Annotated in this window: 53 protein-coding genes and 1 other annotated feature (1 of these 54 running past the window's edge); of the genes, 38 read left to right on the top strand and 15 right to left on the bottom strand. The window is 36.6% G+C overall.

Annotation, left to right across the window (positions count from 1 at the left end):
• The 3 genes from LCM23_RS21955 to LCM23_RS21945 form a co-directional block, all read left to right on the top strand.
• Window positions 1–1,092, top strand: the 3' portion of a protein-coding gene (locus LCM23_RS21955; protein WP_224938800.1) for a catalase. Its footprint begins 951 nt before the window's first position; 1,092 of the gene's 2,043 nt are visible here — the last part of the coding sequence; the start codon falls outside the window, past its left edge; the stop codon is at window positions 1,090–1,092.
• A 446-nt stretch (window positions 1,093–1,538) separates the two neighbouring features.
• Window positions 1,539–1,772 (top strand): hypothetical protein, encoded by a 234-nt coding sequence (locus tag LCM23_RS21950; RefSeq protein ID WP_224938799.1) that lies wholly within the window; start codon window positions 1,539–1,541, stop codon window positions 1,770–1,772.
• A 24-nt stretch (window positions 1,773–1,796) separates the two neighbouring features.
• Window positions 1,797–3,053: an MFS transporter gene (locus LCM23_RS21945; RefSeq protein WP_224938798.1), complete on the top strand. Its 1,257-nt coding sequence runs from the start codon at window positions 1,797–1,799 to the stop codon at window positions 3,051–3,053.
• A 78-nt stretch (window positions 3,054–3,131) separates the two neighbouring features.
• On the opposite strand, the gene LCM23_RS21940 is transcribed toward LCM23_RS21945, so the two are convergent.
• Complete coding sequence (locus LCM23_RS21940) at window positions 3,132–4,004, bottom strand: TetR/AcrR family transcriptional regulator (RefSeq protein ID WP_095372205.1); 873 nt, start codon at window positions 4,002–4,004, stop codon at window positions 3,132–3,134.
• A gap of 154 nt (window positions 4,005–4,158) precedes the next feature.
• Between LCM23_RS21940 and LCM23_RS21935 the strand changes: the two genes are divergently transcribed.
• Window positions 4,159–5,679: an MDR family MFS transporter gene (locus tag LCM23_RS21935; protein ID WP_224938797.1), complete on the top strand. Its 1,521-nt coding sequence runs from the start codon at window positions 4,159–4,161 to the stop codon at window positions 5,677–5,679.
• Between the two features lie 387 nt (window positions 5,680–6,066).
• On the opposite strand, the gene cysK is transcribed toward LCM23_RS21935, so the two are convergent.
• Window positions 6,067–6,996 (bottom strand): cysteine synthase A, encoded by a 930-nt coding sequence (gene cysK, locus LCM23_RS21930; protein ID WP_224938796.1) that lies wholly within the window; start codon window positions 6,994–6,996, stop codon window positions 6,067–6,069.
• A gap of 181 nt (window positions 6,997–7,177) precedes the next feature.
• Here cysK and thpR point away from each other — a divergent pair, with 181 nt between their 5' ends.
• The 4 genes from thpR (at window position 7,178) to LCM23_RS21910 (ending at window position 12,443) form a co-directional block, all read left to right on the top strand.
• Window positions 7,178–7,738, top strand: coding sequence for an RNA 2',3'-cyclic phosphodiesterase (gene thpR, locus LCM23_RS21925; protein ID WP_224938795.1), 561 nt, complete (start codon window positions 7,178–7,180; stop codon window positions 7,736–7,738).
• A gap of 12 nt (window positions 7,739–7,750) precedes the next feature.
• Window positions 7,751–8,698, top strand: coding sequence for a nuclease-related domain-containing protein (locus LCM23_RS21920; protein WP_224938794.1), 948 nt, complete (start codon window positions 7,751–7,753; stop codon window positions 8,696–8,698).
• 681 nt (window positions 8,699–9,379) lie between these two features.
• Window positions 9,380–11,506, top strand: a complete 2,127-nt coding sequence (pulA, locus tag LCM23_RS21915) for a type I pullulanase (RefSeq protein WP_224938793.1) — start codon at window positions 9,380–9,382, stop codon at window positions 11,504–11,506.
• 145 nt (window positions 11,507–11,651) lie between these two features.
• A complete protein-coding gene (locus LCM23_RS21910) occupies window positions 11,652–12,443 on the top strand; it encodes a phosphotransferase family protein (protein ID WP_095372211.1) in 792 nt (263 codons plus the stop codon).
• On the opposite strand, the gene LCM23_RS21905 is transcribed toward LCM23_RS21910, so the two are convergent.
• Entirely contained in the window at window positions 12,431–12,709 is a 279-nt protein-coding gene (locus LCM23_RS21905; RefSeq protein WP_224938792.1) for a YtzH-like family protein, read from the bottom strand. The two genes, LCM23_RS21910 and LCM23_RS21905, sit on opposite strands and share 13 nt — an antisense overlap.
• 217 nt (window positions 12,710–12,926) lie before the next feature.
• On the opposite strand from LCM23_RS21905, the gene trmB reads away from it, so the two are divergent.
• Window positions 12,927–13,565 carry a tRNA (guanosine(46)-N7)-methyltransferase TrmB gene (gene trmB, locus LCM23_RS21900; protein WP_224938791.1) on the top strand — a complete coding sequence of 213 codons (639 nt, stop codon included), beginning with the start codon at window positions 12,927–12,929 and terminating at the stop codon, window positions 13,563–13,565.
• A gap of 416 nt (window positions 13,566–13,981) precedes the next feature.
• Complete coding sequence (locus LCM23_RS21895) at window positions 13,982–14,824, top strand: YtnP family quorum-quenching lactonase (RefSeq protein ID WP_224938790.1); 843 nt, start codon at window positions 13,982–13,984, stop codon at window positions 14,822–14,824.
• A gap of 66 nt (window positions 14,825–14,890) precedes the next feature.
• Here the strand turns inward: LCM23_RS21895 and LCM23_RS21890 are convergent, their stop codons facing one another.
• The gene (locus tag LCM23_RS21890; RefSeq protein ID WP_224938789.1) at window positions 14,891–15,202 is read right to left on the bottom strand and encodes a PepSY domain-containing protein; all 312 of its coding nucleotides are present in this window, start codon (window positions 15,200–15,202) and stop codon (window positions 14,891–14,893) included.
• 201 nt (window positions 15,203–15,403) lie between these two features.
• Here LCM23_RS21890 and LCM23_RS21885 point away from each other — a divergent pair, with 201 nt between their 5' ends.
• Both LCM23_RS21885 and LCM23_RS21880 read left to right on the top strand, forming a co-directional pair.
• Window positions 15,404–16,477, top strand: coding sequence for a M42 family metallopeptidase (locus LCM23_RS21885; protein ID WP_224938788.1), 1,074 nt, complete (start codon window positions 15,404–15,406; stop codon window positions 16,475–16,477).
• A gap of 112 nt (window positions 16,478–16,589) precedes the next feature.
• A complete protein-coding gene (locus LCM23_RS21880; RefSeq protein WP_224938787.1) occupies window positions 16,590–17,102 on the top strand; it encodes a DUF84 family protein in 513 nt (170 codons plus the stop codon).
• A gap of 138 nt (window positions 17,103–17,240) precedes the next feature.
• Here the strand turns inward: LCM23_RS21880 and LCM23_RS21875 are convergent, their stop codons facing one another.
• Window positions 17,241–17,687: a YtoQ family protein gene (locus LCM23_RS21875; RefSeq protein WP_224938786.1), complete on the bottom strand. Its 447-nt coding sequence runs from the start codon at window positions 17,685–17,687 to the stop codon at window positions 17,241–17,243.
• Between the two features lie 477 nt (window positions 17,688–18,164).
• On the opposite strand from LCM23_RS21875, the gene LCM23_RS21870 reads away from it, so the two are divergent.
• The 7 genes from LCM23_RS21870 to LCM23_RS21840 all read left to right on the top strand — a co-directional run bounded on the left by LCM23_RS21870 (window position 18,165) and on the right by LCM23_RS21840 (window position 26,527).
• Entirely contained in the window at window positions 18,165–19,196 is a 1,032-nt protein-coding gene (locus LCM23_RS21870) for a PTS transporter subunit IIC (protein WP_224938785.1), read from the top strand.
• On the top strand, window positions 19,196–19,507 hold the full coding sequence (locus tag LCM23_RS21865; RefSeq protein ID WP_224938784.1) for a thioredoxin family protein: 312 nt from the start codon (window positions 19,196–19,198) through the stop codon (window positions 19,505–19,507). The genes LCM23_RS21870 and LCM23_RS21865 overlap by 1 nt, the downstream gene beginning before the upstream one ends.
• Before the next feature lie 352 nt (window positions 19,508–19,859).
• Complete coding sequence (locus LCM23_RS21860; protein ID WP_224938783.1) at window positions 19,860–20,669, top strand: DUF1444 domain-containing protein; 810 nt, start codon at window positions 19,860–19,862, stop codon at window positions 20,667–20,669.
• Window positions 20,670–20,832: 163 nt separating this feature from the next.
• The gene (locus LCM23_RS21855; protein WP_224938782.1) at window positions 20,833–23,469 is read left to right on the top strand and encodes a DNA translocase FtsK; all 2,637 of its coding nucleotides are present in this window, start codon (window positions 20,833–20,835) and stop codon (window positions 23,467–23,469) included.
• Window positions 23,470–23,498: 29 nt separating this feature from the next.
• On the top strand, window positions 23,499–24,176 hold the full coding sequence (locus LCM23_RS21850) for a hypothetical protein (protein WP_224938781.1): 678 nt from the start codon (window positions 23,499–23,501) through the stop codon (window positions 24,174–24,176).
• 274 nt (window positions 24,177–24,450) lie between these two features.
• Complete coding sequence (gene murC / locus LCM23_RS21845; RefSeq protein WP_224938780.1) at window positions 24,451–25,746, top strand: UDP-N-acetylmuramate--L-alanine ligase; 1,296 nt, start codon at window positions 24,451–24,453, stop codon at window positions 25,744–25,746.
• Window positions 25,747–26,113: 367 nt separating this feature from the next.
• Window positions 26,114–26,527, top strand: coding sequence for an acyl-CoA thioesterase (locus tag LCM23_RS21840; protein WP_224938779.1), 414 nt, complete (start codon window positions 26,114–26,116; stop codon window positions 26,525–26,527).
• 146 nt (window positions 26,528–26,673) lie between these two features.
• On the opposite strand, the gene LCM23_RS21835 is transcribed toward LCM23_RS21840, so the two are convergent.
• Complete coding sequence (locus LCM23_RS21835; RefSeq protein WP_224938778.1) at window positions 26,674–27,789, bottom strand: aminopeptidase; 1,116 nt, start codon at window positions 27,787–27,789, stop codon at window positions 26,674–26,676.
• Window positions 27,790–28,106: 317 nt separating this feature from the next.
• Here LCM23_RS21835 and LCM23_RS21830 point away from each other — a divergent pair, with 317 nt between their 5' ends.
• From LCM23_RS21830 to ytxJ, 3 genes are all read left to right on the top strand, one after another.
• Entirely contained in the window at window positions 28,107–28,592 is a 486-nt protein-coding gene (locus LCM23_RS21830) for a DUF948 domain-containing protein (RefSeq protein ID WP_224938777.1), read from the top strand.
• Between the two features lie 23 nt (window positions 28,593–28,615).
• Entirely contained in the window at window positions 28,616–29,098 is a 483-nt protein-coding gene (locus LCM23_RS21825) for a YtxH domain-containing protein (protein WP_224938776.1), read from the top strand.
• 129 nt (window positions 29,099–29,227) lie between these two features.
• The gene (gene ytxJ / locus LCM23_RS21820; RefSeq protein WP_224938775.1) at window positions 29,228–29,551 is read left to right on the top strand and encodes a bacillithiol system redox-active protein YtxJ; all 324 of its coding nucleotides are present in this window, start codon (window positions 29,228–29,230) and stop codon (window positions 29,549–29,551) included.
• Window positions 29,552–29,582: 31 nt separating this feature from the next.
• Here ytxJ and LCM23_RS21815 read toward each other — a convergent pair whose 3' ends face one another.
• Window positions 29,583–31,817: a cell division protein FtsA gene (locus tag LCM23_RS21815; RefSeq protein ID WP_224938774.1), complete on the bottom strand. Its 2,235-nt coding sequence runs from the start codon at window positions 31,815–31,817 to the stop codon at window positions 29,583–29,585.
• A 239-nt stretch (window positions 31,818–32,056) separates the two neighbouring features.
• Here LCM23_RS21815 and LCM23_RS21810 point away from each other — a divergent pair, with 239 nt between their 5' ends.
• The 6 genes from LCM23_RS21810 to LCM23_RS21785 all read left to right on the top strand — a co-directional run bounded on the left by LCM23_RS21810 (window position 32,057) and on the right by LCM23_RS21785 (window position 37,600).
• A complete protein-coding gene (locus tag LCM23_RS21810; RefSeq protein WP_263624394.1) occupies window positions 32,057–33,130 on the top strand; it encodes a bifunctional 3-deoxy-7-phosphoheptulonate synthase/chorismate mutase in 1,074 nt (357 codons plus the stop codon).
• Between the two features lie 353 nt (window positions 33,131–33,483).
• Window positions 33,484–34,482, top strand: a complete 999-nt coding sequence (gene ccpA / locus LCM23_RS21805) for a catabolite control protein A (protein ID WP_224938773.1) — start codon at window positions 33,484–33,486, stop codon at window positions 34,480–34,482.
• 214 nt (window positions 34,483–34,696) lie between these two features.
• Window positions 34,697–35,518 carry a flagellar motor protein MotP gene (gene motP, locus LCM23_RS21800; protein ID WP_224938772.1) on the top strand — a complete coding sequence of 274 codons (822 nt, stop codon included), beginning with the start codon at window positions 34,697–34,699 and terminating at the stop codon, window positions 35,516–35,518.
• Entirely contained in the window at window positions 35,505–36,251 is a 747-nt protein-coding gene (gene motS / locus LCM23_RS21795; protein WP_224938771.1) for a flagellar motor protein MotS, read from the top strand. Before motP ends, motS begins: the two co-directional genes overlap by 14 nt.
• 149 nt (window positions 36,252–36,400) lie before the next feature.
• Complete coding sequence (locus tag LCM23_RS21790; protein WP_224938770.1) at window positions 36,401–37,045, top strand: hypothetical protein; 645 nt, start codon at window positions 36,401–36,403, stop codon at window positions 37,043–37,045.
• A gap of 15 nt (window positions 37,046–37,060) precedes the next feature.
• Entirely contained in the window at window positions 37,061–37,600 is a 540-nt protein-coding gene (locus tag LCM23_RS21785; RefSeq protein WP_224938769.1) for a GrpB family protein, read from the top strand.
• A gap of 28 nt (window positions 37,601–37,628) precedes the next feature.
• On the opposite strand, the gene LCM23_RS21780 is transcribed toward LCM23_RS21785, so the two are convergent.
• Complete coding sequence (locus LCM23_RS21780) at window positions 37,629–38,516, bottom strand: LysR family transcriptional regulator (protein WP_224938768.1); 888 nt, start codon at window positions 38,514–38,516, stop codon at window positions 37,629–37,631.
• A gap of 148 nt (window positions 38,517–38,664) precedes the next feature.
• Between LCM23_RS21780 and LCM23_RS21775 the strand changes: the two genes are divergently transcribed.
• Entirely contained in the window at window positions 38,665–39,885 is a 1,221-nt protein-coding gene (locus LCM23_RS21775) for an MFS transporter (RefSeq protein ID WP_224938857.1), read from the top strand.
• A 295-nt stretch (window positions 39,886–40,180) separates the two neighbouring features.
• Here the strand turns inward: LCM23_RS21775 and LCM23_RS21770 are convergent, their stop codons facing one another.
• Window positions 40,181–41,092: a LysR family transcriptional regulator gene (locus tag LCM23_RS21770; protein ID WP_224938767.1), complete on the bottom strand. Its 912-nt coding sequence runs from the start codon at window positions 41,090–41,092 to the stop codon at window positions 40,181–40,183.
• A gap of 118 nt (window positions 41,093–41,210) precedes the next feature.
• Between LCM23_RS21770 and LCM23_RS21765 the strand changes: the two genes are divergently transcribed.
• From LCM23_RS21765 to LCM23_RS21740, 6 genes are all read left to right on the top strand, one after another.
• Window positions 41,211–41,765, top strand: a complete 555-nt coding sequence (locus LCM23_RS21765) for a flavodoxin family protein (RefSeq protein WP_224938766.1) — start codon at window positions 41,211–41,213, stop codon at window positions 41,763–41,765.
• 2 nt (window positions 41,766–41,767) lie between these two features.
• Complete coding sequence (locus LCM23_RS21760; protein WP_224938765.1) at window positions 41,768–42,133, top strand: cupin domain-containing protein; 366 nt, start codon at window positions 41,768–41,770, stop codon at window positions 42,131–42,133.
• A 16-nt stretch (window positions 42,134–42,149) separates the two neighbouring features.
• Window positions 42,150–42,608, top strand: a complete 459-nt coding sequence (locus tag LCM23_RS21755; protein ID WP_224938764.1) for a DinB family protein — start codon at window positions 42,150–42,152, stop codon at window positions 42,606–42,608.
• A gap of 430 nt (window positions 42,609–43,038) precedes the next feature.
• Complete coding sequence (locus LCM23_RS21750; RefSeq protein WP_224938763.1) at window positions 43,039–43,485, top strand: DUF6376 family protein; 447 nt, start codon at window positions 43,039–43,041, stop codon at window positions 43,483–43,485.
• A 52-nt stretch (window positions 43,486–43,537) separates the two neighbouring features.
• Window positions 43,538–44,122, top strand: a complete 585-nt coding sequence (locus tag LCM23_RS21745; RefSeq protein WP_224938762.1) for a hypothetical protein — start codon at window positions 43,538–43,540, stop codon at window positions 44,120–44,122.
• The gene (locus tag LCM23_RS21740) at window positions 44,005–44,442 is read left to right on the top strand and encodes a hypothetical protein (RefSeq protein WP_224938761.1); all 438 of its coding nucleotides are present in this window, start codon (window positions 44,005–44,007) and stop codon (window positions 44,440–44,442) included. Before LCM23_RS21745 ends, LCM23_RS21740 begins: the two co-directional genes overlap by 118 nt.
• A 323-nt stretch (window positions 44,443–44,765) precedes the next feature.
• Here the strand turns inward: LCM23_RS21740 and LCM23_RS21735 are convergent, their stop codons facing one another.
• Genes LCM23_RS21735 through LCM23_RS21725 form a run of 3 tightly spaced genes read right to left on the bottom strand, consistent with a single transcriptional unit; the run spans window position 44,766 to window position 47,228 of the window.
• Window positions 44,766–45,923, bottom strand: coding sequence for an acetoin utilization protein AcuC (locus tag LCM23_RS21735; protein ID WP_224938760.1), 1,158 nt, complete (start codon window positions 45,921–45,923; stop codon window positions 44,766–44,768).
• A gap of 5 nt (window positions 45,924–45,928) precedes the next feature.
• On the bottom strand, window positions 45,929–46,570 hold the full coding sequence (locus tag LCM23_RS21730; RefSeq protein ID WP_224938759.1) for an acetoin utilization AcuB family protein: 642 nt from the start codon (window positions 46,568–46,570) through the stop codon (window positions 45,929–45,931).
• A 25-nt stretch (window positions 46,571–46,595) separates the two neighbouring features.
• Window positions 46,596–47,228, bottom strand: coding sequence for a GNAT family N-acetyltransferase (locus LCM23_RS21725; protein ID WP_095372243.1), 633 nt, complete (start codon window positions 47,226–47,228; stop codon window positions 46,596–46,598).
• A 406-nt stretch (window positions 47,229–47,634) separates the two neighbouring features.
• Here LCM23_RS21725 and acsA point away from each other — a divergent pair, with 406 nt between their 5' ends.
• Window positions 47,635–49,353, top strand: coding sequence for an acetate--CoA ligase (acsA, locus tag LCM23_RS21720; RefSeq protein ID WP_224938758.1), 1,719 nt, complete (start codon window positions 47,635–47,637; stop codon window positions 49,351–49,353).
• A gap of 448 nt (window positions 49,354–49,801) precedes the next feature.
• Here the strand turns inward: acsA and tlp are convergent, their stop codons facing one another.
• Window positions 49,802–50,047 carry a small acid-soluble spore protein Tlp gene (tlp, locus tag LCM23_RS21715; RefSeq protein WP_224938757.1) on the bottom strand — a complete coding sequence of 82 codons (246 nt, stop codon included), beginning with the start codon at window positions 50,045–50,047 and terminating at the stop codon, window positions 49,802–49,804.
• Window positions 50,048–50,896: 849 nt separating this feature from the next.
• Window positions 50,897–53,815: a transglycosylase domain-containing protein gene (locus LCM23_RS21710; RefSeq protein ID WP_224938756.1), complete on the bottom strand. Its 2,919-nt coding sequence runs from the start codon at window positions 53,813–53,815 to the stop codon at window positions 50,897–50,899.
• A gap of 180 nt (window positions 53,816–53,995) precedes the next feature.
• Window positions 53,996–54,219: a binding site (T-box leader), on the top strand.
• 66 nt (window positions 54,220–54,285) lie between these two features.
• On the opposite strand from LCM23_RS21710, the gene tyrS reads away from it, so the two are divergent.
• Window positions 54,286–55,536 (top strand): tyrosine--tRNA ligase, encoded by a 1,251-nt coding sequence (tyrS, locus tag LCM23_RS21705; RefSeq protein ID WP_224938755.1) that lies wholly within the window; start codon window positions 54,286–54,288, stop codon window positions 55,534–55,536.
• A 151-nt stretch (window positions 55,537–55,687) separates the two neighbouring features.
• Here tyrS and LCM23_RS21700 read toward each other — a convergent pair whose 3' ends face one another.
• A complete protein-coding gene (locus tag LCM23_RS21700) occupies window positions 55,688–57,076 on the bottom strand; it encodes a sigma-54 interaction domain-containing protein (RefSeq protein ID WP_224938754.1) in 1,389 nt (462 codons plus the stop codon).
• A 197-nt stretch (window positions 57,077–57,273) separates the two neighbouring features.
• Here LCM23_RS21700 and LCM23_RS21695 point away from each other — a divergent pair.
• On the top strand, window positions 57,274–57,671 hold a 398-nt coding region (locus LCM23_RS21695; protein ID WP_455738029.1), incomplete at its 3' end, for a transposase.

The following is a 57,671-nucleotide window of genomic DNA, read 5'->3' as shown; positions in this document are numbered from 1 at the left end:
ACACTGAATCGCAATGTAGACAATGTGTTTGCTGAAACAGAACAAGTAGCCTTCCAGGTTGGGAATGTAGTACCTGGTATTGATTTTACGAATGATCCATTATTACAAGCAAGATTGTTTTCCTATACAGATACCCAACTCATTCGTTTAGGTGGTCCAAATTTCCATGAGCTACCTATTAATAGACCTGTTTGCCCTTTCCACAATAATCAAAGAGATGGTTATGGTCGCCAAACGATTAATACAGGACAAGCTGCTTATCATAATAATACCTTAGCAAATGGTTCGCCGAATACGGTTGAAGAATCTGAAGGTGGTTATGCTCACTATCAAGAAAAAGTAGAAGGTAGGAAAATTAGAGAACGAAGTGATAGTTTTGAAGATCACTTTAGTCAAGCTACACTGTACTGGAATAGCTTGAGCGATATAGAAAAAGAACATACGATTAGTGCTTTTCAATTCGAATTGAGTAAAGTGGAAAGCCATGCTGTAAAAGAGCGTGTAGTCGAAATGTTTAGTCACGTAAATAGTGATCTTGCTAATCGCATTGCTGAAAAAGTTGGTGTTGATGCAGTTGAAAATAATAATGAGACAACTACAGCGAAATCATCACCTGCACTAAGTCAACAAAACACAATCTTTTCAGCAGCTACACGTAAACTAGCAATCATAGTTACGGATGGGTTTGAAGGTGAAAAAGCAAAGTCAATCATCAATGATTTGCAAGAAGCTGGTGTGAACCCATGTATTGTAAGTGACCGTCTTGGCACAATTAGAGGGAGTGGAGGAGTAGAGTTACAAGCAAAACATACATTTGCTAGTGACAGTTCAGTGGTATTTGATGGGGTGTATCTTATTGGTAGTGATGAAGTTGATGCAACCTTTAAGCATGATGCATTGCTGTTTATAGATGAAGCATACCAACACTTCAAACCAATCGCTGCTACTGGTGATGCCATCTATTGGATTAAAGATTTAGATTATCCTAGTGAAGAAGGCATTTTACTAGAAGAACAATCAGGTAATGATTTTGCGAAACAAATAATTGATGCTTTGTCCGCTCACAGATTTTGGAATCGGTCGCAAGTATAATGACTAAGAAGGAAAGCAGAGACGTCATCTAATGGTGTCTCTGTTTTTTGCGTTCAATAGTAAATTTAACTACATGTATCATCCTTTCTATCATACGTAGTTGTTTTATAGAGAATTTCTTCAATGATTATAATGTATTGTTTTTGCAATAGTTGTACTCTCAATTTCATTAATCAAATCATCATTATCTTCTCTTATCTGTTAGATACAGTATAGACGATTAGTGCCATCCAAACGTCGGTAATAGGTCTATTTTAAAAACTCCTTTATAAAATCAACCCCTCTCTTGTATTACTTATTATGCCTGATGATTAATAAATAGTTGAATACCCTAAGGTGTTATGAAAGCTTTTACTAGCTGAATGATAATCAAATCATTGCTCACATGTGCCAGAAATAGAGTAAACTAGTCAATAACGGTTGTAACCAGAGGGGATGGAGTAAAAGTGAGTGAACATCAAGTGTCTATCATTGATTTTGCGAGGAGGGGACAATCTATTTATATTGTCCTACAAGGGTACGATGCACGATCCGATAAACCATTTGCAGGAGAAGTGAGAATTCTAGGGAATAACATATATGGTGATATGATTCATCCGAATAAGTCACTTTTATCTGAAAGCTGCCGTCAGTTTATTAAGGATACAATACGAAGAAAACTTCAAAATCAAGAAATATAAGATTTAACAAAGTGAGGGGAAGAAATGGGAGAACCGATTCAATCGAGTTATAGTGAGAGTGAAAGAGAGAGATTATATAAAAGAACTTTAACGGTTGTAAGTATTTCTCAGTTGTTTGGTGGAGCAGGTTTGGCTGCAGGCATTACGGTAGGAGCGTTATTAGCAGAGGATATATTAGGAACGCCTTCATATGCAGGCTTGCCAACAGCTTTATTCACGATTGGATCAGCAGTTACTGCTTTTATAGTAGGGAAAACTTCTCAACATTATGGCAGAAGAATTGGACTTACTATAGGTTTTATTGTTGGTGGACTAGGAGCATTAGGGGTTGTTTTGGCAGCTATATTACAGAATATTTTTCTATTATTCTTTTTCTTATTCCTTTATGGAGCAGGTACGGCAACCAATTTACAAGCGAGATATGCCGGCAGTGATTTGGCTAATGAGAATCAAAGAGGAAAAGCAATTAGTTTAACAATGGTTATGACCACATTTGGAGCAGTATTAGGGCCCAATCTAGTTAATATTATGGGGGAGGTGGCAGGCCGATTAACCATTCCTCCTTTAGCTGGCCCGTTTTTATTATCTGCCCTTGCATACATAGCTGCTGGGATTGTATTGTTTATTTTATTACGCCCAGATCCATTTATCTTAGCGAAGCAATGGGTAGCTGAAGAAGAAAAACAAATGAGTAATTCCGTTATTGCTACCAAAAATGTAAATAAATATCATATCGTTGTTGGGGCAACAGTTATGATTTTAACACAGTTAATTATGGTAGCGATTATGACGATGACCCCTGTTCATATGCTTCATCATGGTCATACACTACAAGCAATCGGAGTGGTAATTGGCGTTCATATTGGTGCGATGTATTTACCATCTCTATTTACAGGTGTTCTAGTTGATCGATTAGGTAGATATTTTATTGCTATTGCTGCAGGTGTTACATTATTGTTATCAGGAATTACCGCTGCTAGTGTGCCTGAGGATTCTTTATTTGGATTAATCTTAGCTTTAGCTTTATTAGGGTTAGGCTGGAACTTCGGTTTAATCAGTGGAACGACATTAATTGTTGATGGAACAACCAATGAAAACAGAGCTCACATTCAGGGAAAAGTCGATGTGTTTATTGCCCTATCTGGTGCGACCGGTGGGTTGCTTTCGGGCATGGTTGTTGCTCATTCTAGTTATGCTACTTTAAGTATAGTTGGTGGATTGATTTCATTCATTTTAGTACCAATTGTCTTCTGGCCAAAGTTAGCAAAAGCAAATAGCTAATGGGAAATGAATAACCACGAACCAAATTTATTTGGCTCGTGGTTATTTTAGATAAAAGCAAAACTGTCCAAGCTGTTTTTATTTTGTTTGTAAATAGTACCAAATCAAATTTGTAAACGTATGAGCTTGTAGTTCGATCTCTGTCTTGTCTAGTGAGGTTTGGAAAGGTTTGAGTAAAGGTAACAGAACAGGTTTACGAATTCGATCTGCTTTTAATTCTGTTAATATCGCATCAAATAAATCTTGTTGATCTTCATCAAATTGGTGCTGTTCTTGCAATTGCTGAGCAAACTCAAAAATTTCTTCAATTTTGATAATCCGTTTATTTATATGAGTTCTTAGCTGATTAATAGCTGAATAATTGAGAAGAGAAACGCCACTAGATTTCATCGTTTGTAAAATCATCTCTAAATAAGATAGTGTCACATCAATAAGTTGTTTTAAATCGTAAACATTGTTCGTAATTCTTTTCACAAATAGAAGGTGTTGGAGCATTCCAGTAAATAAGACAACTCCTTCAAACGCATAATCTCTAGTGTCTTCTCCAAATACCTCAATAACTCTAAAAGTTAACCATTCCATATCGTACACTCTATGTTGTAAAACGAGTTTTTTTAAATCCTTTTCATTTGAATGCAATATCGCTTCAAACAATCGATGAAGATTACTGGCTTCTTGCAGTGTGTATAAAAGGGAGATTTGATCAATAAAGACGTCTCTATCTTTTGTATCTTTCCCCACTTGTAGTGCAATTCTTCTTTGACTTGCTTCATAGCGCAAATCCTCTAATATCTCAGCGATACAATCATTTTTTGTGGCGAAATAATTGTAGAATGTCCCTTTGGAAATATTTGCTGAATCAATAATATCTTGTACAGATGTTTGTTGAATCCCCTTTTCTTGAAACAGTTTCAATGCTGCATCTGCCACTTTCTTCTTCTTGTTATTCATCGTGTATTCCCCACCCTTATGGCTTTCATTATAGATTCTTAAGAAGAGAAATACAATGCAATTGAACTTTTAGTATAAATATGTTGACCAATTTATACTTTGGGTTTAAAATGGTTCAGTACTCGAAATAAAAAAATAAAAAGGATGAGAAAGTATGGATTCAAGTTTACAACCTCAAAAACCTCCGTATTTAATGCTTGCGATATTATTTGTCGGTGCGTTTGTGTCTTTCTTAAATAATTCATTATTAAATGTGGCATTGCCTAGTATTATGGTCGATTTAAATGTAGAAAATTATTCTACAGTTCAGTGGCTGGCAACTGGGTATATGCTAGTTAGTGGCGTGCTTGTTCCTGCTTCAGCATTCTTACTAACACGTTTTAAAAATCGTAGCTTATATATTTTCTGTATGTCTGTATTTACAATTGGTACAGCGATGGCTGCATTTGCACCAAACTTTGGTATGTTATTAGCAGGTCGCATGGTTCAGGCTGCAGGTGCATCCGTTATGGGGCCTTTATTAATGAACGTCATGCTTGTTAGTTTTCCTCGTGAAAAACGCGGTACGGCAATGGGTGTGTTTGGGTTAGTTATGATTACTGCACCAGCCATTGGTCCGACTTTGTCTGGGTATATTGTTCAATATCACGATTGGCGTGTTCTTTTTGAGATGATTTTGCCATTAGCAATCATCAGCTTATTACTATCTATTTGGAAATTAGAGAACGTTATGCCTCAAAATAAAAATGTGCAACTTGATTATTTTTCAGTCGTGCTATCTTGTCTAGGTTTCGGCGGCTTGCTGTATGGATTTAGTTCTGCAAGTGCTGATGGTTGGACAGATACATGGGTACTAACGACTTTAATTGTTGGTGGCATTTCACTTATTCTCTTTATTATTCGTCAAATGACAATGGAAAAACCACTATTAGATTTACGTGTATATAAATATCCGATGTTTGCACTGGGATCAGTGATTGCAATTGTTAATGCGGTCGCAATGTTTTCAGGTATGATCTTAACTCCAGCATATGTCCAGAGTGTTCGTGGAATATCGCCGCTCGATTCTGGTCTGTTAATGCTTCCAGGAGCAATTGTGATGGGAATTATGTCACCGATCACTGGTAAGTTATTTGATAAATTTGGACCGCGTATGTTAGCTGCTGTTGGTTTAATAGTGACAGCTATTTCAACTTATATGTTAGCTAATTTACAAATCGATACATCCTATAGTCATATTGTGATTATCTATGCGTTGAGAATGTTTGGTATGTCAATGGTAATGATGCCAATTATGACAAATGGTATGAACCAAATTCCAAATCGCTTAAATCCACATGGAACAGCAATAAATAACACAGCTCAACAAGTTTCGGGTTCAATCGGTACAGCTATATTAGTAACGATTATGAATAGTGTCACACAATCTGAAGCAGAAAGCTTAATGACAGGTGTAGACCCTACAACAATGACAGAAGCAACAACTGCTGCAGTTACTCAACAAGCGTTACTAGCAGGTATACAATATGCCTTCTATGTATCACTTGTCATTAATATTGTTGCACTTATACTCGTATTATTTATAAAACGAGTAGATACAAGTGAGGAAGCAGTACGTAAGTTAGAAGAAGAGGAAGACAATAGGCATTCAAAACAAGTGAGTGCAGAAGTATAAGAGAATGGCCATTCGATAAATCGAGTGGCCTTTTTTTTTGGTGCTCTAAACATAACGCATATGAGCGGGGAACACGCGAAAGAAATATGGGAGGGTTTCCTTAGGGCACATTGGAAGCACAAGGTACATATTAAATGTGTGGTTTGCATATTACTCAGAAAGCGAGAATGGGAATGAAAGCCGAGCAATGCGAACTTGCAAGTCATTTAGCAGGAAAGACACAAATGAAAACTAAAATAGGAAATTAGGGAATCAAATTGGATACATACGAGGTGTGAAAGCTTGGTAAACTTGGTTAACGGGGGATCGGTTTTTAATTTAGGAGTGTAATAATAAAAAAGCCGGACAAATCTACGATAGAATTCGTCCGGCTTTCTAGCTCTATATTCAAATTTTAAATAAATCACTTGATAAATATCTCTCACCTGTGTCACAAACAATGAATACAACGACATCATCTGGTGTGAAATCTTTAGCGACCTGTATCGCTGCGAAACAAGCAGCTCCAGATGATGGCCCGACAAGGATGCCCTCTTTTCGTGCGAGGTCTCTTGTTGTTTGATAGGCGTCTTCGTCTGTGATTTGATGTATTTCATCATAGACATTTGTGTTTAAGATATCTGGTATAAAGCCAGGACTCGTCCCTACTAATTTATGTTTTCCTGGTTCTCCACCGGAAAGCACAGGCGAACCTTTTGGTTCTACAACATGGACTTGGAGTCCCTTATAATAATCTTTCAATACTTCCCCGGTTCCTGTAATGGTTCCCCCTGTCCCTGCAGTAGCAACGAATGCAGACAAATCCTTACCTATTTGTTTCATCCCATCAATAATTTCAATAGCAGTTGAATGCCTATGCGCATCTGGGTTAGCATTATTTTCAAATTGCATAGGGATAAAGCTATTAGGAATTTGTTTAGCTAATTCTTTTGCTTTTCTAATTGAACCAGGCATTTTTTCATCTCCTGGTGTGAGAACAACTTCTGCACCGTACGCTTTTAATAAATTGATTCTTTCTTTCGTCATCGTATCGGGCATTACGAGTATACTTTTATATCCTCTAGCGGCAGCATTCATAGCCAGACCTATGCCTGTATTTCCGCTTGTAGGTTCAATAATTGTCGCCCCTGGTTTTAATAACCCTGCTTGCTCTGCTTTTAGAATCATATTATATGCTGCTCGATCCTTTACGCTTTTGCTAGGATTAAAAAACTCTAGTTTCCCATAAATAGTAGCCCCATTTTTAGGTCCAATTTTATTTAATTTCAATAGAGGGGTGTCTCCTATTAGTTGCGCTAAGTTTTCAACAACCTTCATTCAAGTCGCATCCTTTCTTCAATGCTTTACTCTTTATTATAGTTATATCATATTTAACTTATCAGTTATAAAGGAATTGCTTAAAGGCAAACATGACATCATACCTATGGAAAAATACTGAAATTCTTATCTGTTCTGATAAAATAGATATAGATAATCAAAAGGAATTGGGAGGATAAAGATGATGGAAAAGAGAAATCCTCATTACTTTTATGCGATTAGTATTCCAAGAAATATACAATTAATCATAAAGCAAAAATGTCTGGCAGTAGAGGCTGATTATCCATTTAAAGATTGGGTCCATGAATGTGATTATCACATTACTCTTGCTTTCTTAGGGGGTGCTTCATTAGAAGTATTGGACGAAATGAACCGAGTGATAGTTAATGATTTAAAAAATATTTCCTCATTTACGCTGTATCTTGAAGGTGTTCAAACTTTTGGGCTTAAAGAACGCCCTCGTATTCTATGGTGTGATATACATAAAGAAAAGCAATTACATGAGATTCAATCAATTGTTAATCAAGTCTGTGAAAAGTATGGTTTCTCACGTGATAGAAGAAATTTCACACCACATATTACATTAGCTAAAAAGTGGCAAGGTGAAAATCAGTTCACACATTTTCCGCCTATTATGGAAACACCATTATCATTTGAAGCTACTGAAGTGGGTCTTTATGAAGTAAATACAGAGAGTAAGCCGAAATATAAAAGAATAGCAACATTTTCATTAAAAAGTTAAGGGGGTAGTAGGGTGGGGCAGTTAATAAAAATTGTCGATTGTATTTCACGATATGAGCAGAATATTTATTTATATCCATCTAGATTTGTAAAATTAAAAAAACAACAATGGGAACTGTTGTTGACCCGTTTTGAAGAAGAAGGAAAAGAGTACCAACTCATAGAGAAAGAACCAGCTCAATATCATAAACCACGCTTGAAGGATAAGTTGCTCAATATTGTAAAAAGAAACAAAGAGACAATGATTGAAGAGGTGGCTGAAGAGGAAACGAATCATAATGAAGAGTCATTTTCATTTACCGCGGACTATCATGTGAGACCTACCTCAACAAAGGAACTTAAGCAAATGTACCTCGATCAATTATTTCGTACACAATTAAAATGGGCAAGCTCAACCTTGTTTTCTGAATCGTCTCTATCAAGAAGTTACTATTATAATGAACAGTTAAAATACTTGTTACAAAGGTTTCCAGATACATTCCTTGTCCTTTTTCAGCCGATACTAAAGCTAGGTCAAGCACCGGTTTCTCTTGATACAATTGTTCTCACACCGACAGAAGTAATCTGTCTCCATTTTTTAGACGGTGCTGAATTAACGGCTTATACCGGAAGTGCTGGCCGATTTTGGTTAGCTAAAAAAGAAAATGAACAGAAAATTTTAAACCCATTGATCTCATTGAACAGAACAGTCACAGTAGTCAAGAAAATTTTGGACAAACATGATGTCACTTTACCTGTTCAAAAGGTCGTTCTTTGCCGAGAAGGATATATTGATTATCCATCAGTTCCCTTTGATGTTACTTTAATTGACCGGAAAGAGTATCCGTCTTGGTTCATAAATCAAAGACAAACAAAAGCACCGTTAAAAAGTCAGCAGTTATTAGCAGCACAAGCCTTGTTGACTTATGCGGAAAGGATATCATTTGAAAGATCTGAATGGAGTGACATAGGGGAAGGATGATGAATAGGCGATTATTGTCTATCCATACGTAAAAAATGAAATTAAATGAGTGTTTCACTCGTTCAGTCAAATGTAAGACAGTCAAGCCAAATACTGTTGTCAGGTAACAGGGTCCGAATAAAAGAGTGTTATTGGTTTGTAAGGCAGTGTTTGTACCATTCATGAACTACATAATGGATGGTATAAGAGCTCGGCTGTTAAACTGGCCTTTTTCCATATAGAGCGGGTAATAATTTGGCAAGAGGTATTTTGAAAGTCTATTCAGCTAAACAAGCACTTAAATCGCTGGTGAATAATATAGATAATGAAGAAGAGTTTGATATAGGGAGAATATGCGGATTAAATAACTCTACTCACTATTTGTAAAAATAACGGGCTGTGTTTAATGCTCAAGTTCCCTATAAAGTGAATCGTTTTATAAACCGACAGCAATAGAACCTGAGACTTTTTGTTGGCGTTACATATGATTTCCGCAAATGTCGTTAGTAACTGTGGCGAGTACAGGGGTGGACATTATCATAATTGATTAATATTCTCACATTGCAAAGGAAAGTAGGGAAGTATAAAGAAGTGATGTCACATCTTGGACTTTCTATCTCTATGCGGCTTCCCGTTACACCTAAGAGATATTTCCAATCTAGCAAAGAGAAAAATAATTAAATGAAGGGATGGGGGAGTAATATGAATGATAGTAAGAAAGCATTTTATGCGTATATAGATCGATTAGATTTAATCACATTATTACTTCCTTATGATTATCACCAGGGCCATTCAAAGTATTTTACTTATATTCATCGTGATGAAAGTTACGAGCTTGTAATAGAAGGAATGGAAGAAATTAATGATTTTCGCAAATACTATTGCTCTTTTCCTCATCTTTTTCCATTTGGGGCGATAGGTTATATAGAAAGTGAACACGGAGATGTGATTGAGGTCGATATTGGGTCGGTGACAAGAACACCTGAATTTGATGAGCTCTTCAAATATGAAGGGCCTCTTGGATATGAATATCAACCGCATGCAACGACTTTTAAAGTATGGGCACCAACAGCAACTGCCCTACGATTAGAGTTACAGCATGGCGATGATTCAGAAATGATTGAACTGAGTAGGAAGCAAAAAGGCGTTTGGCAGGTTACTGTATCAATGGATGTACATGAATGGTGTTATTGCTACCACATATGTGTGAACGGGGTTTGGAGAGAAGCTGTAGACCCATATGTAAAAGCAATTACTCCGAATGGGCAATTAGGTGTCATTATTGATGAGAATCGATTTAAACATCCAAAAACAGCACGTCCATCCTTCTCAATGATGACAGATGCCATTATTTACGAAACGCATATTCGGGATTTGACCATTCACCCAAATAGCGGTGTCCGCCACAAAGGCTTATATAAGGGAATAGCTGAAGAGAACACTACTAACGTAAAAGGAGATTCTACAGGACTCAATTATATGAAAGAATTAGGTATAACACATATCGAATTTTTACCATTGAATCATTTTGCTGGAGTTGACGAGACAAGACCAGACGATTGTTATAATTGGGGATATAATCCTCTTCATTTTAATGTGCCACAAGGAAGCTATGCTTCTAATGCTGCCACTCCTTATACAAGAATAAATGAATTAATCGAGCTCATTGATGTCATTCATCAAAATGGTATAAGGGTCATTTTAGATGTTGTCTATAATCATGTGTATGAAAGAGAAACTTCCTCTTTTGAAAAAATTGTTCCAGGCTATTATTTTAGACATGATCTAAATGGTACTCCATCAAATGGTACAGGTGTCGGAAATGATATCGCATCTGAAAGGCATATGGTAAGAAATTTTATTGTTGATTCGATTACTTATTGGACCAACACTTTTAAGGTTGATGGTTTTCGATTTGACTTAATGGGTATTTTAGATGTGACAACGATGAAACTTATCCGGAAAACGTTAGATAGTATTGATTCGACAATCCTTGTTATCGGTGAAGGTTGGGACTTAAATACACCTCTCGCTAAAGAAGAGAAAGCGAATATTCATAATCAAGATAGGCTTGGTGCCATTGCACAATTCAATGATCAGTTTAGAGATGGAATAAAAGGGAATACATTTAATCTATACGATTGTGGATATGCACTTGGTAATCACTATTATTATCAAACAGCTAAAACGGTATTGAAGGGGAGCATTGGTCAACAAGGGATATTTAATGAACCATTTCAGACGGTTAATTATGTAGAAGTACATGATAATCATACTTTGTGGGATAAAATCCATATATGTTTTCCTGAAGACACAGATGAAAGTAAAAGACTAAGACATCGATTAGCAACAGCGATGGTTCTTCTTGCCCAAGGGATTCCTTTCTTGCACAGTGGTCAAGAGTTCTTTCGGACAAAAAACGGTGAAGGGAATAGTTATCGTTCACCTGATTGTGTGAATCAATTGGATTGGATGGCTAGGAGTAAGTATAAAGAGAATGTTGAATATGTAAAAGGATTAATTGCTTTCAGAAAAAAGTATGCGATTTTACGTTTATACAGTACGAAGCAAATTAATGAAGCGGTAAATTTTCTAGATATTGAAAAACCACTACTGGCGTATTTACTTTCACATCATAAGTTTAATGAGGATGTATTATGTTATTTTAATCCAACTGAAAAGGAATATGAAATTTCCTTACCATATGGGCAATGGCAATTATTTGTCACCCAAAATCAAGCCTCTCCTCATTCGTTAGGTAACTATTCTAATATTACTTTGCCTCCATTTTCCTGCTATTGTTTTGTTCAGGAAAAAGTAACTTGCTAAAAACTCTTGAAAGAGATAAAATTTATAAAGATAGCTATTGTTGAATTTGTATCAATAGCTATTTTTATTTTCAGATGAAACTTAAGTGTGAAATTGTTTAATACAGCTATTCATAAATGGCGTAGTAAATTGCAGGTGAACTATTTTGGAAAATTTATTCGGGGATGACTGGCGGATTATCCCGGCTGGTGGTGCAACTGGAGAAGCCTATTATGCACAACATGATGAACAGCGATTATTTTTAAAAAGGAATTCTTCTCCTTTTCTAGCCGTGCTTTCTGCTGAAGGAATTGTCCCGAAGCTTGTTTGGACGAAAAGGATGGAGAATGGAGATGTATTTACTGCTCAGCAATGGATGAGTGGTAGTGAGCTTAGGCAATCGCAAATGAATAGCGAGCGCGTAGCCAAGCTGCTAAAGAAGATTCACTCATCAAAACCATTGCTTGCCATGTTAACTAGGTTAGGGAAATCGGCCATACATCCAGAGACAGTATTACAATCACTATTAACGGAATTGGATCAAGACTTATTGGAAATTCCATTAGTAGCTGAGTCACTAACATTTTTAAAAGACACAGTGAATGCGATTGAAACGGATGTAACGACTGTGTGTCATTGTGATGTAAATCATAATAATTGGCTATTATCCGAGGATAATCAGTTGTTTTTAATAGATTGGGATGGAGCAATGATCGGTGACCCGGCTATAGATATAGGCACATTATTATATGCCTATATTCCATATGAACAATGGAGTGAGTGGCTTCAGTTATATGGCATGGTGTTGACGGAAGATTTGCGATTGCGCATGAAGTGGTATGCATTGTTCCAAGCCTTGGATAGTATTCAATGGCATAAAAGTAAATTCCGTTTTCAGGAAATGAATAATCTAATCCAAGGGCTGGAAAGAAGGCTTCATTTAGATTATATTAGTTGATTCATTGTGTCGACCCATTGAGAGAGATCCTCTTTGCTAGAAGAAATATGCTCGTTTAGGTCAGATGATACTATACCGTTTTTACTATATTGATCAACATCATTTAATAAAGGAAGTAAATCTTGATGAATAGTTTCTTGGTTTTGTAGGGATTGTACAAGCCTAGCAATTTGTTCACATTCTGATTTGGAGCCACAGGCATCTGTGTGATGGTTCCTTAATAGATCCTGCAGCAATGTTAATTGGTCTTTTTGACTAATTGGCATTTTACTCACCCTTTTTCTTTTTATGGAATCACAACTAGATTGTGATTCCTTTCGTTTTTTATACATACAAAAAAACCGTAATGACAAAAGAGGTTTCACCATGGGAAGTAGTGAGTGTCTCAAAAACTGCATAGTAAGATACCCTTATAAAGGAGCTTGCACACTTTTACATTGCATGTTATCTTTTGAAAGATGAATTGAATATAGAGGTGTAATTATGCGACAAAGAAATAAACCGTGGGCGAGAGAAAAACTTGCCAATTATCCACAATACATTATCCAAGAGCCAAAAGAACAAAAAGGAAAGTGGCAAGCGTGCTTTGGTAATAATCGTCCACTTCATATCGAAATTGGTACTGGAAAAGGTCGTTTTATTACTGGAATGGCAAAACAGAATCCTGAGGTTAATTATATTGGTATTGAATTAGCGGAGAGCGTCATTGTAAGTGCGCTTGATCTTATTATTGAAGAAGAATTACCGAATGTAAAATTGATGAATATCGATGCAGCAGAGTTACGGGAGGTATTTGAGAAAGGGGAAGTTGATCGGATTTATTTAAACTTCTCAGATCCGTGGCCTAAAAAACGACATGCAAAAAGAAGACTAACTTATCAAACATTCCTATCTCTTTATGAAGATATTCTTCCTCCTCAAGGAGAGATTCATTTTAAAACAGATAACCAAGGTCTTTTCGAATATTCTTTAATGAGTTTTTCTCAATACGGTATGATATTGAAATATGTCAGCTTAGACCTTCACCAAAGTGATTATGAAGGAAATATAATGACAGAGTACGAAGAAAAGTTCTCGAATAAAGGTAGTCGTATTTTCCGATGTGAAGTGCAATATCGATAAGGTGAAAATACCACTTCACTAAGAAAGGCTCAGAAAATAGTAATAGGTCTTTATCGTCACGTTGTGTTGGTGATAAAGGCCTTTTCGCTTCTCTAATCATGTTTCATTGCGTTGACTGGATAACAAGAGTATGTGTTCAAAAAAAGTGAAGAGAATACGAGTTCTGTACAAAGTCGAATAAAGGTGAAAAATGATAAATTGTAAATATCGAGCCTGTAACGGAAGTCACGGAAAGAGAGCTTCTATGTGAACGATGAATCGCTATTTCTCTTCCTTACTTCACAGTTTTTTAGTGACTATACCCAGCGGCTCAACTGAACTTGTTTTTTCTTTTTTTAATGGAAGACTGTTTAATATTAGATTTCTTAATATTGCGTAAATATGATAGACTAATGGTGTGAAAGGGAGGGAAAAGAATGGAGACTTTACAAATAGACGATATAAAATTAACTTGGCTTCGTGGTGGTGTCAATCATCTAGATGGGGGAGCGATGTTTGGTGTCGTTCCGAAGCCATTATGGTCCAAAAAGTATCCTAGTAATGAAAATAACCAAATTGAGCTACGAACAGATCCAATCCTCATACAATGGAATGATCAATTGCTATTAGTTGAAAGCGGTTTAGGGATTGGAAAGTTTACAGATAAACAAAAGCGGAATTACGGTGCATGGGAAGAATCGTTTATTGAGGAAGACTTAAGGCAACTAGGTTTTACAACATCGGATATTGATTATGTTCTTATGACCCATATGCATTTTGATCATGCTTGTGGTTTGACTAAATTAGAAGGAGAATCCTATCATTCTGTATTTCCGAACGCGAAGATTATTTGTTCACAAATCGAATGGGATGAAATGAGAAATCCGAATATTCGCTCACGTAATACATATTGGAAGGAAAATTGGCAGAGTATACAAGAACAAGTAATAACATTTGATAAAGAATGGAGTATGGGACCTGTTCAAATGATTCACACAGGCGGCCATAGTGATGGACATAGCATCATTATCATTGAGGGAAAAGAAGAGTTGCTTATACATATGGCCGATATTATGCCAACACATGCGCATCAAAATGTGCTATGGGTATTGGCGTTTGATGATTATCCGATGGATTCTATCTCTGCAAAACAAAAGTGGATGAAAATTGGATTAGAAAAAGAAGCTTGGTTTAGTTTTTATCATGATGCTTTTTATCGAGCGGTTAAATGGGATCAAGAGGGGAAAGAAATCATCGCAGAAATTAAAAGAGCCAAATAAATAATGAATGCCTGTGCCCATCAACGCATCTGCGTCGATGAGGCTCAGCGCTCATTTAGGAATAAATTAAATAGGATAAGCGTCAATAATGACACCTGTTTTTGCATCGGCAACAAATTCATATTGTTTTACATCTTCACCAGTATATCTGGATATGCCGCCTTTATACACTTCATAATTTAACTCTTCCTTTTGATAAGGTTCTTTTTCCATATGAATCCATGAACCACTTATTTCCCCATTCTCCTTAAAGGCATCTTTCGCATTTTGTAATGCCTTCTCAGGTGACGCTGCTATTTTCTCTGTCATTACTTCGCGCGTAATATATCCTCCAACAAGACCGACTCCTACACCTAAAACAAATGATTTCCAACTCATAATTAAACCTCCATTATTAAAAAGTATCTACATAATCTTTTAGATGTTTTGCTAGTGCTAATTGCTTCACTTTTATCTTAGCAAAGATTTGAATATTTAAAAACTAATTAACTTTCCTAATGGTGGCACCCGTCATAAAAGTTATGTAGAATGGTAATATACATAGGATTCAATATAGTCAAATAATAGGAGTGGGAAATAATGAATGAGAAGACCTTAGAACTATTTAAAACATTAACAGAACTTCCCGGAGCAGCTGGTAACGAACACTTAGTTAGAAATTTTATGAGAGAAGAGCTTAGTAAATATTCAGATGAAATTGTTCAAGATCATTTAGGAAGTATTTTTGGTGTGAAAAAAGGTGCTGAAACAGATCCTACGATTATGGTTGCAGGTCATATGGATGAAGTAGGTTTTATGGTAACTGCTATTACAGATAATGGCATGATCAGATTTCAAACATTAGGTGGCTGGTGGAGCCAGGTATTATTAGCACAAAGGGTGCAGATTATGACTGCTAACGGTCCGGTAATTGGGGTAATTGGTTCTATTCCTCCTCATTTATTAGATGATACGGCAAAAAATAAGCCGATGGATATAAAGAATATGTTGATTGATATCGGGGCTGACAATAAAGAAGATGCAAGAGAAATCGGTATCAAACCAGGACAACAAATTGTTCCTATTTGTCCATTTACACCAATGGCGAATCCGAAGAAGATTTTGGCGAAGGCTTGGGATAATCGCTATGGGTGTGGTCTTGCTATCGAATTGCTTGAGGAGATAAAAGATGAGAAACTACCTATTAATTTATGGTCTGGTGCGACTGTACAAGAAGAAGTAGGCTTAAGAGGTGCAAAAACAGCTGCTAATATGATTAACCCGGATCTTTTCTTTGCGCTTGATGCGAGTCCTGCCAATGATATGACTGGTAAAAAGGACGAGTTCGGACAGTTAGGGAAAGGTACATTATTAAGAATACTTGATCGCTCAATGGTTACACATCGCGGTTTGAGAGAATTTATTCTAGATACGGCTGAAAGTCATCAGATTCCATATCAATACTTTGTTTCTCCTGGCGGAACGGATGCAGGTAGTGTTCACTTAACAAATAATGGTGTCCCAAGTGCAGTTGTTGGTATTTGTTCAAGATACATTCATACGCACGGTTCAATTATCCATATAGATGATTATGCTGCTGCGAAAGAACTACTTGTCACATTGATAAAATCACTTGATCGCACAACAGTTGAAACCATTCGTCAAAACAGTTAGAATTTCAAATAAGTAACATGGGACTTCTTTACAAGAGGTCCTTTTTAAGTTTTGCACTGGCAATGAGTATATCAGGATGATTTTTAATATATTTATTTTAGGAGGGGCTATCATGAAGATCTATATTGGATCGAAAAACCCTACAAAAGTACAGGCCGTTAAAAATATTTTTATTGAAAATAGTGATGTTATTGCTGTTGATGTTGCATCTAATGTAGCTAAACAACCAATGACTGATCAAGAAACGATTCAAGGAGCAATTAACAGGGCGAAGGGAGCCTTATATGAAGGCGATGGAGTCATTGGCATTGGCCTAGAAGGTGGTGTACAGCAAACAGATTATGGTCTATTCTTATGCAATTGGGGTGCACTTGCAGTGGAAGGGCATACGCCAATTGTTGCAGGTGGAGCAAGAATTCTTTTACCAGATTCTATAGCGCAGCGTCTGATTGAAGGTGAGGAACTGGGACCAGTCATGGATGATTTTACGAATAAAAATAATATCCGTAGCCAAGAAGGAGCAATAGGAGTATTTACAGGAAATCAAATCAACCGCGAAGAAATGTTTACCCATCTTGTTAAGCTATTGTATGGTCAATGGCAATATCGCAATAGTGGTGAATAAAGCCTTACGCAATAAATTAACCGGCCCATTTTATTTTAGGGCTGGTTTTTTTATGGGATACATATGGTGTGTTTTATGCAAAAGTCTTTATCAAAAATATACCTACCACATGAATGGTGGCAGGTAGGGAGTAGTCTACTATTTTTCCTCAAAAATATAAGAAAGTACTTTAATGGCCTGATTAACCGTTTCCACTGTAACATTTGCTTTACTTGATAATTCTTTCAGAGGGTGGTGGAGTTCTTCTGGCCGAATGAGGATAAGCGGTTTGTTTTGGTTGATAGCTGCACTTGCATCCATAGCAGTATTCCATTGCTTATACTTTTCGCCAAATAAGGCAATCACTAAATCAGATTTTTTCAATAAAAGCTCAGTGCGTAAATTATTGATATTTGAAGCTGCTTCGTCTTTGAAAATAGCATTAGGCTGCTTACCAAGGATCTCCTCTCCAATGAAGTCACTGCGATCGTGATTCTCCATAGGTCCGAAAAAATGAACCGGTAGCTGTAGTGATTTGACTTTATCCTTCAGTTCTTCACGCCAGTTAGAATGAATTTCCCCAGCTAAATATACATTCAGTTCCATTGTCTTCCTCCTCTACACTTTTACTTATTCTAACATCAAATGGATTGATAGTGAAAATATGTGCACTGCTTATTTTGTTTGATACTGTTAGTGCTAAATGGCCATTTTCTGTTCCCATGCTTCATCCTTTCTAAAAATAATCGTTACCCTTTACAATCGCGTATGTAGATAGTCTATTTCATTTCATTATCAGCAGGCTTGTATGACGGCTATTTCTAATGGTATTAACTATTTCATCAACTGAAGTATGAATATGAGAAGAAGAAGAAAGAATGTGGACAAGTATCTACTGAATGTTTTGGAAGAAAAACAAATGGTCATACCATTCATTGGATTTTTGAATGGTATAAAACTTTAAGGTTGTTTACTCCCTCTATTAACATCTTAATGAAATAAAAAAATAGATATTACATATGTCTTTACATGTGATAAGATAATATGGTGTTAAATGAACATAATGATGGAGGATTTATACTTATGAACGCTTTTCTTAATAAGAAGGGAGTAAAACTGTCTCTAAAAGTATATTTTATAGACGCTATGGGGAGTATGGCTTTAGGATTGTTCTCCACTTTAATTATAGGGTTGATTATTAAGACGATTGGTGAACAATTACAACTAGGCATGATTTCTAATGTAATGATTGAAATGGGTACAATGGCGATGGGGTTAATGGGTCCTGCGATTGGGGTTGCTATTGCGTATAGTTTAAAAGCGCCTCCTCTCGTCTTGTTTGCTTCTTTATTAAGTGGGGCTGCTGGTGCGGTATTAGGTGGACCAGCAGGTAGCTTTGTTGCAGCAATCATCTCTACTGAACTAGGCAAACTAATTAGTAAGGAAACAAAGCTTGATATTATTGTGACACCTTTTGTTGTTGTGTTTTCCGGATATAGTGTAGCGACTTTAATTGGTCCTTTTATAGATCTTGGAATAAAAAATCTTGGTGCATTGATTATGTGGGGGACAGAGCAGCAACCGCTAGTGATGGGAATGATTGTAGCTGTACTAATGGGTCTCGCTTTAACAGCCCCTATATCAGCAGCAGCTATTGCGATGATGCTTGATTTAAATGGTATAGCTGCAGGAGCGGCAACAATTGGTTGTGCTGCTCAAATGGTTGGATTTGCTGTCACGAGTTATAGGGAGAATAAATTTGGTGGCCTTGTTGCACAAGGGCTAGGAACTTCTATGTTGCAGGTGCCAAATATTATGAGAAATCCATTCATACTCATCCCACCCACAATTGCAGGGCTTTTACTTGCGCCAATTGGCATCATTTTTTTTAATATGGAAAGTATTGCTGCTGGTGCGGGGATGGGTACGAGTGGCTTAGTCGGCCAAATAATGACTTTTACAACAATGGGATTTAATCTTACTGTACTATTAAAAGTGATTTTAATACATTTTATTGGACCTGCAATCATTAGCTTGATAATATCAGAATATATGAGAAAAAAAGGCTGGATTAAATTCGGCGATATGAAGCTTGATATGGGAGATGAAAAATAATGAGAAAATTAGCGTCAATGGAAGAATATGAGCAATTAAAGGAAAACGGAAAATATATTTTAATGTTTTCAGCACAGTGGTGCGGGGATTGCCGGTTTATTGAACCGTTTATGCCTGAAGTAGCTGATAAGTATAAAGAGTTTACATTTATTTATGTAGATCGCGATGCGTTCATCGATCTTTGTGTGGAAATTGATATTTTCGGTATTCCGAGCTTTGTAGCTATCGAAAATGGTAAAGAGCTTGGTCGTTTTGTCAGTAAGGATCGTAAAACACAGGATGAAATTGAGCAATTTATTGCAGCGCTTTAAAAATAGATTTGCACGGCTCCTTATAAGGGGCCGTTTTTTATTCTTACAATATGAATTTGGAGATAATCGGTGTTATTTCTTGTTCACACCACGAATTGTATCAATGACAATCTTGTTTGAATGGGCAAATGAATCCAACCTGTAATCAGATAAATGGTATTTTGTTCATTCCTTTATATCTTTTTTCGCTTTTCCCACGAAATAGGCCGGTTGTTTTGATAGGATAGATGATGAAGATATTTGTTCTACATGGATAATAGCCATATCATCCGTTATGAAGCGGGACACTTTTGTTTCTGTGCATTTTAGTGTAAACTAAGTACCGAAATCTTCCCTGTAAGGAGGGATAAGAATGAAGAATAAAATGACAAGTAAGCGTATGAAAGAGGAATTAGAAAAGCGTCTTCATAAAGAGGATCGCCTAATGACTTTCGATAGAGAAAAAGATCAATTACGTATAGAAAATAAACATACTGGCAAAGGGATAACGATAGAATTGCCTGGCATTGTTGCGAGATATCAAGAGCAAAAGGAAAAAGCGATTGATGAGGTTGTTTATTATGTAGAAGAAGGCTTAGAAGCCATGACAGGAGAACAACGTTTTTCCGGTAAAGAAAAAAACATTTTTCCCGTTATTCGCTCAACTTCCTTTCCACTAGAAACAGGTGATGAAGTACCCTTTGTATATGATGAGCATACCGCAGAAACACGAATTTTTTATGCGCTTGACTTAGGGAGCACTTACCGATTAATTGATGAAAAATTGCTTCAAAAAGAAGGCTGGGAAAAAGAGCGAATAAAAGAAGTTGCTCAGTTTAATGTTCGGTCGCTTTCAACAGAAATGAAAATAGATCAAGTAGCTGGCAACGATTTTTATTTCCTCAATAAAAAAGATGGGTATGATGCTAGTCGTATCTTAAACGAGTCTTTTCTCAAAAATATGGCGACAAAGGTCAAAGGAAATATGGCTGTAGCTGTTCCTCATCAAGATGTATTAATTATTGCTGATATTATGAATGAAACAGGATACGATATCTTGGCGCAAATGACAATGAGCTTTTTTGCAAGTGGTCATGTACCAATTACAGCTCTGTCTTTCTTATATGAAGATGGGGAGTTAGAACCAATATTTATTCTAGGCAAGAATAAAAAGAAACAATAACCATGGAAATGGGTCGCTATAGGCGGTCCATTTTTCATTTGTGTGTCATCTTTTTCAATGATATCAAAAACTTATCAAAGATAACTCAGATTATATAATTGCTATCATTCTTAGTAGGTTTACTGATAGAATGTAAGTTAGAACAGAAAAGGAAGTTGATAGAATGAATTGGTTTAAAAGAATAAAAGCCTACTTTAATGGCTATGATGCCGATGAGTTCAAGGAATATAATCCAACGAATACAACTCAAGAAGAGAAACCTACAAATAACACTAATAAAATTCAAGCTAAAGAACCATATGATACACATAGAGAGATAGAAGCAAAAGTAATTTATCAATATCCAAAAGGTGAATTTCGTTTTCCTCTCATCCCAGATGAGACACGGGGAAGAAGAAAGCCAAGAGAACGTGTAAATAAATTAGCAGACGAAAAGCCAAAAGATAGCAAAAATCTTCAAACAAGACAAAGAAGAAATCATTCAACAAAAGAAAATATTGAAAATCAGCAAGAAAATCATCGTCCAATAGAAAAGAAACAAGTAAAAAAAACAGAAATTAAGCTGAATGCTGGGCCATTTAAACCATCAGAAATTCCCTCTCCTATATATGGTTTTGGTCAAAGGAAAAGTCAAATAAAAGAGGAAACGAAACTTGAACAGTATGAAAGAATAGAACCTACTGAATATGATCTTGGTATTGCTCGTGGAAGAAAAGAATCTGCTTCACTTGAAGAACAATACAATCAATTGTCTCTTTACGATGAGCCGGAACAAGTGAATGTGAGGGTGGAAGAAGACCTGATAGTGGCGACTAACAATGAGTCTGAACAAGTGGATGTGAGGGTGGAAGAAGACCCGATAGTGGCGACTAACAATGAGCCGGAACAAGTGAGTGTGAGGGTGGAAGAAGACCCGATAGTGGCGACTAACAATGAGCCGGAACAAGTGAGTGTGAGGGTGGAAGAAGACCCGATAGTGACGACTAACAATGAGCCGGAACAAATGATAACATCCTTTCAGGTCGAAGATGAGCTAACAGTTTCACAAGATCAAACTGCTGTCGCACTTGAAAAATCCATTCCTTATTCGAATCAGTATGAAGAAGTTGAAGAAAAACGGATGTATGAAGATGAGGCACAGGATGAAGGACAAGCAAACATACATAGCATGGAAGAAGCTCACGCCAATGTGGAAGAAGAGATAGAAACTGGAACATCGTCTCATCAATCACAGAAGCGGAGTCATCTGCCCTTTAATGTAATGATGTTGCAATCGGATAAGAAAAAGTTAAATGTCAATGAGACGGCAGCATTTGATCCATCGTCACAAGTAAAAAAAAATGACTTTTATAGAGATGAGGAAATAGAAGAAAATTTGCCTAATTATGTCTTCCCATCTATGAGGTTGTTAGATCCTCCAGTTAATATGGACACAGATGAAGAATGGTTATTAGAACAAGAGGAATTATTAAATGCCACCCTACATCACTTCAATGTCCGAGCTCATGTGATACAAGTAACGAAAGGTCCTGCCGTTACTCGTTTTGAAGTGCAACCAGAGCCGGGAGTGAAAGTAAATAAAATTACAAACCTAGCTGATGATATCAAACTCAGTCTTGCTGCAAGGGATATTAGAATAGAAGCACCTATCCCTGGAAAACATGCGATAGGCATAGAAGTGCCTAACCAAAAGAGTAGACCTGTACAAATTAGCGAAATCATTCATAGTGAAGAGTTTATGCAATCAGAATCACCATTAACTGCTGTATTAGGTCTAGATATTGCTGGTGATCCAATTGTCACAGATTTACGCAAAATGCCCCATGGTTTAATTGCAGGTGCAACAGGATCTGGTAAAAGTGTTTGTATAAATTCTATTCTTATTAGTCTTTTATACAAAGCTGATCCTGAGGAGTTAAAGCTCTTGCTCATTGATCCTAAAATGGTAGAATTAGCACCATACAATCAAATACCACAACTTGTTAGTCCGGTCATAACCGATGTAAAGGCGGCAACAGCCTCACTGAAGTGGGCAGTAGAAGAAATGGAAAGAAGATATGAATTATTTGCTCATTCGGGCGTACGAGATATTAATCGTTTCAATGATTATGCAGAGGCAAATAAGCAATACCATCAAAAACTGCCGTATATTGTCATTGTCATAGATGAATTAGCCGATTTAATGATGATGGCCCCAGCGGATGTTGAGGAAGCCATCTGTCGTATCGCTCAAAAGGCAAGGGCCTGCGGGATTCACTTAATTATTGCGACTCAACGACCGTCAGTTGATGTTATCACGGGTCTCATTAAGGCAAATGTACCAACAAGAATTGCCTTTTCTGTCTCTTCACAAGTGGATTCGCGGACAATAATAGATATTAGTGGTGCTGAAAAGCTTTTGGGTAGAGGAGATATGCTCTTTTTAGAAAACGGTTCATCAAAGCCAGTTCGCTTGCAAGGAACTTTTGTTTCTGATCAAGAAATTGATGATGTCGTAGCACATGTTAGGAAAGAGCAGAAACCACAATATTTATTTGAACAAGATGAGTTATTAAAGAAAGCGAGAGTAACTGAAGAAACAGATGAATTATTCTTTGAAGCATGTTATTTTGTGATTGATCATCAGGCGGCATCCGCTTCTATGTTACAAAGAAGGTTTAAAATTGGTTATAACAGAGCAGCACGCTTAATAGATATGATGGAGGAACAAGGCTTCGTATCTGAAAATCGGGGCAGTAAACCAAGAGATGTCCTCATTACTGAAATGGAACTAAATGAAATTGAACAAAATAGTGAATGATGTTAGAAGAAAGGTAAGGAAGGGTCATGATGGTTGAAAATGATACACCCATCGTTCATTTGCACAAGTTTCGTGATAAAAAGCAACTGCAAGGTGAGGAAGCTAGTTTTCAGTTAATTGAAAAGGTTAAAAGGTACAGTGAACGCCACTTAAATATTCGTGAGATGGTCCGTGCAAAGCATATTTTTAAACTACACCTCCAATTAAAGGAGGAGGATGAAATTCCATCAAGCATGTACCATCTATTTACAGATTGGTTAATTTTTGACTACCAAACCATTCATGGGGTTAGCGTGTTTCAGCTATTTTTACAGAGACAAAGAAATCAGATGCGTGAATATGAAATGATTCAAGCTGCCCTATGTATGGCTGCTGTTATGGAACCATTGTTAATTACAAACTATGATGGAAAGACTATAGTTGGATATGATTTAAATGAGGAAGAACAAGTTGTATCTTTAAATAACGTAGAGCATTCTTCTTTAACTATCGTAAGAGGAACGGTTGTTTTTTTAAGGAGAATTCCTGGTATAAAGAATAATTTCGCTTTTCCCCCTCTCCTACTATGTCAAGATGTTCATCCTTTTAGTGAATTACGTACAAACTATCAAAGAATGGGCAAAAAAGATACATTGAGGACTTTTTTAAAGCACAGAGCATTGGACATTTTACCAGAAAGCCAATATTGGGAAGTGTTGAGCCAATAGTCCTATTCCTTATTACCTAAAAATAAACAACCTTTTTAAGTAGAAAAGGCTGATATACTGTGCTGTAGGTAAGGAAAATTCTCATGCACTATAAGTTGCAAAAAATTATGATGATCGGGACAAGTGATACATAGTTTTTCAAAGGGAATAATGATATAATGTTTAAATGTGAATTAAAAAGAACTATGGAAACTTGAAATAAACGATTATGAGCAAAAATAGATATATGTCATATACTGTTTTACAGATATACGATGGTTGGAGGTTTCTTTATATGACTATTTACCATTTCGTCGGTATTAAAGGGTCAGGGATGAGTGCACTTGCACAAATTCTACATGATATGAATTATAATGTTCAAGGATCAGACGTTGAAAAGCACTTCTTCACACAAGTGGCACTTGAGGAAGCTGGAATAAAAATTTTGCCATTTAATAAAAATAATATACAACCTGGCTTAACAATCATTGCCGGTAATGCATTCCCTGATACACATGAGGAAATAGAAGAAGCGACAAGACTTGGTTTACCAATCATTCGCTATCACAAGTTCCTCGGTGATTTCATGAAGAATTTTACAAGTATCGCTGTTACAGGAGCACATGGTAAAACTTCTACGACTGGGTTGCTTGCACATGTACTTACAGGTGCGAATCCTACTGCTTATCTGATTGGTGATGGTACTGGGAGAGGAAATAAACTGGCCGAATATTTTGCTTTTGAAGCATGTGAATATCGCCGCCACTTCTTGTCATACCATCCGGATTATTGCATCATGACAAATATTGATTTTGATCATCCAGATTATTTTGCAAGTCTTGATGATGTTTTTTCTGCGTTTCAAGAAATGTCATTACAAGTGAAAAAAGGGATTTTCGCTTGTGGTGATGATGAACAATTACAAAAAGTGCAAGCAAAAGTACCTGTTGTTTTTTACGGTTTTGGTGAAGAAAATGACTTTCAAGCAAGAAATGTCATCAAGTCAACAAGCGGTACAACCTTTGATGTATTTGTAAGGAATACCTTCTATAATACGTTCACGATCAAATCATACGGAGATCATAACATCTTAAATGCTTTAAGCGTGATTGCCGTGTGTCATTACGAAGATATTGATGCTTCGATTGTTCAAGAGCAGCTCCTCACATTCGGAGGAGTAAAGAGACGATTTACAGAGAAACAAATTGGTGATCAAGTCATTATCGATGATTACGCTCACCATCCGACTGAAATAAAAGCAACAATTGAAGCAGCGCGTCAAAAATACCCTGATAAAGAAATCATCGGTGTTTTCCAACCGCATACCTTCACAAGGACACAAACATTCTTAGATGATTTTGCTTCAAGTTTAAACTTGGCAGACCAAGTGTATCTATGTGAAATCTTTGGATCCGCTAGGGAAATTCATGGAAAGCTCTCTATTGAAGATTTACAAGCAAAAGTGGATGGTTCTGTTATTTTAAACGAAGACGATACGAATATCTTAAAAGATCACCACGATGGTGTCTTAATCTTTATGGGTGCAGGCGACATTCAAAAATTCCAGAAAGCATACGAAATGCAACTATAAGCGAGTAGTTCCTCATGAGAGTGGGGGACTACTTTTTGTTTCATCAATTCAATTTGTGGTTTAAGTCCATTAGAGAAAAAGGAATTTGCTCGTGCAATTGAAGTGAAATAAGCAAAGATAGCAGATCAAAAGGAATTTGCTCGTGCATCTGAAGTAAAATCGGAAAAGATAGCTGCGCATTTAATGGGCTACACTCACATCAGGCCATCAACACGGCATAGCAATCATTTTTTCTTTAAATATTCCCCTTAATCAATTACTATGAACTAAATAAATTTGAATGATGAAAGTTGATAGTATTCATTTTCTTACTATTTTGATAAAATATAATATAAAAAAATGACGGATAAATTACGGGGGAATGAAGATGCGAAAAAATATATTAAAGGTATGTGTTCAACAAGATGATATTGATCATTTAGGTCACATGAATTATATGAAGTATCTTGTCTATTTAGAGAAGGGTGTATCTAACTGGTATAGAGAAATTGGCATTGGAAAAGAGCAATTAGATCAACAGCATTTAGGAACAGTAATGGTTAACTTTGATGTTACCTATAAAAAAGAGGCACGAGTGAATGAAGAACTCACAATTTTCACAGAATTACGTAATGTAGGTAATAAAAGCTTTTATATTTATCAAGAAATATATAATGAGGATCAAGAGCTATTGACAACATGTAAGAAGACTTTTGTCATGTTTAATACCATTACAAGACAGGGTGTACCTGTTGTTAAGGAAATTACTGAATTAGTACAGAAGGAAAATTACAACAATTAAATCTGAAGAAAAGACGGTTAAGATGATTGTTTGCTTCTGCTATATGCATGAATGATTGTGGCAGTCATTTTTTATGTGGGAATACATAAATAACCACGAACAAAAATTTGTTCGTGGTTCACATGGGAAAATTCCCATTTGTTAGCTTATTTTAAGTTTTCTGGATTGAGTGCTTCTAATTCTGCAATTACAAATTTGCCGTCTTTGCGGATTAATTGATCATCGAAGTAGATTTCTCCACCACCATAATCAGGACGTTGGATATTGACTAAGTCCCAATGGATATTTGATTTGTTCCCATTATATGCTTCGTCATAGCATTGTCCTGGTGTGAAGTGAAAGCTACCGTCAATTTTTTCATCAAAAAGGATATCTTGCATTGGGTGTAGAATATAAGGGTTAACACCAATAGCAAATTCTCCAACAAAGCGAGCACCCTCATCTGTATCGAATATTTTGTTAATACGCTCAGTATCATTAGCAGTGGCCTCAATGATTTTACCATTCTCGAAAGTTAGTCTTACATTTTCGAACGTAAAACCGTTATATGGAGATGGTGTGTTATAAGAAATAACTCCATTCACTGAATCACGCACTGGAGCGGTATAAACTTCACCATCTGGTATATTCATTTGTCCAGAACATTTAATAGCTGGGATATCTTTAATTGAAAAACTTAAATCAGTCCCAGGTCCTGTTAAGCGAACTTTATCTGTTTTATTCATCAATGAAACGAGATTGTCCATGGCTGCATCCATTTTACTGTAGTCTAAATTACATACATCAAAGTAAAAGTCTTCGAATGCTTCCACGCTCATTTTAGCTAATTGAGCCATTGAAGCGTTTGGATAGCGGAGTACGACCCATTTTGTTTTTGGCACGCGAATTTCTCTATGTACCTTCTGACCGATTGTTGATCCGTGAATACGCATTTTTTCATCTGGTACATCTGCTTGTTCGTTAATGTTATTTCCAGAACGTAAACCAATATAAGCATCCATTTGGCTCATGACATTTGCTTCAAATGAAGCCATCATATTATATTGTTCTTCATTTGCGCCGAATAAAAGTGCGCGGTCAACTGTATTATCTTTTATCGTGACAAAAGGGTGACCACCAGCGGCGTAGGCTTCTTTTACAAGAGCAGTTACAAGTTCTTTTTGTAAACCGAAGTTCTCAATGAGAACTTTTTCTCCTTTTTGTAAACCAATTGAATAATTAATTAAGTTCTTAGCTAATTGTTCAATACGAGGATCTTTCATTACATATCCCTCCGAATAAAAAATTGATTACTACCTTCTTATTGTAACCTAAAGTGGGAGGTTTGTTCGAAAATAACTAGAGAAAAAGACAGAATAAATGATTTTCTTAGGATAAAATAGATAAGTAAGGTTCCCGTTAGGTCTAATCGCTTCATTTAAGTAATTGTTTATATTATGATAATATTTACAGATAAAATAAAAAGGATTATTTGGAAAGAGCGTTTATTCTCTCATAATTGGGGAAAAGCAATAATAAATAAAATACTTTGCTCTTTTCTTTGAATCATTCTTATTTTGAAAATACGGAGGTGTGCCTAATGGAAATTATCTTGTATTTGAGTGTAGCGGTTATTGCCATTGCTTTTTTAGTTTTAGTCATCTACCTTGCTAAAACACTCTCATCGCTACAAGTAACGTTAACAAGTGTATCTAAGACATTAGACGGGTTAGAAAAACAGCTTGATGGAGTGACCAAGGAAACGACAGTACTCTTACATAAAACGAATGCATTAGCAGAAGATATTCAAAAGAAATCTGAAAGCTTGAATAATGTTGTTGGTGCCGTAAAAGAAGTAGGGGACTCAGTAAGAACCTTTAATGGTTCTATTCAAAATATATCATCTTCAGTCAGTCAGCAGCTAGAGTCGAATAAAGAAAAAGTTGCACAAGCTATTAGCTGGGGTAATGTCATCTTAGAATTAAGAGAGAAATATAAACAACGTAAGCAAGCACCAGCGCAAACGTATACAGCTGAGGATCCTATCCCAGTTCCTAGCAAGAAAAGAGAAAGAGCAAGGTCATAAATTCAATTTGGAGGATGATAATGATGAGTAACCAAGATCGTCAAGAAAATGAATCAACACAAGTGGCCAAAAATGAAGATAGCATTAATACAAAGGATTTCGTCATCGGAGCACTAATTGGTGGTATTGTAGGTGCTGGTACAGCATTATTACTTGCCCCTAAATCAGGTAAGGAACTAATAAGTGATATTAATACACAAGCTTCTCATTTAAAGGAAAAATCTAGCCATATCGCTGATACTGCTAAAGTAAAAGGTACTGAATGGGTTCAGGTTGCTAAAGAAAAAAGCAATGAAATCGTTCAATCAGCAAAAGAAAAATCTAATGACTTACAACAAACAGTCTCAAAGCAGTCTGCAGATATGAAAGATAAAATTAAGCAAATGACTGCAAAAGATGACGGAGTGGCTGAAGAAAATGCTCCAACATCGGAAGCAGAAGCACAAAAGAGATTAGAAGAAACGAAAGTAGCTTTTGACCAAACAGAGGAAAAAGTAAATCAATAGTATTCAATAAAGCGGTAAAGAGCCCTCTATTCTTTACCGCTTTATTATGATCTCGATTTGTCATAGGTGACTCTTTTTTAGTAAAATAATGTGAGGTATACCATAATTATAATAAGAGAGGTAATTCAAATGGAAAGATTAAATACAAAAGAAGCATTTAACCAAGCATTGCAAGAGAATGAGAAGATGTTATTACTTAAGCACAGTAACACTTGCCCAATCAGCGCAGATGCTTACGAGCAATTTGAAAAATACACAAATGAAAATAGTGATGTGAAAGCTTATTACTTAGTTGTTCAAGAAGATCGCCCATTGTCAAACGAGATAGCAGAAATATTTGAAGTAAAACACGAATCTCCACAAGCTTTTCTTTTTGTTAATAAAGAAGTGTCTTGGCATACATCCCACCGTAAAATTACATATGATAACCTAAATGAGGCTGTACAAGCTTAAGGAAGTTATCTATCCCGAACGATTTATTTGTCTAATATGGACGTGAGTCGTTCGGAACATTATTTAAATTGGTTGAAGGAGTTATGTGTTTTTTCCGCACGAGTGTGTAATTTTTAGTTGACCAGTGAATTTTTAAACTGTCCCCCTCTTGTATTTCCTCCAATAGAGAGGACTTCTTGCCGTTTTTAAATAATGTACATTGAAGTTTACCATGATAAGGAATTTGAACTTGAGCAAATTTAATCACATCATGAAAATAAAACCTTGCTTGTTCTTCTTCCTTTATTATTTCTAGTACATCTCCTGAATGTATAAGTGATTCCTCACCTAATTTCTCTTTTTCTCTGATTATGTGCAAAAGTTGTTTATAAAGCGTAACTTCTTTATTATTAACACTAATCGTCATACTGACCTTGTACTGTAAAGATTTATATTTGATGAATTCTAACAGTGTTAATGGGTGTTGTTCAATAATCTCTAGACGATCTAAATGGTTCACATGACTAGTTAAAGATATCGAATTTCCATTGCAAATGACTTTTCCGTTATGAGGTGGAATGATTGTCTGCTTCCCATTGATGATCAGTTGAAATGGCTTTACGTGCTCTAAAAGATGTGTCAAATCTAATGAATGAAAGATTTCTGTAATTGTCGATGGGATTATATATTCAATATGATCACCGTCCTCGAGTAGCTGTTGAGTGGATGCTGTTACTTGATTCACTTTTATTAAGGGCATAATGGTGTATTTTGCATCATGAATATAAATACTTTTATTCTCGGTTTCTCCGACACAATCAGATACTCTAATAGTCGCTGGCTCTCCGCTCATTCCTCTTACGACACTTATTTCATCATGGGCGTGAATGACATCTTTTAATTTTGCTTTTTTACCGTTCAAATAAATATATGGCGGTTTTCCGTGACTTCCTGGAATGGTCATTTGTTGTTTGTTAACGGTAATTACTTTTGGAGAGCCAATTTTTCCATACCAATTCCTTGTTAGATATTTTGCAGTTAATAAGACATCCTTTACTGTGAGAGTCATGATTTTTAGCAATCGTTCTGTCTCACCATTGATTGTAATAGGAACAAATCTAAGCGGAGTTTCGTTGGCTGCAATTGCGATTGCAAAAGGTGTGACATACATCGGGTGAGAAGCTAGCTCTTCTGGAAATGATAGATGTTTTAAGCTATTTAAAGTTTTAAGCATGACTTGATGTGGCGGCAAATCTAATTGGTCTCTAAGTAATTCTTGAATGCCAGGTGTTAAGCTTCCACCGCCAATTATTAGGAGGGCAAGAGGTGACTTTTTATTATTTAGCTGTTGTATTTTTTTTGAAAGTGAATGAGCAAGTTGTTCGATAAAGGGAAAAAGTCTATTCATTAAGTCTTTTGAGTAGATATGTTGTTGTGTGTTATTTAATGTTTCAAATGTGAAGGATTCATGGTCGACTAAATGCCGTTTGATACGCTCTGCTTCATGGAAATCGGTTAGTGTCAATTGCTGAATGAACTCTGTCACTTCATCACCTGCCTGTGGCACCATCCCATAAGCAGTAATTGTTCCTTCATTAGTAATGGCAATATCAGATGTACCCGCTCCGATATCTAATACAGCTATATTCAAGTGTCGTAAGGATGGAGGAATTAAAGTTTGTACACAAGCAATAGGCTCGAGTGTGAGCCCATCAATCGTTAACCCTGCTCTTTGTACTGTTGCTTCTAGAGAGGTAATAACAAGCTTAGGTAAGAAGGTGGCAATAATTTCTACACTCGCTTGAGCACCTTGTTGGTGTAATAAACTTCCAATAGGCTGTCGGTCAATAAAATAATACAGTGGTGTATAGCCTACAAAGGTATAATCTGTTTGGATTTCTGTTTGATGAGTTTTATTTGTAATAGTAGATTGTGCTTTATGAAGAGCTTGCCATTCTAAGTATTGAATATTATCAGCAGTTAAAGGCGGATAATTTCTTATATCCATACTAGTCATTATGCGTTCGGTTCGTAATGATCGACCAGCTGCAGCAATAAATACTTTCTGAAGGGGACCATGTTTTTTTTCAAAGTATTGTTTAATAACAATAACTGTTTCTGCAACCGATTGGATATTGTGAATTTGTCCATCCATCATTGCCCTATCATCATGTTCCTTTACAAAATAATCAACACAATTATACTCACCTTCTTCAAAAAGAATAAAGAGACCAATGACTGACCTTGTTCCTATATCTAAGACAAAAAATTGTTTCTTCTCACCCAAAAGAATCACATCCTTTTGAATCAATTTGCTTTATTGCTTAAAAGCGTCTAATTAATAAAGATAAAATTAGTGACAGAAGCGTATATTTCATATATAATAACAACAATTATAAAAAATGTATTATAATTATCACCAAAACAAATAAGTGATATCTGAATGAAGCAAGAAAGTATTGTACTCATCTTCGCTTTTTCGGAATTGAGCTTTAATGTAATAACAATTGAGAGGATGGGACTATTATGGGTAAAGAACTAGAGCAATTGCGTAACCGAGTGGATGAAATTAACCTTCAGTTGCTTTCTTTAATTAATGAGAGAGCAGAACTTGTAAAAGAAATCGGAAGGGTAAAGGAAACACAAGGAGTCTATCGTTATGATCCTGTCCGTGAAAGAGCGATGTTGGATCTAATCAAAGAGAATAATAATGGACCTTTTGAGAACTCAACAATTGAGCATATGTTCAAGGAAATTTTTAAAGCTGGTTTAGAATTACAAAAGGATGACCATCGCAAAGCATTATTAGTATCCCGTAAGAAAAAATCTGAAAATACAATTGTTGATATAAATGGAGAGCAGATCGGTAACGGACAGCCACATCTTGTCTTTGGGCCATGTGCAGTAGAATCATATGAGCAAGTGGCATCAGTTGCTGAAGCTGTGAAAGCTAAAGGCTTGAAGTTGTTACGAGGCGGCGCATTTAAGCCTAGAACTTCTCCTTATGATTTCCAAGGTTTGGGTGTTGAAGGCTTGAAGATCTTAAAACGTGTAGCAGATGAATATGGTTTAGCTGTTATTTCAGAAATCGTAAGCCCAAATGATATGGAAACTGCAGTGCAGTACTTAGACGTTATTCAAATTGGAGCTAGAAATATGCAGAACTTTGAATTGCTAAAAGCGGCAGGACAAATCAATAAGCCTGTACTCTTAAAGCGTGGTATGTCTGCAACGATTGAAGAATTCATTAATGCAGCTGAATACATCATGGCACAAGGAAATGGCCAAATTATTCTTTGTGAACGAGGCATAAGAACATATGAAAAAGCAACAAGAAATACGTTAGATATTACGGCTGTTCCAATTTTAAAACAAGAAACACATTTACCAGTTATGGTTGATGTCACTCATTCAACTGGAAGAAAAGATTTATTACTTCCAGCTGCAAAAGCAGCACTTGCAATTGGTGCTGATGGGGTTATGGCAGAAGTACATCCAGATCCTGCAGTGGCGTTATCTGATTCCGCTCAGCAAATGGATTTAAATCAATTTGATCAATTCATGAACGCACTTAAACTTCCTTCACAAATTCAAGTGTAATGGTATAATAAAGCTGATTTAAGGGGAATGGTAACCTTCCCTCTTGAGTCGGCTTTTTTTATATCTTTTTTAAAAAATTTGTAGTAAGCTGGTTGTGGTTTCTAATCTTTATTTTTAAGATTATGTGAGGAATTGAACAATAGGAAAGAACTTTGGGATAACAGTTATGTAGGTTAGATTCTAACTATTTTTTGACTTTTTCATAAATATTTCAGCATGAAGTTGCGAGGGATGAGAAAAGTATCGTATGATTATACATAATTACAATTCTTGCTGAACAAATAAGGTTTGTAGAAGAATGACATACATAAATACATTTTATTAATATAGAAAAAGTAGAAGGAGTGTGTGACATGAATATTACGATTTATGATGTAGCACGCGAAGCAAATGTTTCAATGGCTACTGTTTCAAGGGTTGTCAATGGGAATCCTAATGTCAAACCGACAACAAGAAAAAAAGTATTAGAGGTAATTGAACGTTTAGGCTATCGCCCTAATGCTGTTGCAAGGGGACTTGCTAGTAAAAAAACTACGACAGTAGGGGTGATATTACCCGATGTATCGAGTACTTTTGTCGCGGAATTAGCTAGAGGAATCGAAGATATCGCAACAATGTATAAGTATAATATTATTTTAAGTAACTCAGATCAAAATATGGACAAGGAGTTACATCTATTAAACACGATGTTAGGAAAACAAGTGGACGGGATTGTTTTTATGGGTGGTAATATAGAGGAAGCACATGTGACGGAATTTGAGAAATCTCCTGTACCTATTGTACTTGCTGGTTCTATTGAAAAGTCGCAAACCATCCCTTCTGTTAACATTGATTATGAACAAGCAGCTTATGATGCCACGGAAGCCTTTATTCAAAAAGGTCACGAAAAAATTGCCTTGCTGATTGGCCCTTTAAGAGAACCAATCAATGCAGAGAAAAAATTAGAAGGCTATAAGAGAGCTCTTCAAGACGCGAGTATTCCTTATCATGAAGAATGGGTAATTGAAGGCGACTACACATATGACTCAGGATTGGAAGCATTTGAACGTTTGTTAGAGTTAGATAGCAAGCCAACTGCTATATTTGCTGGTTCAGATGAAATGGCATTAGGCATCGTTCATGGCGCACAAGATAAAGGGTATCACGTACCTCAGGATGTAGAAGTGATTAGCTCTGATAGCACAAGATTAGCTTTAATGGTGAGACCACAACTTACATCTGTTGTACAACCGCTATATGACATAGGTGCAGTTGCAATGAGATTATTGACGAAGTATATGAATAAGGAAGAAGTCACAGATCACACAGTAGTACTTCCGCACCGAATTGAACAGCGTAACTCAACAAAATAATCATCCGACCGATATGAGAAAAAGAGGGAAAGACATGTAAAGTGAGTTTACCGTATTTACAAGGTAATTCTCACTTTTTACATGTTAAGGTAAGAAAAAATGGTCAAGTGAGAAGATAAGTTTCTTTACAGCTAATAAGGAATAACTTGTCTTCACCTCTTGCAAGACTCGCCAATAGGCGAGTTTTCTAATTTCGTCATTAGGGAGAGAGAGAATGAGAAAGTTAGACAAGTTAACACCAGTTGGTTTAATGGTCGGTGTAATCATGATTATCTTTGGAATTGTTGCTTCCGGTGGGTGGACTGGGATTAAGTATTTTTTTGATTTCTCATCCATCTTTATTGTCATTGGTGGGATAGTTGCAGGTCTTTTTATATCCTTCCAAATGAAGGATCTACGAAAGACTTTTATAGTAATGAAAAAAGGCTTTTCTAAAGAAGAGAGGTCAATAGAGAGTCTGATTGAGACTTTTGTTAAGTTAGCAGACCGTGCTAGAAGAGAAGGTATATTATCTTTAGAATTAGAAGTTGTAAATGAACCAAATCCTTTCATCCGTAAAGGTGTGTTGTTGGCGGTTGATGGAATTGAACCAGAAATGATTAGAGATATACTTGATGCCGATATTGATGCAATGGAAGAGCGCCATCGAAAAGGAAGGAATATTATTGAAAAAGCAGGGGATTATGCACCTGCTTGGGGAATGATTGGTACATTAATTGGACTAGTCCTTATGTTGAAAAATATGGACGACCCTTCAGAACTTGGTTCCGGAATGGCAATTGCTCTTTTAACGACTTTATATGGCTCTTTACTAGCAAACCTTTTTTTCAATCCTTTAGCTGCGAAACTGGAATCACAAACGGATGATGAAATTTTTTATAAACAGGTTGTGATTGAAGGGGTAATTGGTGTTCAAACGGGACAGAACCCAACGATTTTACGAGAGAAATTAAGTGTTTACTTGTCCGAAACCGAGAAAAAAGCTATCGAGGAGCGACTAGAGCTAACGGAGGACTTTGAACATGAGGCGCAATAACCGCCGATCTAAAAAAGATAGGAACAATAAAAAGGGTGCTCCCCTTTGGATGGTGACCTATTCAGACCTTGTTACGCTCGTTCTCGTTTTTTTCATCCTTCTGTTTTCGATGTCACAAGTGGATATGACGAAGTTTAAGGCTGTCTCAGATTCATTTAATAAAGTAGGGATATTCCAATCTAGCTCATCAATATTACCTGATGATGGACGTGAATCTGTGCCAGATGAAACAGAGACAGGTACACCACATTCACTTGATTCACTTGTTCAGGAAGTGGAGAGTTATCTAAAATCTAATGGGTTGGAAAATGTGATCACAGCCAATCGAAATGAAAGAGGTGTTGTGCTCGTTCTGCAAGAGCAAGTATTGTTTGAAACGGGCCAAGCCGATCTTATTGAAGATTCATTTGGTTTTCTCGAAAGCTTAGGGGTCATGCTCAAAGAAATGCCTAATCTTATCCGAGTCGAGGGCCATACAGATAATCGCCCAATTGAGACTTATCGCTACCCATCAAATTGGGAGTTATCTTCAGCTCGAGCAAGTAGTGTTATTCGTTATTTAGTGGAGAATAATGAAATAGAACCGTCTCGTTTTACTGCAGTAGGATACGGTGAAACAAGGCCGATTGCCGCAAACAATAGCTCAGAAAATTGGGAGAAAAATCGCAGAGTAGAGGTTATTATTCTTGATCCTGAGTATAAACACAATGAAGCTATGGAATCATCTAATTGATTCTATAGCTTTTTTCACTTTTTTGGTCCCAGAAAAAGCTGTGCATACTCATTATCCTTTAATATTTAACTGATTTTTTCAACCTATAGACTGACTTTAAAACAACGGTCATTTTGTATAATGAAAGAAACGGTAAGGAGGAGAAACGTATGCAAATAAAAGAGCTGACAATATATGTAGGTAATTACAATGAAACGAGAAAATTTTATGAAGAAGTGATGGGTCTAAATGTATATAAAGAATCTCAACAACAGATTACATTTCAGGTTGGTACAAGTCTGTTAACCATTCAAGAGGAGATTGAACAGGCATCTTTTTATCATTTTGCTATTAATATTCCACCTAACTTACTTCAATCAGCGAAAGTTTGGTTAAGTAATAGAGTTAAATTGGCAATGGAGGAGGGGGAAGATGAGGTAGACTTTAAGGAAGCGAAAGCAAAAGCGATCTATTTCGAGGATCCATCCGGTAATATCGTTGAATTGATTGCAAGAAAAACGTCCGCAGTAGCTAGTGAATCACATTTTCATAAGGCTCATTTTTTAAATATAAGTGAGGTAGGTATCGCTACAAACCATATAATAGAGCTTGCTCAGCAATTACAAGATAAAGGAATACCAGTGAGAAACAACGAATCAATTAAACACGAGAAATATTTAAACTTTTTCGGAGAATATGAAGATGGAGTTTATATTATTGTTGCTCCTGTTGGTAGAAGGTGGATTTTCTCAAATAAATACGCTAAAGAAGCACCAATCGTTATTCGAACAGATAGAGGGACTATTCAATCCTAGGAAATGGAGGTAATCATGAGGAAAGTAGAAGTACTTAATTATGATAGACAATGGTCTACGGCCTTTGAAGTAGAGGCACAGAAGTTAAAACGAGTTTTTAAAGATAATATGATAGTCATTTTTCATATCGGTAGCACCTCAGTACCAGGCCTTAAAGCCAAGCCGATTATTGATATATTACCGGTTGTCAAAGATATTGCAGAGGTTGATGATTACTTAATTGAAATGAATGCATTAGGGTATGAAGCAAGAGGAGAGAATGGTATAAGAGGAAGAAGATATTTTCAAAAAGGACATGATAATCGTACGCATCATCTTCATTTTTTTGCAAAAGACAATAAGGAGATTATTAGACATCTTGCCTTTCGTGATTATTTACGGACTCATCCATTAGAAGCTGAAAGATATGGTGCCTTAAAAGAATCGTTGGCCATCAAGCACTCGACAGATATCCATGCCTATATTGAAGGAAAAAATGCTTATGTGAAAAAAGTTGAACAGAAGGCATTGGTATGGTTTGAACAGTTCGGGAATCTTCACCAACATCGGTTTTGAATATATCTTTCTGGATGGCTTTGTATTTTCACCATCCAGAAGAGACATATTGGTCTGTCACAAATTTTTTAAACGTTTTTGTAATGGGTGACATATAACGGCTTTCTAACCAGGCAATACCAATCATACGGAAGCAATGTGGTCGGCTAATTGGAATTTGTATAATCTTACTTTTGTTGATACCTTTCAAATCAGGTAAAACTGAAACCCCAAGCTCTGCAGCAACTAACCCCGCGACTGTATCTGCCTCATCACCTTCAAACGTAATTTTTGGCGTGATGCCTGCATCTAAAAAGAGCCCCTCAACGGTCTCTCTTAAAGAATATCCTTTCTTTAAATGAATGATTGGTTCATATTTTAGTTCTTCGAGTGTAATAGAGTTTTTCTTTGCTAGCCGATGGTTTTTAGGTACGACAGCAAAAAGTTCTTCTTCCCATAACTTCATCCAGCCTACCTGATCATTTTTTTCATTAGGTGCAATAAAACATAAATCAATTTGCCCATTATAGAGTTGTTCTAACATGACATGTGAAGCTCCCTGACTAAGTCGGAAATGTGTCTCAGGGTAAGAATCACGGAATTGTGAAATCATATCGGGGATAATGTTGGTACTTAATGTGTGGAGAAAGCCAAGAGAAATCGTTCCAGTATGCGGTTGAATAAGGTCTTGAATTTCTTGCTTAGCTTCTACATACTCTTGAATCATTTTCTCTACTCTTCGTAAAAAGATAACCCCATAAGCATTAAGGTGAATAGCACGCCCCTGTCTTTCAAATAATGGCACACCTAATTCATCCTCTAGCCTCGCAATGGAACGACTTAATGCAGACTGAGAAATCAATAGTTTCTCTGCTGATTGTGTCATATGTTCAGTTTCCGCAAGAGTTCGAAAATAAAGCAATTGTTGAATATCCATAGACTCACTCTTTTCCATTACAATAATACATTGTTTTTATTATTATAATGCATTATACAAATCGATTCAAAGGTGGTACGCTGTTTAATATTAAAGAATATGTTACAAGACAAGAACTATTCTAAAAGAAAGAAGAGAACATGAATTGATGAACGGTATACAACAAGGTAGCAATCTTTTCAAAAAAGTGAATATCGCATTTTTTGCTGCGGGGTTTAATACTTTTGCCATACTCTATTGCATGCAACCATTACTGCCGGAGTTTTCGAAGATTTTTTCTATTACCCCAGCAGAAGCAAGTCTCTCCCTCTCCCTGACAACAGTAGTTTTAGCGATTAGTATGTTATTTTTTGGGTCTATATCAGAGGTGTGGGGAAGAAAACCGATTATGGTTTATTCCATGTTCATTTCCTCATTTCTGTGTATTTTGACGGCATTTAGTCCTTCTTTTGAGATATTACTTATTTATCGTGTGCTCATTGGTGTGACACTTGCAGGCTTGCCTTCTATTGCAATGGCTTATTTATCTGAGGAAATGAATCCGAAAAGTTTAGGAAAGGCAATGGGCCTTTATATTAGTGGGAATGCCACAGGCGCTGTCTTTGGGCGTGTGTTTACGGGTGTTATTACAGATTACTTCAGCTGGCAAATTGCTATCCTTGGCGTGGGACTGATTGGCTTTATTGCCACAATGTATTTTCAACGAAGTTTACCTGATTCAAAATTCTTTACACCGAGATTATTAAACCTTCGTTCATTATCCCATTCTTTAATTGACCATCTTAAAGATCCAATGTTGTTAGCTTTGTTTTTTATCGGTTTTTTACTATTAGGCAGCAATGTGGCATTGTTTAACTATGTTGGTTATTTATTAATGAGCGAGCCATTTTCATATAGTCATGCAACGATTGGCTGGTTATTTCTTATTTATTTAATCGGTGTAGTTAGTTCTACAATTAACGCAAAACTTGTTCGTTCTTACGGTAAAGAGAAGATGTTAGTTAGTTATTTCACCTTGGCCATAGTAGGTACAGTTTGTACGGCTATACCTCATATCATCGGCATACTTTTAGGTTTATCTATCTTTATATTTGGCTTTTTCGGGGCACACGCCATTGCTTCAAGTTGGGTTGGCCAACGAGCAACACATGACAAAGCACAAGCCTCTTCGCTCTATTTATTTCTTTATTATTTCGGCTCTAGTGTCGGTGGTACAGTTGCTGGATTCTTTTGGTCGCGCTACGAATGGCATGGAGTCATCGGCATGGTTGTCATTTTTCTTATGATAGGATTTGCGCTTGTTGCAAGTCTACAATATATGCAAAAAAACCATGTAGTGTTGAAACAACAGTGGCATTCTTATAAATAAAAATGATTGATGATTGAGCGCTCAATCAAATATTATTATGAGAGTAATAGGCGATAGTAAAAACCCAATCTGATCAAATCGGATTGGGTTTTTTCATATAAGGAAATGATGGACAAGAGTGGAAAAGCAGAAGTGAAAGCCGAGCGATGGTGGTGTTAGCCTTTTCATTAGTAAATTTTGTTTCCTTGCGCAAATTTAGATTGTTTGCGTTACAACTTGTTACGACATTTTTCACATAGTGGAGACGATCATTAAATAGTAACTGCCAAGCTATCGACAATAGGATTAACTCTTATTAATAAGAACCAACAGCTTTTTTTCTCTCCTCTTTAAATACGTTTCTAGTTAAATCAATAAATGCTTGTAGTGGTGGTGTCATTTGTTTGTTTTTATGCCAAGCTATTTGTGTATAGAGTTGAATGTGTTCGTTTGGCCAAATAACTTCTTTTAATTGACCGTTGTGAAGCTCTTTATTGACGACCATGGCGGGAAGAAAAGCCACACCTAGTCCAGCTATTACACATTGTTTAAGGGCCTCTATACTCACAAACTCAATACTGTTATGCAAAAAGACATTTTCCCCCGCTAAAGTCTGCTCCAATAAAGTGCGATAGGCACATCCGATTTCGGTTAAGAGAAATGATTCATTTTGTAAATCTTTTAGGGTAACGCTTGATTTAATTGCATACTCTGGCGCTGCGACCATTTTTAACTCTTCAATTATTAATGTCTCTGTCAGTAAGGTCTCAGGGGTTTTTCTCACATCCATGATAAAGGCAAGGTCGAGTGTACCATCATCTAAAAGTGCTCTTGCTGAATCATCAGAATGGGCAGGTTTAAACGTCAATTTTACATGAGGAAACTGTGATTTAAATAATTGTAAAACTCGTGGAAGTCGGTAAGTACATTGACTTTCTTGTGCGCCAATTGTTAAGGAGGCTGTTCTAAACTGTTTGTCACTTATTTTTTGTAGTGCCTCATCATTTAACCTTAACATTTGGTCAACATACTTCTTGTATTCTTTACCGGTAGCGGTCAAAACAAGTTTTTTTCCCAACCTTTCAAAAAGTGGGTGTTGCAGTTCTGCTTCTAATGCTTTTATTTGAGCGGTTACACTTGATTGCGCAAAATTAAGCATTTTTGCAGTTTTTGTAAAATTCAAAGTAGTGGCCGCTGTTTGAAAGGTCTTTAATTGCTTCATATCCATTTTTTCACCTTCTGCATTGATCGTATTTTTCGATTGATGATATCTATATTATCATCTGTATCTATTAATAGATACAGATTAAACTTAATATGATAGGAAACTAGAGGAGTGAATCGTAATGAATATAGCAGTCATATATGGTGGAACACGTAAAAGCGGGAATACTGAATGGTTGGCGAAACAAGTGATAATTGGGGTGAAAGTTAAGGAATTTCATTTATCTAACTATCAAATAAATGCTATAAAGGATCATCGACATAGTGAAGGCGGTTTTCCTCTAGTGGATGATGATTATCAACAATTAATTCAAGAAATAATGACATATGAAACGTTAATATTTGCTACACCTATTTACTGGTATAGTATGTCCGGTATGATGAAGAATTTTATCGATCGTTGGTCCCAAACACTCAGGGATCCCGAAATGAAACACTTTAAGAAGTGCATGGAAAATAAACAAGCTTATGTCATAGCTGTTGGTGGAGATCAGCCAACGATCAAGGGATTACCAATGATTCAACAATTTCAGTACATCTTTGATTTTATAGGAATGAAGTTTTTAGGATATATATTGGGTGAAGGAAACAAACCGGAAGATATCGAAAAAGATACGAGGGCAATAAATGCAGCAAAAGAAATGAATAAAGTTATTTCACAAGGAAATGAGGCATAAAAATGAACAATCAACCCATTAACATTCAAGAAAAACTAACAAAATTTCATACGTTTTGGTCTCCAAAAGTTGTTGCAGAAATGAATAATTATCAATTGAAGGTCGCTAAATTCTCAGGGGAGTTCGTGTGGCACAAGCATGATCATACAGACGAAGTATTTTTGGTGGTTAAAGGTGAATTAACGATTCGCATGAGAGAAGAAGATGTGGTATTAAAGAATGGTGATTTATTCGTTGTCCCTCAGGGAGTGGAACATTGTCCATATGCAAAAGAAGAGTGCCATGTCATATTAATTGAACCGAAAGGAGTGATTAATACAGGAGAGGTGAAATCATCATTGACGGCTGAAAATGATGTTTGGATTTAAGAAAGGGGGCAAAGTGATGGAATTAAGGGAGGTATTAAAAGAGCAATTAAATGCATCACATCATAAAAATGGTTGGTTTGTTAGTTTGCTGAATAGCATAGTCAATTTGAGTGACGAAGAGGCAAATTGGAAACCGAACGAAGACGTTCATAGTATCCATGAAATCACAACACATCTTCTTTATTATAATGAAAGATACTTGCATCGCTTCAAAGAAGAACCAGTGGATGAACAATCGAAAGAAGATACTTTTCAGTTGGATGAAGGGATAACTTTTTCTCATACGAGAGAGAGGATTCATCATTTATATAATGATTGGAAAAAAAACCTAGAAGCAGCGGATGATTTAGTTATGAATCATGCCAGTGAGGCATTGAGTCATCTTTATTTGCATACGGCGTATCATACGGGTCAAATCATCTTGTTGCGCAAATTACAAGGAAAGTGGGATGCATTCCAAGGAGTGGAAGGCTAAGCTTGATTGGGCTTTAAGCTCATATTTTTCTAATTGAAAACTGTCATCGACTTCTTCTTTCATATGAAGGTTGCAATCAGTTGCAGGTTAAATATGGGCATGGTATAATTGGGAAAACTTAAATATACAACTACCTTTTGTCTAAAGGGGAGTAGCAGTTACAGTAAAGTCGTCAGTACAGGGACTCTCCCTCGGCTTTATTGGCAACATTCGTTGTTTGCGAGACCTTTACCAAGTTTCTTTGGTAAGGGTTTTTGTCGTGCTTTTAAAAAAAGAAAGACTAACTAACTCATTTATGAAGGAGTGAAGACTAATGGCTGTGAAAAAATTATTAAAGAGACTCATTCAAAAAGAAGGCGTGAAGTTTTTGAAGAAAAAAGCAGTGCCAATCATAAAAGAACAGTTAAAGAAAAGAAAGGGTAGATAAGGGATGAAAACAAAAGTTTACCTTGCTGCTTTTGGTATGTTGTTAAGCTTGTCTGCGTGTTCGCCAATTGAAGATACAAAAAATACGTTGGCTTACGTAAATGATGTGGAAGATTATATGAATGAGATTACACAGTTTGCCAACGAATTTCCGGAACAAGCAGAGCAAGCGATAACGGATGAGAATGTTGCAGCATCACTGGAAAAAAATGTAGAGGATTTACAAAATGCCATCGATACAATTGAAAACACTGAAGCACCAGAATTAATTGATAGTCTGCATGCTGAATTGGTGCAACAAAATGAAGCATTATCTACGCAGTTAGTTAAGCTTGAGGAAAGTTTGGAGAAAGGGACATTATCTGAGGCATTTATCGAGGACCAAGAATTTATGCAAACAATTAATGACATCACATCCATTTACAATGAAATTGAAAATCTTGGAGAATAGACGCCCGTGATCCTATTAAGTTAAAACAAGCAGAGACTGGGACAAAACAGAGTTGAGCGCTTCGCAAAAGGGAATAGCAAGTCACTCAGAAGGGAAACCAGAGCTGAGCGCTTGGCAAAAGGGAATAGCAAATCACTCAGAAAGAAAACCAGAGCTGAGCGCTTGGCAAAAGATGTTAGCAGGTCTCTCAGGAACAAAACCAGAGCTGAGCGCTTCGCAAAAGGGAATAGCAAGTCACTCAGAAGGAAAACCAGAACTGAGCGCTTCGCAAAAGGGAATAGCAAGTCACTCAGAAGAAAAACCAGAGCTGAGCGCTTCACAAAAGGGAATAGCAAGTCACTCAGAAGAAAAACCAGAGCTGAGCGCTTCGCAAAAGGGAATAGCAAGTCACTCAGAAAGAAAACCAGAGCTGAGCGCTTCGCAAAAAGGAATAGCAAGTCACTCAGAAGGGAAACCAGAGCTGAGCGCTTCGCAAAAGGGAATAGCAAGTCACTCAGAAGAAAAACCAGAGCTGAGCGCTTGGCAAAAGGGAATAGCAAGTCACTCAGAAAGAAAACCAGAGTTGAGCGCTTCGCAAAAAGGATTAGCAAGTCACTCAGAAAGAAAACCAGAGCTGAGCGCTTCGCAAAGGGAATAGCAAATCACTCAGAAGGGAAACCAGAGCTGAGCGCTTCGCAAAAGGGAATAGCAAGTCACTCAGAAGAAAAACCAGAGCTGAGCGCTTGGCAAAAGGGAATAGCAAGTCACTCAGGAACAAAACCAGAGCTGAGCGCTTCGCAAAAGGGAATAGCAAGTTACTCAGAAGAAAAACCAGAGCTGAGCGCTTCGCAAAAGATGTTAGCAAGTCACTCAGAAAGAAAACCAGAGCTGAGCGCTTGGCAAAAGGGAATAGCAAGTCACTCAGAAGAAAAACCAGAGCTGAATGCTTCGCAGGATTTTTTTCTGCGGGAAAAATAAGAATATAACAGTAAATATAAAAGAATGCGAATCATAATATGTGTTTCTTACTGTCAGCGCCCAGCAAGCTGCTTACACTCTGTTACAATGTTTAGCTACTTCTTCACAAAAGAGAAGAGGTTAGGACAAAAGGTTTGCAGCAACTCAATCAAAAAAGCCGAACTATGATTAGACAAGCTCACACATCGGGAACATGCTACAATAGTTCAGCTTTCTATATTGATAATTTAGCTCATAGATCAATAGGTGATGTTAGTTATGTTACATAACCTTTATCATTACTTAATAACTTCTGTCCCAAAACTTTGCGCCTTACTTCATTTTCATTCATTTTTCCCTCTTATGGGATAAAGCGCTTTTTCCACCGTTTTAGCGTTTTTTTCAGTGATTTCATTTTTTCTTGGAATGGGATTATATATATCCGGTGAATCTTCCCAAGTTTGTGGCAGCTTAAATGGAGATTCCTTTTGCCACTTTTCAATCCAATCAGAAGGTAATGGTCCTGTACCGCTTGAATTTTCAATCATTTCTAACCAAATAAGTGACCAAGCTCTCGGAACTACCCGCCAGATATCATATCCGCCCCCACCAACGGCTATCCATCTTCCCTCACAATATTGATGAGCAAGTTGGTGAGCAAGCCTTGGTATTTCTTTATATATTCTCATTGTTGCCGAAAGATGTGTTAACGGATCAAAGTAATGCGCATCAGCACCATTTTGGGTGAAAATAATATCTGGTTTAAAAAACGCTGCTACTTCTTTAAAGGACGTTTCGTATGCATGTAGCCACGAATCATCCTCTGTAAAAGCGTCTAAAGGTATATTAAAAGAATAGCCATATCCATGACTATGACCTCTTTCGTTAATATTCCCTGTTCCGGGAAATAAGTATCTACCGGTTTCATGGATAGATAATGTACATACATTTGGGTCATCATAAAACGCCCATTGTACACCATCACCATGATGAGCATCCGTATCAATATAAAGGACACGAGCATTATATTTTTCTCGTAAATATTTGATTGCTACTGAGCTGTCATTATAGATACAAAATCCAGATGCCTTACCTCTAAAGCCATGATGAAGTCCCCCGCCTAAATGAAGGGCGTGTTCTGCCTTCCCTTGCATGACATAATCAGCAGCAGTCAATGCGCCTCCAACAAGTAAGCTACTGGCCTCGTGCATTTGAGGGAAAATAGGGGTATCCTCGGTTCCAAGCCCGTAACTCTCTGCCTGCTCTTTTGGAAGCTCATTATTACCTGCTAACTTTACAGCACGAACATAACCTGGATCATGAATGAGTAATAATTCTTCTTCTGTTGCTATTCTAGGTGCAATCATGTGTGTGTCTTTTATCGCATGGATAGATTGTAGTAAATCTAAAGTTAATTTTAGGCGTTGCTGATTAAAAGGGTGCTCAGCATTAAAGCGATAGTTAAGTAATGCATCAGAATATAAAAAAACAGAACGGTCCATGATGTTCACTTCCTTGGATCTATAGGCCAGAGTACAGAATGTCCTTCCTCACGTAATTTGTCTACAAGAGAAAGCGGATTCATTGTTTGGACTCTAAGGACTATAATTTTATAATTACTATCCTCTTTATCTGGATAGACGAGGACACTAAGAATATTGGCTTTTAAATTACGAAATACGGAGGTAACTTCAAATAGCTTACCTGTACGATTAGGCACTCTTACTTCGATTTGTGACCCTGGCTGATGGGCACCTGTTAATTCTACATAAGTATGAAGGAGGTCTGTCTGAGTCACAATGCCGACTAATTGGTTTTCGTTGAGAATGGGCATACAACCGATGCGGTGCTCGTAAAGAGTCGCAGCGATATCTTCTACAAAGTCTAATGGGTGTCCAGAAATAATATCCGTCTTCATAATTCGTTTAATTGGTTGTGAGAGGCCTTCTTTTAATTGAACTGTATCTAGTATAGAAGGCGTCGCATCTCGTATATCTCGATCTGTTACTAAGCCGATTAGGTGATTGGCTTCATCGATAATGGGCAAATGGCGGATTTTTTGATCACGCATGAGTTGGAGTGCATCAGCAATGAGGTGATTTTCCGTAAGTGTAAAGATTTCCTTCTTCATCATTTCTTCAACAATCATTTAAAATCCCCCTTTTTAAGAAAAACTAATACATAAAGCGATTCATAAATCGAAGTTTATCGAACTGTTGAATGGAATCTGTGCTTACCCGATTACCAATCCGGGCCATTAGACAATTAGCAGGATGGGAGCTGATTTCTGGATCATCGGTAGCAAACCAAACAAGTCCCCCGGCATTCATCATCTTTTCCATGATTTTGCGGTACTCCCATACGTTTAAACCAGTTCCTTTTAAGTCCCAATGCCAATAATATTCGGTAGTAATAACAATATAATCTTCCATCGCATCATCCATCATTGATACGCGTAAGATACTTTTTCCTGTACCCGTTCCACGAAAGGCAGGAATCACTTCTATTGCCCCTAGTTCGATGAGATTATTCATTTTCCCTTCTGACCATCTTTCTAACGGGTCTGGATATAAATAAGTCGCATAGCCTACGATCGTATCTCTAAATCTAGCAATAATGATTCTTCCTTCAGGTAATCCAGCAATCTCAATTAAAGCCTTCCTCTGTTGCTCTGGAGGTCTGAAAGCAACAAGATCATGATGAAAGTCATAGGTTTTTAGAACATCGGCAGAAATCGGTCCTTCAATGATTAATTCTCCGTTTGCCGTATTCAATTTCATCGCATTATACGTTTTCAGATGCTGCAATTCATTCACCGCCTAAAACAAGTAATCTTTCTATCTATTATACATAAACTACTGAAGCGCTTTCATATAAAAAACATCAATTTAATGACAATTTAAAATAATATGTAGATTATATAAAAATTTCAATGGAAATACCACTTCAGTTGTAAGAGCAAATCCCTGTAGCTCAGCTATCCTTGCCCATTTCCCTTTAGATGTACGCGGAAATCCCCTTTACTCATCTATCCGTGTTTGGAAAAATCGTATCAATAACACAGAAGGTATCAACTTTTAATGGTTATCCGTTCTTAACTTACAGTTTAATAAGTCTTTATAGATAATTTACTGCCTTATAATTTAAAAAATTGTGAAAAAAAAGTATTTATATTATAATAGTTTAAACAAGTTTAAAGGGGGATAAATAAACATGAAATTGGAAGCGCTGCCAGCAATACAAGGTAACCATAATTTAAAAAATTATGAGGAAGCGTATAATAGTTTTGATTGGACAGAAGCGAAAAAGCAATTTTCTTGGTACGAAACAGGAAAAATGAATTTGGCGTACGAAGCCATTGACCGCCATGCTGAAAGTGATAAGAAAAACAAGGTAGCGCTCTATTATCGTGAAGGTGAGAATAAAGAAAAGTATACCTTTAAAGAGATGAAGGACTTTTCAAACCAAGCGGCTAATGTACTAAAAGCACATGGAGACGTTGAAAAAGGTGATCGCGTATTTGTTTTTATGGGACGGTCACCAGAACTTTACTTCTCAGTTCTTGGCGCAATCAAGCTAGGTGCCATAGTCGGACCACTATTTGAAGCCTTTATGGAGGGAGCAGTAACAGACCGTTTAGAGGATAGCGAAGCAAAAGTCCTTATTACGACTCCTGAACTTTTAGATCGTGTACCCGCTGATAAATTACCAAACTTAAAACATATTTTTGTTGTTGGTGAGAATGTAGAAGAAAATGGAAAATTATTAGATTTCCGTAAATATATGCAAAAGGCTAGTAAAGAATTAGAAATTGAATGGGTAGAACCGACAGAGGGTCTAATTTTACATTATACTTCCGGTTCCACTGGTAAACCAAAAGGTGTGCTGCACGTTCACAATGCAATGATTCAACATTATCAAACAGCAAAATGGGTATTGGACTTAAAAGAAGATGATGTTTATTGGTGCACGGCTGACCCAGGTTGGGTAACAGGAACTTCTTATGGTATTTTCGGACCTTGGTTGACAGGAACCTCTAACCTTATTGTCGGAGGCAGATTTAGCCCAGAAACATGGTACCAGGCGATTGAAGATTATGGTGTTACGGTTTGGTATAGTGCACCAACAGCTTTTCGTATGTTAATGGGCGCTGGGGATGAAGTAGTGAAGAAGTTCAACTTAAGCACTCTACGACATGTGTTAAGTGTAGGTGAGCCATTGAATCCTGAAGTTGTGAGATGGGGAGTGAAAGTATTCAATAAGCGTATTCATGATACGTGGTGGATGACTGAAACGGGTGCTCAACTCATTTGTAACTACCCATGCCTAGAAATTAAACCTGGCTCCATGGGTAAACCAATTCCAGGGGTGAAAGCAGCCATTGTCGATGACCAAGGGAATGAACTACCACCAAATCGCATGGGTAATCTGGCCATAAAAAAAGGGTGGCCATCTATGATGCACACGATTTGGAATAATAAAGAAAAATATGATTCTTACTTTATGCCAGGTGATTGGTATGTCTCAGGTGATTCCGCTTATATGGATGAAGATGGCTATTTTTGGTTCCAAGGAAGAGTCGATGATGTAATTATGACGTCCGGCGAACGGGTAGGACCATTTGAGGTAGAAAGTAAGCTCATCGAACATCCAGCTGTTGCTGAAGCTGGTGTCATAGGAAAACCGGACCCGGTCCGTGGCGAGATTATTAAAGCCTTTATTGCGCTAATCGATGGCTATGAAGCAACAGATGAACTGAAAGAAGATATTCGTCAATTCGTTAAAAAGGGGTTAGCTGCACACGCTGCACCTCGTGAAATCGAATTCCGCGACAAACTACCAAAAACACGTAGTGGTAAAATCATGCGCCGTGTATTAAAGGCTTGGGAATTAGATTTACCTACGGGCGACTTATCTACAATGGAAGACTGATCTTACAACCATACACAAGTCAAATAGATAGAGTAGTAAGAAAGATTTTTGGGTATTTTGAAATGACGGGTCAATGATAGGAGATTCCTCTCTTATTGACTCGTTTTTTAGTATTTGAGGAAAGTTTTTTAGGAAAATAACATTTTATGCTATCTATACATAAAAGGGTGGTTAATAGCTATAATGAATGTTTTCCTTGTTTTAATGGATGATGTTTAAAAGTGGGAATTATTATTTGCATATACGTAAAAATTTGATAAATTAATCTAGCCTCTTTTTTATAACCACAATAGAATGCAAAATAAAATGGCCACAGCCCTATAGAATATAGAGCAATGGCCCCTTACATGTATGTTATTTTCAAGGTCGGCAGTCAATTGTCAGCAATTTTGTTAGAAGTATAAACATCAAATACAATTGCTTCACAATTTTAATTAGTATTTAGAAATTAATTTAAATCATTATTATATTCATTATGCGAAGCTTCATCTTTAATTTCTGAGCGTAAACCGTCGATACTTTTTCTCCGTCTTTCATTTTTATTCACTATTTCATTTTTTTCTTGGGTACTCAACTCTTCTGAGTGAGCTTTAGTGTAGTCCTCAGCTTCATTAATATTCTGAAGAGTATTGTCAATAGTATTTTGAATTTTTCTCACATTATCTGAACGGTTGTCTGGTTTGGCATTCGTCATATTATCCCTCCTAAGATTAATTCTTTCAGTATTTTCTCCTAACACTTCGGAAATATTCTTACTAAGTTTTTTTCGCTACTTTAGGCAATTTATAAATTTCCCCAAATTCCAGTTGATAACTATATGAATTTGAATGGATCATAAATTGATTTATGGTGCCGGTTTTCTAGACTATTTTCGTTAAATATTTAATACAAAAAATTGAATAAGTAGAAATTTGTTTAGAAAAGATAAGATGTAATGTAGTTTGATTTTTAATTGATATGAAGAAGAAAAAATTCTACTTAACTGCTATTACACTCCTCTTAAAAGATTTTAGAATCCTTTCCGTACATCAAAAGGTACTCTCTCTTTCCATTTCATAACCCACATTTTTGATGGCTGCAGTAACGAATCCCTAATTCATTTGCCAACCCTTTAACTTTTAGACCTATTCATATATCTTTTACCCGGTGTTATGTGAAAACTCTCCTATGAATATCTATTAAAACTTTATCCTTTCTTTGCAATAAAAAAATCCCCTCCAAGTAGCATTCTTCCTTCATGGTAAGATGAAGGCTTTTTTGAATATCTACTTTAAGGGGATATTAAACAACTGGTAAACTTTAGTAGTACCACTTCGAGAATGATTTACTTTGTTTAGTTATTTTAGGGTAGTAACAAATGTCATTGTGTTTTTTTCTATAAATTCTTTCTTACATGCCCGATTATCTTGCTCTTTTCGTATTCTTCAGCTTTGATTTTAGACTATCACCAATTAATTCTAATCAAACGGAATTTACACCAGGCGTTTAATTTTGTGCGAATGACATCTCTTTTATTTTAAAAAATGAAATGACCAGATTCCTGCTATTCTTCATCACTCGTATCCGGTTGATCTTCTTCCGCAGGAGGATTTTCTGTTTCACCTTGAGGCTTTTCCTCTTCCGGTTTTTCTTCTGGTTTGCTATCCGTTTCTGTTTCCTTATCTGTTTGTTCCTCTTTAGGCTCGTTTTCTTTTGCTTTTTCTTCTTGTTGTGGCTTCTCTTCTTCCTTCACTTTTCCAACTTGGACTTTGCTTGAAGGAGAAGATTCATTACCGGCAATATCAACTGCTGTAACATGGTATTGACCATTGCCACCTTTATAGCCTAAGGAGTTACCGGCTTTGACACTGGCTACTTTTTTACCGTCTTTATATACACGATAACCAATGACGTCATTTTCAGGATGTTGCCCCCAAGTAATGGAGTTACCTAATGCTTTAGCATTTGGTGCAGCTGGCTTTTTGCCATTTTCACTCATTTTATCGGCTGCAACGAGTACTTTAGCCCATTTATCCCTTTTCGGTAATAAGTCACTTGGATTCGCTCTAATGCCAAATAGTTTTTCAATATAATCGGCATCTATGACCATACCAGGATCAGAAAATTCCGCTGGTGTGGATTCAAGTGCCAAATACTTTTTATCCCCTATATGGACAATTCTACCAGTTCCAAGACTATCATCTGATTTAGACGGAACGTATTTTGCATTAAAGATGTCAGTATCAACAAGTCCTGCTTCAGAGCAAGCTTGAGAAGGGATTAAACCACTAATTGCACAGAATGAGCGACTGACTATACCATCAGGTCGTTTAAAGGTTTTATCTGGCTTCATGAGTTCAGGATTTACATCATAAGCAGCGTTCATCAAATCAGCCCATAAGTAATTATTACGTGCGCTATAAGATAAACTACCACTTGCTTTTAGAGACTTAGGCGTATCGTAGCCACTCCATAGACCAGCGGTTACATTTGGGTTAGACGCGACAAACCAAGCATCTTCAAAGTTATTACCTGTCCCTGTTTTTCCTGCCCAATCGGCACTAAATTTTAAACGGTTTTTAACAGCAGTGGCTGTCCCACTATTAATAACCCCACGCATTACATCTATTGTTAAGTATGCTGTTTGTGGAGTAAAGACTTCTACTTCCTTCGTTTCATGTTCGTAGATGACATTGCCTTCCTTATCAGTAATCTTATCAATCATATAAGCATCTACGAATTTACCGTTATTAGCAAATGTTGTAAATGCATTCGTATTTTCCTCAACGGAAACACCATTTGTTAATGAACCTAATGCAGCTGATCTATTCGTTTTATCTTCTGCGGTTAATGTGGTTATACCCATCTTTTCAAGATATTGTGCCGGATTTTGGCTCAAAATATCGGTATAAAGTTTAACGGCTGGTACGTTATAAGATTGTTCAACGGCATACCTTGCTGAAACTAAACCATGGTAGGTAAAAGAATAGTTTTTTGGCCAATAGTCACTTGAACCAGGATTTAAGCGCAGTGGCACATCGGGAAGAATACTTCCTGGTTGTGCTGCACCAAGTTCGAATGCAGGACCATATACAAGTAATGGTTTCATGGTTGAGCCGTTTGGTCTTAAAGTATCGGTTGCATGGTTAAGGTCTTCATTTAAGGATACACCCTTGCCACGACCACCAACAAAGCTCAGAATTTTCCCTGTACTGTTTTCAATAAGTTGCCCCCCAACCTCCACTGGTTCCATTACTTCTTTTTCTTCACCATCGATTACATAGGTTGCACTTTTGGCAGGCCCGTAGTTAGGATAATCTTTAACAACTTTTTGCCAAGCTTCATAAATATCTTTATCAATAGTTGAGTGGACATGATAACCATTCTGTCTTAATGCTCGATCAGCTAAAATAAGATATTCGTTTTTAAGGTCACCAGTTAAATCAGCTTCTTCATATCCATCTTGTTCTGCTAAGATGGATGCTAAAAGTTCTTTGGCACGGTCTTGAATTTCATAAGTTAAATAAGGGTATTTTTCAATCGCATCATCATTTTTCGGTTTTCTAAAGTCAGCAACAATATCATACTCACTAGCTTCTTTATATTCTTTTTCAGTAATTCTTTCATCATCGTACATTCTCTTAAGTACGACTTTCATACGATCAATGCCTGGTTGTAGAGACTCCTCATCCTTCAAGCCACCACCTTGTTGGAATGGTGTATAACCAAAAGGTGACTGAGGCATACCAGCAATGAAAGCTGCTTGCGGAATAGACACATCTTTAGCATCAACACCAAATAAACCTTGGGCAGCAGCCTGAACGCCAGCGATATTTCTACCTTCCGCATTGCGGCCAAAAGTAGAGACATTTAAATAAGCTTCAAGAATGTCCTCTTTATCGAAATAATTCTCTAACCTTAATGCGAGTAAGATTTCTTTTGCTTTTCGATCAAAAGAAACTTCGTTTGTTAAGATCTGGTTTTTTATCAGTTGCTGAGTTAATGTACTTCCTCCAGATTGAGTAGAGGCGTTAGTTACTTCTTGAAACAGTGCACGTAGGATAGCTTTTGGTACCACACCTTCGTGCTCATAAAAGTACTCATCCTCTGTGGCAATAACAGCATCTCTCAAATATGGTGAAACATTTTCTAGCTTCACTTCTTCTCTTTCAAGGTCCGTTCTTACATTCCCTAAATATACATCACCAGCGAAATATAATTTTGAGGTTTCCTCATAATTATAGATATCTTTTTGCATATTTTCATAAGAACGAAGGGGTTCATCTTTAACAAGAGAAGCAAAATAGCCAATACCTGTGGCACCTGCAAATGCCCCACCTAAAATAACGGTAATGGCAAGTATTAATAATAAGTTCCATATAACTTGATATGTAATACGTGCGCCTTTTTTGGTTTTATTATGAGTTAAAAAACCGAACGCGGCTTTTGCTTTTTCTATTATCTTGCTGAAGGTTTCATTCATTCGTTCATCCCTCCTAAAATCAAATACATTATAGCATAACCTAACAGGTAATATGACAAGGTTCGTCATAAAGTACAAAATTCATATTTTTCCTATTATGATAAAAAAAAGTTGAAAAAAACGTCATATTGACATTGGTTATTCTTTTATGATAAAAATGCATTATTACGATTCAATTTAATATTAGCGTTGATGGGTCATAAGTAGTCATTCTATCCCTGTTTTCAGAAAGTCGACGGTTTGCTGTGAGTCGATACAAATAGAAGTGCGAAATACCTCCCGGAGCTTTTACTGCGAATGAATATATCTAGTAGTAGTAAACGGTATTTCCGTTATCAGTGAAGAGTGGAGAATAAGGGTGTTCTCAAACTGGGTGGTACCGCGCAAAGAAATGCGTCCCTGCAATAAGCAGGGGCGTATTTTTTTTTGGATAATAGTTTATCTTTTATGAAATAAAGGAGGAAAAGTGAATGAATTTATTAGAAGATTTACAGTGGAGAGGCATTATTTATCAACAAACAGATGAAGAGGGGATGAAGGATCTTTTAGAAAAAGAAAAGATTTCCTTATATTGTGGGATGGATCCGACTGGTGATAGTATGCATATTGGTCATTTATTACCCTTCTTAACATTGAGGAGGTTTCAAAATGCTGGGCATCGTCCGATTGTGTTAGTAGGGGGGGCAACAGGGTTAATTGGTGATCCCAAGGCGACAGAAGAAAGAACACTGCAAACGATTGAGAAAGTACAAGAAAATGTTGCTTCTTTATCACAGCAATTAGAACGTATTTTTGATTTTGAAGGAGATAATGGAGCGACGTTAGTCAATAATTACGACTGGACATCGAGTATGAATATTGTCACTTTCCTCAGGGATTACGGTAAACATATTGGGGTTAACTATATGTTAGCTAAGGATACGATAGCTAAAAGATTAGAATCAGGCATTTCTTTTACGGAATTCACTTATACGATTTTACAAGGGATGGACTTTAAGCATCTTTATGAAAATCATCAATGTAAAATTCAAATTGGCGGCAGTGATCAGTGGGGAAATATTACAACTGGGCTTGAGCTTATCCGTAAAATGGTTGGAGAAGGTGCGAAAGCATACGGTATGACCATTCCGCTTGTGACAAAAGCTGACGGTACGAAGTTTGGGAAAACAGAAGGTGGAGCCATTTGGCTAGATGCCGAAAAAACATCACCTTATGAGTTTTATCAGTTCTGGATTAATACGGCAGATGCAGATGTTATTAAATACTTGAAATACTTCACCTTCCTATCACGTGAAGAAATCGAAGCTTTGGAAGTAGCTGTCCAAGACGAGCCTCATTTACGTAAAGCCCAAAAGGCATTAGCAGAAGAAATGACGAGACAAATACATGGTGAAGCAGCATTGAACCAAGCGTTGAAAATTACTGAAGCCTTATTCAGTGGACAAATTAAAGAGTTAACCGCTGCGGAAGTAAAGGAAGGATTTAAGGATGTTCCTTCTTATCAACATACTGGAGAGGGCAATATTGTTGACTTGCTCGTAGAGGCTAAAATTTCGCCTTCTAAAAGACAAGCGAGAGAAGACGTAACGAACGGTGCAATCTACATTAACGGTGATCGTATGCAACAGGTTGATTATCAGTTGAGTGAGCAAGATAAAATAGAGGGTCAATTTACAGTTATTCGTCGCGGTAAGAAGAAATATACATTAATTCAATATTAAAATGAAGTAGCCTATTTCTAATCTGAAAATTAGAGATAGGCTACTTTACTTAGGTAATCAGTGCATCTGTTTTTTTTTAAGTCTATTAAGTGTAGCATGCGTGTTAGATTCAGCGGTGCACGAAAATAATGAGTAAAAAAGCAAATAGAAGCTATAGCTCTCTATTTGCGCGATATTTCTTTAGCTTCCTAGCAGCAGATGCTTGGCTAATTCCTAGTAATTCAGCTACTTTATAGCTTGAGGGATATTGTTTATACGTATGTAAGAGAATATGTTTTTCAATTCTTTCTAGTCTTTCTTTTAAGCTTTCATTATTCTTTAGTAGTGGTAAGTCAATGAGGTCTGGTTCAATTTGCTTGTTTTTAAAGAGTGCTTGGGGTAGGTGACTTGGGTAGATAATGACAGAATCAACTGTTAAGACAAGTCTTTCTATTAAATTCTCAAGCTCGCGCACATTTCCTGGCCAATGATACTCTGTTAAGTATTCGTAAGTCTCATTATGAAGCTCTTTCTCCATATGATATTTATTGTTCATGATGGACAGATAATGACTTACTAAAAAGATGATGTCTTCTTTCCGTTTTTTTAAAGGGGGAATTTCAATGGGAATCACATTGATACGATAGTAAAGATCAAGGCGAAAATCACCTTTATTGACCATTTCCTCTAATGGGCGATTCGTTGCTGTAATCAGTCTGAAATGACTCGTTCGATCTGTATTACTGCCAACTCTTTTAAACGTCTTTTCTACAAGTACTTTTAATAATTTGACTTGTAAAGATAACGATAATTCTCCAATCTCATCTAAAAATAATGTACCATGATGTGCTTGTTCAATTAAACCCTTTTTCCCATGCTTATGTGCCCCAGTGAAGCTCCCTGGTTCATAGCCAAAAAACTCCGTTTCGAATAAACTTTCTGGAATAGTACTGCAGTTTACCTCAATGAATGGTTCGTTTTTTTCTTTACTTAGTTGATGGATTTTTCTTGCCCACATACTTTTTCCAACACCAGATTCACCTAATAATAAGACGGTTGCGTTTGTATTGGCTACCCGATGAATCGTTCGTTTGATTTCTTCCATTTTTTTATTACGATATTGGGCATTTTCTTGTTCTCTAAGTGCTTTTACGACCTGCTGATAATTTTTGATTTGTCGCTCTAGCTCTTTATATTGTAGATGAAGTTTATTTATTTCCGTTTGATCTTGAGCATAGCTCACTACGAATTGTATTTGATTGTTAGTATCAAATATTGGATAGGCGGTAGTCATAATGATTTTTCCTGTTAGCGTTTGCTGCATCAGTTCTACTTGTTGTTTCTTTTTTATTACTAATGCTGTAATTGAAGGGTTAAATACGCCTTTTGCCTCTAATTCATAAACTGTTTTACCTAAGCAATCTTCTTGCTTTACACCATAAACAGACCAATGTTTTGGATTGAAATATAAGATTTCGCCTACGCCATTTGTAATTGTAATATTATTATTGGATGTGAGAACAATCGTTTCTATTATGTGATGAAGTGATGAATTTTCCATATAAAAAACTCCTTTGCATAAAAACCTTTCTTTAATTATACAATAATTCAAAATTTAATTAATAATTAATTTATTAATTAAAAAAGTCAAAAATGAATTATTACATTCATTAATCATGGCTGTTTTCGTATAGATTGTTGCTTTCTTGACCATACTTATAAAGGGTTGATAAATGGGGTTTAAGGAGGCGTTCAAGTATGTGGAAAGATGTATATGAAGAGTTCAGCGAACTAACCAAATCAGAGCAAATGGCTTTATTTAATGCTATGAAACAGGATTTATTTCCAGACGAACCAGATAAGATTAATAAACTACTCAAAAGCATTCGTGAAGCCCGATTTGCTTCTGGTTTAGGGTGCGTTCATTGTGGAAGTACATCTGTAAAAAGAAACGGTAAATATCGTTCAAGACAACGCTATCTGTGTAATGATTGCGGAAAGTCCTTCAACGATATGACGAATACACCATTTTCAGGGTCTCGCTACCCTGAAAAGTGGATAAAATACATTGAACTAATGGTCGAAGGTTACACCCTACCGAAAATCGCTGAACGCTTAAAAATTCATATATCAACTGCATTCTATTGGAGACATAA

The sequence above is a fragment of the Cytobacillus kochii genome (assembly GCF_020171845.1).
GTDB classification, from domain to species: domain Bacteria; phylum Bacillota; class Bacilli; order Bacillales; family Cytobacillaceae; genus Cytobacillus; species Cytobacillus kochii.
The sequence above is the reverse complement of the archived record's forward strand: the minus strand, read 5'-3'. Positions and strand labels throughout refer to the sequence as shown.

Bases quoted from the DNA above. Each gene is read 5' to 3' on its own strand.
- LCM23_RS21765 (WP_224938766.1), top strand. From the start codon at position 41,211: ATGAATATAGCAGTCATATATGGTGGAACACGTAAAAGCGGGAATACT.
- LCM23_RS21750 (WP_224938763.1), top strand. From the start codon at position 43,039: ATGAAAACAAAAGTTTACCTTGCTGCTTTTGGTATGTTGTTAAGCTTG.
- LCM23_RS21885 (WP_224938788.1), top strand. From the start codon at position 15,404: ATGAATGAGAAGACCTTAGAACTATTTAAAACATTAACAGAACTTCCC.
- thpR (WP_224938795.1), top strand. From the start codon at position 7,178: ATGATGGAAAAGAGAAATCCTCATTACTTTTATGCGATTAGTATTCCA.
- ccpA (WP_224938773.1), top strand. From the start codon at position 33,484: ATGAATATTACGATTTATGATGTAGCACGCGAAGCAAATGTTTCAATG.
- LCM23_RS21760 (WP_224938765.1), top strand. From the start codon at position 41,768: ATGAACAATCAACCCATTAACATTCAAGAAAAACTAACAAAATTTCAT.
- LCM23_RS21785 (WP_224938769.1), top strand. From the start codon at position 37,061: ATGAGGAAAGTAGAAGTACTTAATTATGATAGACAATGGTCTACGGCC.
- LCM23_RS21780 (WP_224938768.1), bottom strand. From the start codon at position 38,516: ATGGATATTCAACAATTGCTTTATTTTCGAACTCTTGCGGAAACTGAA.
- LCM23_RS21825 (WP_224938776.1), top strand. From the start codon at position 28,616: ATGAGTAACCAAGATCGTCAAGAAAATGAATCAACACAAGTGGCCAAA.
- LCM23_RS21790 (WP_224938770.1), top strand. From the start codon at position 36,401: ATGCAAATAAAAGAGCTGACAATATATGTAGGTAATTACAATGAAACG.
- LCM23_RS21935 (WP_224938797.1), top strand. From the start codon at position 4,159: ATGGATTCAAGTTTACAACCTCAAAAACCTCCGTATTTAATGCTTGCG.
- LCM23_RS21870 (WP_224938785.1), top strand. From the start codon at position 18,165: ATGAACGCTTTTCTTAATAAGAAGGGAGTAAAACTGTCTCTAAAAGTA.
- pulA (WP_224938793.1), top strand. From the start codon at position 9,380: ATGAATGATAGTAAGAAAGCATTTTATGCGTATATAGATCGATTAGAT.
- LCM23_RS21875 (WP_224938786.1), bottom strand. From the start codon at position 17,687: ATGGAACTGAATGTATATTTAGCTGGGGAAATTCATTCTAACTGGCGT.
- LCM23_RS21880 (WP_224938787.1), top strand. From the start codon at position 16,590: ATGAAGATCTATATTGGATCGAAAAACCCTACAAAAGTACAGGCCGTT.
- motP (WP_224938772.1), top strand. From the start codon at position 34,697: ATGAGAAAGTTAGACAAGTTAACACCAGTTGGTTTAATGGTCGGTGTA.
- trmB (WP_224938791.1), top strand. From the start codon at position 12,927: ATGCGACAAAGAAATAAACCGTGGGCGAGAGAAAAACTTGCCAATTAT.
- LCM23_RS21855 (WP_224938782.1), top strand. From the start codon at position 20,833: ATGAATTGGTTTAAAAGAATAAAAGCCTACTTTAATGGCTATGATGCC.
- LCM23_RS21865 (WP_224938784.1), top strand. From the start codon at position 19,196: ATGAGAAAATTAGCGTCAATGGAAGAATATGAGCAATTAAAGGAAAAC.
- murC (WP_224938780.1), top strand. From the start codon at position 24,451: ATGACTATTTACCATTTCGTCGGTATTAAAGGGTCAGGGATGAGTGCA.
- LCM23_RS21775 (WP_224938857.1), top strand. From the start codon at position 38,665: ATGAACGGTATACAACAAGGTAGCAATCTTTTCAAAAAAGTGAATATC.
- LCM23_RS21890 (WP_224938789.1), bottom strand. From the start codon at position 15,202: ATGAGTTGGAAATCATTTGTTTTAGGTGTAGGAGTCGGTCTTGTTGGA.
- LCM23_RS21835 (WP_224938778.1), bottom strand. From the start codon at position 27,789: ATGAAAGATCCTCGTATTGAACAATTAGCTAAGAACTTAATTAATTAT.
- LCM23_RS21755 (WP_224938764.1), top strand. From the start codon at position 42,150: ATGGAATTAAGGGAGGTATTAAAAGAGCAATTAAATGCATCACATCAT.
- LCM23_RS21770 (WP_224938767.1), bottom strand. From the start codon at position 41,092: ATGGATATGAAGCAATTAAAGACCTTTCAAACAGCGGCCACTACTTTG.
- motS (WP_224938771.1), top strand. From the start codon at position 35,505: ATGAGGCGCAATAACCGCCGATCTAAAAAAGATAGGAACAATAAAAAG.
- ytxJ (WP_224938775.1), top strand. From the start codon at position 29,228: ATGGAAAGATTAAATACAAAAGAAGCATTTAACCAAGCATTGCAAGAG.
- LCM23_RS21730 (WP_224938759.1), bottom strand. From the start codon at position 46,570: ATGATTGTTGAAGAAATGATGAAGAAGGAAATCTTTACACTTACGGAA.
- LCM23_RS21895 (WP_224938790.1), top strand. From the start codon at position 13,982: ATGGAGACTTTACAAATAGACGATATAAAATTAACTTGGCTTCGTGGT.
- tyrS (WP_224938755.1), top strand. From the start codon at position 54,286: ATGAATTTATTAGAAGATTTACAGTGGAGAGGCATTATTTATCAACAA.
- tlp (WP_224938757.1), bottom strand. From the start codon at position 50,047: ATGACGAATGCCAAACCAGACAACCGTTCAGATAATGTGAGAAAAATT.
- LCM23_RS21905 (WP_224938792.1), bottom strand. From the start codon at position 12,709: ATGCCAATTAGTCAAAAAGACCAATTAACATTGCTGCAGGATCTATTA.
- LCM23_RS21700 (WP_224938754.1), bottom strand. From the start codon at position 57,076: ATGGAAAATTCATCACTTCATCACATAATAGAAACGATTGTTCTCACA.
- acsA (WP_224938758.1), top strand. From the start codon at position 47,635: ATGAAATTGGAAGCGCTGCCAGCAATACAAGGTAACCATAATTTAAAA.
- LCM23_RS21810 (WP_263624394.1), top strand. From the start codon at position 32,057: ATGGGTAAAGAACTAGAGCAATTGCGTAACCGAGTGGATGAAATTAAC.
- LCM23_RS21940 (WP_095372205.1), bottom strand. From the start codon at position 4,004: ATGAATAACAAGAAGAAGAAAGTGGCAGATGCAGCATTGAAACTGTTT.
- LCM23_RS21860 (WP_224938783.1), top strand. From the start codon at position 19,860: ATGAAGAATAAAATGACAAGTAAGCGTATGAAAGAGGAATTAGAAAAG.
- cysK (WP_224938796.1), bottom strand. From the start codon at position 6,996: ATGAAGGTTGTTGAAAACTTAGCGCAACTAATAGGAGACACCCCTCTA.
- LCM23_RS21945 (WP_224938798.1), top strand. From the start codon at position 1,797: ATGGGAGAACCGATTCAATCGAGTTATAGTGAGAGTGAAAGAGAGAGA.
- LCM23_RS21840 (WP_224938779.1), top strand. From the start codon at position 26,114: ATGCGAAAAAATATATTAAAGGTATGTGTTCAACAAGATGATATTGAT.
- LCM23_RS21830 (WP_224938777.1), top strand. From the start codon at position 28,107: ATGGAAATTATCTTGTATTTGAGTGTAGCGGTTATTGCCATTGCTTTT.
- LCM23_RS21735 (WP_224938760.1), bottom strand. From the start codon at position 45,923: ATGGACCGTTCTGTTTTTTTATATTCTGATGCATTACTTAACTATCGC.
- LCM23_RS21710 (WP_224938756.1), bottom strand. From the start codon at position 53,815: ATGAATGAAACCTTCAGCAAGATAATAGAAAAAGCAAAAGCCGCGTTC.
- LCM23_RS21850 (WP_224938781.1), top strand. From the start codon at position 23,499: ATGGTTGAAAATGATACACCCATCGTTCATTTGCACAAGTTTCGTGAT.